At 70.0% G+C, this 57,671-nt stretch carries 48 protein-coding genes (1 of these 48 running past the window's edge); 22 read left to right on the top strand and 26 right to left on the bottom strand.

What is annotated here, in order from left to right; translation table 11 throughout:
- Positions 1 to 482: the 3' portion of a protein kinase domain-containing protein gene (locus ACTMTI_RS49480; protein WP_441127853.1), read on the top strand. The gene continues 1,264 nt to the left of window position 1, outside the view; the window shows 482 of its 1,746 coding nt (coding positions 1,265-1,746); the start codon falls outside the window, past its left edge; its stop codon occupies positions 480 to 482.
- Between the two features lie 15 nt (positions 483 to 497).
- On the opposite strand, the gene ACTMTI_RS49475 is transcribed toward ACTMTI_RS49480, so the two are convergent.
- Positions 498 to 872, bottom strand: coding sequence for a DoxX family protein (locus ACTMTI_RS49475; RefSeq protein ID WP_441127852.1), 375 nt, complete (start codon positions 870 to 872; stop codon positions 498 to 500).
- A 121-nt stretch (positions 873 to 993) separates the two neighbouring features.
- On the opposite strand from ACTMTI_RS49475, the gene ACTMTI_RS49470 reads away from it, so the two are divergent.
- On the top strand, positions 994 to 1,479 hold the full coding sequence (locus ACTMTI_RS49470; RefSeq protein ID WP_441127851.1) for a MarR family winged helix-turn-helix transcriptional regulator: 486 nt from the start codon (positions 994 to 996) through the stop codon (positions 1,477 to 1,479).
- A gap of 60 nt (positions 1,480 to 1,539) precedes the next feature.
- Here the strand turns inward: ACTMTI_RS49470 and ACTMTI_RS49465 are convergent, their stop codons facing one another.
- The gene (locus tag ACTMTI_RS49465) at positions 1,540 to 2,343 is read right to left on the bottom strand and encodes an SAM-dependent methyltransferase (RefSeq protein ID WP_441127850.1); all 804 of its coding nucleotides are present in this window, start codon (positions 2,341 to 2,343) and stop codon (positions 1,540 to 1,542) included.
- A gap of 267 nt (positions 2,344 to 2,610) precedes the next feature.
- On the opposite strand from ACTMTI_RS49465, the gene ACTMTI_RS49460 reads away from it, so the two are divergent.
- Both ACTMTI_RS49460 and ACTMTI_RS49455 read left to right on the top strand, forming a co-directional pair.
- The gene (locus ACTMTI_RS49460; RefSeq protein WP_441127849.1) at positions 2,611 to 3,078 is read left to right on the top strand and encodes a hypothetical protein; all 468 of its coding nucleotides are present in this window, start codon (positions 2,611 to 2,613) and stop codon (positions 3,076 to 3,078) included.
- Between the two features lie 98 nt (positions 3,079 to 3,176).
- Positions 3,177 to 6,941 (top strand): NACHT domain-containing protein, encoded by a 3,765-nt coding sequence (locus ACTMTI_RS49455; RefSeq protein ID WP_441127848.1) that lies wholly within the window; start codon positions 3,177 to 3,179, stop codon positions 6,939 to 6,941.
- A 108-nt stretch (positions 6,942 to 7,049) separates the two neighbouring features.
- Here the strand turns inward: ACTMTI_RS49455 and ACTMTI_RS49450 are convergent, their stop codons facing one another.
- Entirely contained in the window at positions 7,050 to 7,196 is a 147-nt protein-coding gene (locus ACTMTI_RS49450) for a hypothetical protein (protein ID WP_441127847.1), read from the bottom strand.
- Positions 7,197 to 7,288: 92 nt separating this feature from the next.
- On the opposite strand from ACTMTI_RS49450, the gene ACTMTI_RS49445 reads away from it, so the two are divergent.
- Both ACTMTI_RS49445 and ACTMTI_RS49440 read left to right on the top strand, forming a co-directional pair.
- The gene (locus tag ACTMTI_RS49445) at positions 7,289 to 8,212 is read left to right on the top strand and encodes an aldo/keto reductase (protein ID WP_441127846.1); all 924 of its coding nucleotides are present in this window, start codon (positions 7,289 to 7,291) and stop codon (positions 8,210 to 8,212) included.
- Between the two features lie 144 nt (positions 8,213 to 8,356).
- Positions 8,357 to 10,198 carry a glycoside hydrolase family 15 protein gene (locus ACTMTI_RS49440; RefSeq protein ID WP_441127845.1) on the top strand — a complete coding sequence of 614 codons (1,842 nt, stop codon included), beginning with the start codon at positions 8,357 to 8,359 and terminating at the stop codon, positions 10,196 to 10,198.
- 96 nt (positions 10,199 to 10,294) lie between these two features.
- Here ACTMTI_RS49440 and ACTMTI_RS49435 read toward each other — a convergent pair whose 3' ends face one another.
- The 6 genes from ACTMTI_RS49435 to ACTMTI_RS49410 all read right to left on the bottom strand — a co-directional run bounded on the left by ACTMTI_RS49435 (position 10,295) and on the right by ACTMTI_RS49410 (position 17,583).
- Complete coding sequence (locus ACTMTI_RS49435; RefSeq protein WP_441127844.1) at positions 10,295 to 11,743, bottom strand: glycosyl hydrolase family 28-related protein; 1,449 nt, start codon at positions 11,741 to 11,743, stop codon at positions 10,295 to 10,297.
- 33 nt (positions 11,744 to 11,776) lie between these two features.
- Positions 11,777 to 13,417, bottom strand: a complete 1,641-nt coding sequence (locus ACTMTI_RS49430; protein ID WP_441127843.1) for an FAD-dependent oxidoreductase — start codon at positions 13,415 to 13,417, stop codon at positions 11,777 to 11,779.
- Between the two features lie 25 nt (positions 13,418 to 13,442).
- Positions 13,443 to 14,279 (bottom strand): carbohydrate ABC transporter permease, encoded by an 837-nt coding sequence (locus ACTMTI_RS49425; RefSeq protein WP_441127842.1) that lies wholly within the window; start codon positions 14,277 to 14,279, stop codon positions 13,443 to 13,445.
- On the bottom strand, positions 14,276 to 15,199 hold the full coding sequence (locus ACTMTI_RS49420; RefSeq protein ID WP_441127841.1) for a carbohydrate ABC transporter permease: 924 nt from the start codon (positions 15,197 to 15,199) through the stop codon (positions 14,276 to 14,278). The genes ACTMTI_RS49425 and ACTMTI_RS49420 overlap by 4 nt, the downstream gene beginning before the upstream one ends.
- Positions 15,199 to 16,494, bottom strand: coding sequence for an ABC transporter substrate-binding protein (locus ACTMTI_RS49415; RefSeq protein ID WP_441127840.1), 1,296 nt, complete (start codon positions 16,492 to 16,494; stop codon positions 15,199 to 15,201). Before ACTMTI_RS49415 ends, ACTMTI_RS49420 begins: the two co-directional genes overlap by 1 nt.
- A gap of 63 nt (positions 16,495 to 16,557) precedes the next feature.
- Positions 16,558 to 17,583, bottom strand: coding sequence for a LacI family DNA-binding transcriptional regulator (locus tag ACTMTI_RS49410; protein WP_441127839.1), 1,026 nt, complete (start codon positions 17,581 to 17,583; stop codon positions 16,558 to 16,560).
- A gap of 202 nt (positions 17,584 to 17,785) precedes the next feature.
- Between ACTMTI_RS49410 and ACTMTI_RS49405 the strand changes: the two genes are divergently transcribed.
- Complete coding sequence (locus tag ACTMTI_RS49405) at positions 17,786 to 18,166, top strand: Atu4866 domain-containing protein (protein WP_441127838.1); 381 nt, start codon at positions 17,786 to 17,788, stop codon at positions 18,164 to 18,166.
- 18 nt (positions 18,167 to 18,184) lie between these two features.
- On the opposite strand, the gene ACTMTI_RS49400 is transcribed toward ACTMTI_RS49405, so the two are convergent.
- The 5 genes from ACTMTI_RS49400 to ACTMTI_RS49380 form a co-directional block, all read right to left on the bottom strand.
- Positions 18,185 to 18,589, bottom strand: coding sequence for a hypothetical protein (locus ACTMTI_RS49400; protein WP_441127837.1), 405 nt, complete (start codon positions 18,587 to 18,589; stop codon positions 18,185 to 18,187).
- 24 nt (positions 18,590 to 18,613) lie between these two features.
- Complete coding sequence (locus ACTMTI_RS49395) at positions 18,614 to 19,147, bottom strand: hypothetical protein (RefSeq protein ID WP_441127836.1); 534 nt, start codon at positions 19,145 to 19,147, stop codon at positions 18,614 to 18,616.
- Between the two features lie 568 nt (positions 19,148 to 19,715).
- A complete protein-coding gene (locus ACTMTI_RS49390) occupies positions 19,716 to 21,002 on the bottom strand; it encodes a glycosyltransferase (protein WP_441127835.1) in 1,287 nt (428 codons plus the stop codon).
- The gene (locus ACTMTI_RS49385) at positions 20,999 to 23,215 is read right to left on the bottom strand and encodes a glycoside hydrolase domain-containing protein (protein WP_441127882.1); all 2,217 of its coding nucleotides are present in this window, start codon (positions 23,213 to 23,215) and stop codon (positions 20,999 to 21,001) included. The genes ACTMTI_RS49390 and ACTMTI_RS49385 overlap by 4 nt, the downstream gene beginning before the upstream one ends.
- Positions 23,216 to 23,373: 158 nt before the next feature.
- A complete protein-coding gene (locus ACTMTI_RS49380; protein WP_441127834.1) occupies positions 23,374 to 23,709 on the bottom strand; it encodes a hypothetical protein in 336 nt (111 codons plus the stop codon).
- 127 nt (positions 23,710 to 23,836) lie between these two features.
- Here ACTMTI_RS49380 and ACTMTI_RS49375 point away from each other — a divergent pair, with 127 nt between their 5' ends.
- A complete protein-coding gene (locus ACTMTI_RS49375) occupies positions 23,837 to 25,735 on the top strand; it encodes a cellulase family glycosylhydrolase (RefSeq protein WP_441127833.1) in 1,899 nt (632 codons plus the stop codon).
- Between the two features lie 118 nt (positions 25,736 to 25,853).
- Here ACTMTI_RS49375 and ACTMTI_RS49370 read toward each other — a convergent pair whose 3' ends face one another.
- Both ACTMTI_RS49370 and ACTMTI_RS49365 read right to left on the bottom strand, forming a co-directional pair.
- Positions 25,854 to 27,206 carry an alpha-L-fucosidase gene (locus tag ACTMTI_RS49370; protein WP_441127832.1) on the bottom strand — a complete coding sequence of 451 codons (1,353 nt, stop codon included), beginning with the start codon at positions 27,204 to 27,206 and terminating at the stop codon, positions 25,854 to 25,856.
- A gap of 313 nt (positions 27,207 to 27,519) precedes the next feature.
- A complete protein-coding gene (locus ACTMTI_RS49365; RefSeq protein WP_441127831.1) occupies positions 27,520 to 29,484 on the bottom strand; it encodes a glycoside hydrolase family 127 protein in 1,965 nt (654 codons plus the stop codon).
- A 381-nt stretch (positions 29,485 to 29,865) separates the two neighbouring features.
- On the opposite strand from ACTMTI_RS49365, the gene ACTMTI_RS49360 reads away from it, so the two are divergent.
- Positions 29,866 to 30,171: a hypothetical protein gene (locus ACTMTI_RS49360; protein ID WP_441127830.1), complete on the top strand. Its 306-nt coding sequence runs from the start codon at positions 29,866 to 29,868 to the stop codon at positions 30,169 to 30,171.
- Positions 30,168 to 31,310, top strand: a complete 1,143-nt coding sequence (locus tag ACTMTI_RS49355) for a bifunctional WXG100 family type VII secretion target/C40 family peptidase (protein WP_441127829.1) — start codon at positions 30,168 to 30,170, stop codon at positions 31,308 to 31,310. Before ACTMTI_RS49360 ends, ACTMTI_RS49355 begins: the two co-directional genes overlap by 4 nt.
- Positions 31,311 to 31,464: 154 nt before the next feature.
- On the opposite strand, the gene ACTMTI_RS49350 is transcribed toward ACTMTI_RS49355, so the two are convergent.
- Positions 31,465 to 36,966, bottom strand: a complete 5,502-nt coding sequence (locus tag ACTMTI_RS49350) for an ATP-binding protein (protein WP_441127828.1) — start codon at positions 36,964 to 36,966, stop codon at positions 31,465 to 31,467.
- 557 nt (positions 36,967 to 37,523) lie between these two features.
- Between ACTMTI_RS49350 and ACTMTI_RS49345 the strand changes: the two genes are divergently transcribed.
- From ACTMTI_RS49345 to ACTMTI_RS49325, 5 genes are all read left to right on the top strand, one after another.
- Entirely contained in the window at positions 37,524 to 38,078 is a 555-nt protein-coding gene (locus tag ACTMTI_RS49345) for a spondin domain-containing protein (protein ID WP_441127827.1), read from the top strand.
- Between the two features lie 128 nt (positions 38,079 to 38,206).
- Complete coding sequence (locus ACTMTI_RS49340; protein ID WP_441127826.1) at positions 38,207 to 38,836, top strand: helix-turn-helix domain-containing protein; 630 nt, start codon at positions 38,207 to 38,209, stop codon at positions 38,834 to 38,836.
- Between the two features lie 98 nt (positions 38,837 to 38,934).
- Positions 38,935 to 39,117: a transposase gene (locus ACTMTI_RS49335; RefSeq protein WP_441127881.1), complete on the top strand. Its 183-nt coding sequence runs from the start codon at positions 38,935 to 38,937 to the stop codon at positions 39,115 to 39,117.
- Positions 39,118 to 39,670: 553 nt separating this feature from the next.
- The gene (locus tag ACTMTI_RS49330) at positions 39,671 to 40,324 is read left to right on the top strand and encodes an MIP/aquaporin family protein (RefSeq protein ID WP_441127825.1); all 654 of its coding nucleotides are present in this window, start codon (positions 39,671 to 39,673) and stop codon (positions 40,322 to 40,324) included.
- 27 nt (positions 40,325 to 40,351) lie between these two features.
- A complete protein-coding gene (locus ACTMTI_RS49325; RefSeq protein ID WP_441127824.1) occupies positions 40,352 to 40,921 on the top strand; it encodes a ferritin-like domain-containing protein in 570 nt (189 codons plus the stop codon).
- A 180-nt stretch (positions 40,922 to 41,101) separates the two neighbouring features.
- On the opposite strand, the gene ACTMTI_RS49320 is transcribed toward ACTMTI_RS49325, so the two are convergent.
- From ACTMTI_RS49320 to ACTMTI_RS49280, 9 genes are all read right to left on the bottom strand, one after another.
- A complete protein-coding gene (locus tag ACTMTI_RS49320; RefSeq protein ID WP_441127823.1) occupies positions 41,102 to 42,187 on the bottom strand; it encodes a hypothetical protein in 1,086 nt (361 codons plus the stop codon).
- Positions 42,188 to 42,466: 279 nt separating this feature from the next.
- Positions 42,467 to 42,829: a hypothetical protein gene (locus ACTMTI_RS49315; RefSeq protein ID WP_441127822.1), complete on the bottom strand. Its 363-nt coding sequence runs from the start codon at positions 42,827 to 42,829 to the stop codon at positions 42,467 to 42,469.
- Between the two features lie 112 nt (positions 42,830 to 42,941).
- The gene (locus ACTMTI_RS49310) at positions 42,942 to 44,069 is read right to left on the bottom strand and encodes a mandelate racemase/muconate lactonizing enzyme family protein (RefSeq protein ID WP_441127821.1); all 1,128 of its coding nucleotides are present in this window, start codon (positions 44,067 to 44,069) and stop codon (positions 42,942 to 42,944) included.
- Positions 44,070 to 44,074: 5 nt separating this feature from the next.
- A complete protein-coding gene (locus tag ACTMTI_RS49305; RefSeq protein WP_441127820.1) occupies positions 44,075 to 45,043 on the bottom strand; it encodes a D-2-hydroxyacid dehydrogenase in 969 nt (322 codons plus the stop codon).
- Entirely contained in the window at positions 45,040 to 46,038 is a 999-nt protein-coding gene (locus tag ACTMTI_RS49300) for a hydroxyacid dehydrogenase (RefSeq protein WP_441127819.1), read from the bottom strand. Before ACTMTI_RS49300 ends, ACTMTI_RS49305 begins: the two co-directional genes overlap by 4 nt.
- Complete coding sequence (locus ACTMTI_RS49295; protein ID WP_441127818.1) at positions 46,032 to 47,219, bottom strand: hypothetical protein; 1,188 nt, start codon at positions 47,217 to 47,219, stop codon at positions 46,032 to 46,034. Before ACTMTI_RS49295 ends, ACTMTI_RS49300 begins: the two co-directional genes overlap by 7 nt.
- 8 nt (positions 47,220 to 47,227) lie before the next feature.
- The gene (locus ACTMTI_RS49290) at positions 47,228 to 48,085 is read right to left on the bottom strand and encodes a carbohydrate ABC transporter permease (protein ID WP_441127817.1); all 858 of its coding nucleotides are present in this window, start codon (positions 48,083 to 48,085) and stop codon (positions 47,228 to 47,230) included.
- On the bottom strand, positions 48,085 to 49,089 hold the full coding sequence (locus ACTMTI_RS49285) for a carbohydrate ABC transporter permease (RefSeq protein ID WP_441127816.1): 1,005 nt from the start codon (positions 49,087 to 49,089) through the stop codon (positions 48,085 to 48,087). The genes ACTMTI_RS49290 and ACTMTI_RS49285 overlap by 1 nt, the downstream gene beginning before the upstream one ends.
- Positions 49,090 to 49,149: 60 nt before the next feature.
- Positions 49,150 to 50,466: an ABC transporter substrate-binding protein gene (locus tag ACTMTI_RS49280; protein WP_441127815.1), complete on the bottom strand. Its 1,317-nt coding sequence runs from the start codon at positions 50,464 to 50,466 to the stop codon at positions 49,150 to 49,152.
- 341 nt (positions 50,467 to 50,807) lie between these two features.
- Here ACTMTI_RS49280 and ACTMTI_RS49275 point away from each other — a divergent pair, with 341 nt between their 5' ends.
- The 7 genes from ACTMTI_RS49275 (at position 50,808) to ACTMTI_RS49245 (ending at position 57,501) form a co-directional block, all read left to right on the top strand.
- Positions 50,808 to 51,584, top strand: a complete 777-nt coding sequence (locus ACTMTI_RS49275) for a sugar phosphate isomerase/epimerase family protein (RefSeq protein ID WP_441127814.1) — start codon at positions 50,808 to 50,810, stop codon at positions 51,582 to 51,584.
- Between the two features lie 29 nt (positions 51,585 to 51,613).
- Positions 51,614 to 52,642, top strand: coding sequence for a LacI family DNA-binding transcriptional regulator (locus tag ACTMTI_RS49270; RefSeq protein ID WP_441127813.1), 1,029 nt, complete (start codon positions 51,614 to 51,616; stop codon positions 52,640 to 52,642).
- A 105-nt stretch (positions 52,643 to 52,747) separates the two neighbouring features.
- Positions 52,748 to 54,571, top strand: a complete 1,824-nt coding sequence (locus tag ACTMTI_RS49265) for a DUF2264 domain-containing protein (protein ID WP_441127812.1) — start codon at positions 52,748 to 52,750, stop codon at positions 54,569 to 54,571.
- Between the two features lie 294 nt (positions 54,572 to 54,865).
- Entirely contained in the window at positions 54,866 to 55,411 is a 546-nt protein-coding gene (locus ACTMTI_RS49260) for a MarR family winged helix-turn-helix transcriptional regulator (protein ID WP_441127811.1), read from the top strand.
- A gap of 178 nt (positions 55,412 to 55,589) precedes the next feature.
- Positions 55,590 to 56,216, top strand: coding sequence for a DsbA family protein (locus ACTMTI_RS49255; protein ID WP_441127810.1), 627 nt, complete (start codon positions 55,590 to 55,592; stop codon positions 56,214 to 56,216).
- Between the two features lie 50 nt (positions 56,217 to 56,266).
- Positions 56,267 to 57,073, top strand: coding sequence for an MBL fold metallo-hydrolase (locus ACTMTI_RS49250; RefSeq protein WP_441127809.1), 807 nt, complete (start codon positions 56,267 to 56,269; stop codon positions 57,071 to 57,073).
- A complete protein-coding gene (locus ACTMTI_RS49245; protein WP_441127808.1) occupies positions 57,064 to 57,501 on the top strand; it encodes a nuclear transport factor 2 family protein in 438 nt (145 codons plus the stop codon). Before ACTMTI_RS49250 ends, ACTMTI_RS49245 begins: the two co-directional genes overlap by 10 nt.
- Positions 57,502 to 57,671 lie beyond the last annotated feature (170 nt).

Here is a 57,671-nt window from a genome sequence, read left to right as displayed (position 1 = left end):
CGCCGCCCTCGACCGAACCGGCGGCGAAGCAGGTCAAGACTCCCCAGCCCCAGCAATCGACGCCCGTGGCGCCCGATCCGGCGGACGACGACGACCCGGCCGAGCCCACGGACCAGGGCCCGACGCCGAAATGGCAATGCCGTTCGTGGGGCTCCGCGGGCCCCGGCAGCGGTACGGAGATGTCGCCCTGCATGGCCATGGTGGGCGGTGTCTTCTACCTGCGGGGGCGGATCAGAGGATCCAGCTCGGTACGTTCGGACATACACGTCCAGTTGCTCAACACCGACGCGGATGTGCCCGCCTCTCAGCACTTCATCTGCACAGGCGTCTCCCCGTCGAACCCGCGCGAGATCGTCATGTGCGGCCCGTTCGAGGTCACGGCGCCGCGCACCGGAGCCAAGATCGACGTGCGCCAGCGGTGGAGGAAGACGGGCACGGCCACATGGGGCGGCGGCTTGGAGAGCCCCTGGATCCTCTGGTGATCGCTCGTTGAGTGATCAGAAGGAGTAAGGGCCGAAGCGGCCCCAGGCCACCACCGCGGCCAGCACGAGGAGCACCGCGTTGATGACGATCCCCTGGTATTCCTTGCGGCGGGCGTGCGTGATCGCGGCTCCGATCATGACCACGACGAGTCCGGCCGCGGCCAGCGGCGTGAGCACCGGCGCGATGTTCAGGGCCGCCGGCAGGATCAGGCCGATGGCGGCCAGTGCCTCCAGCGCGCCGATGCCCTTGACCGCACCGGAGGAGAAGTCCTCGGTCCAGGCCATGCCGGACGCGGCGAGCTTCTCTTTGGGCTGGGCCAGCTTCATGATCCCGGCGGCGAGGAAGGCGAGGGCGAGCAGGCCGGCGACGATCCACAGTACGACGTTCATCGGGGGGTCCGATCGATGCGAAGTGACTTTAACGTTCAACCGAACAGTAGGGGTGTTGGAGTTGACGCGTCAACTGATAGACGGATCCGATCACTTGACGACTCAAGTTAAAGTAGGCGTCGTGGACGACGCATCCCAGGAGCCGCGCTGGCTGACCGACGAGGAGATGGAGACCTGGATGGCGCTGGTCAGCGTGCTCATCAGGGTCCCGGCCGCGCTGGACAGGCAGTTGCAGCGTGACGCGGGCATCAGCCATTTCGAGTATCAGGTGCTCGCCGGGCTGTCGATGAGGCCAGAGCGCTCGATGCGGATGAGCGAGCTGGCCTCGTTCTCCGACGGGTCGCTCTCGCGCCTGTCGCACGTGGTCGGCCGATTGGAGAAGCGCGGCTGGGTACGCCGCACGCCGGACCCGGCCGACGGCCGCTACACCCTGGCCGGCCTCACCGACGAGGGCTGGAAGAAGGTCGTCGAGGCCGCCCCCGGGCACGTGCAGGCGGTCCGCACCTTCGTGTTCGACCCCCTCACCAAGGCCCAGACCCGGCAGCTGCGCGACATCGGCCGCCGCATCACCCGGGCCATCTACCCCGACGACACCTGCCTCGACTGAGGAGCCACATCCCGCTGTTCGTCACGCTCGGCGCGAGCGGCCGCCCGGACCAGCCGGTCGCTATCGCTTGCGGGCGATGCCGCCGTACATGAGCCGCTGGCCCACGGTCAGGCGCCTCGGCACCTCACCGTCCGGCCGCCACAGCGGCAGCGGCACGACGCCCGGCTCCAGCAGCTCGAAGCCGTCGAAGAACGCGGTGATCTCCTCCGGGGTCCGGAACCGCCCGGTGCCGAGCAGCGCGAGGAACTTCTGCTCCGCGTCCCGGGCCTCCTGGCTGGAGTCGCAGAAGTGCGTGATGAACAGATGGCTGCCCGGGGGCACCGCCGCCATGTACGCCTCGACGATCCCCTTGGGGTCTTCGTCGTCGTGCAGGTGGTGCAGGATGCCGACCAGCATCACGCCCACGGGCCGGTCAAAGTCGATGATCTTGCGCACCGCCGGGTCGGCGAGGATCGCCGCCGGTTCACGCAGGTCGGAGGTGACGACCGCGGTGTTCTCGTTCTCCGCCAGCAGCGCCCGCCCGTGTGCCAGCACCATCGGGTCGTTGTCGACGTACACCACCCGTGCTTGCGGGTTCGCCCGCTGTGCGACGTGGTGCGTGTTCTCGACGGTCGGCAGGCCCGAGCCGAGATCGATGAACTGGGTGACACCCTCGTCGATCATGAACCGGACACCTCGGCCGAGGATCTGCCGGTTGTAGGTCGCCACGTCGTAGATCTCGGGGACGACCTTCACGATCTCGGCGACGAAGGCGCGGTCGACCTCGAAGTTGTCCTTCCCGTTCAGGACGACGTCATAAGCCCTGGCGATGCTGGGCCTGGTCGTGTCGATGCCGGCCTTCCATGCGTCGAAGTTGTCCCCCACCGGACGGTCCTTTCTCGCGGTTCCGGCCTTCCAGTACCGATGATCATAGGGCCGAGAGCGGGTGAAATGCGGCTTTGCACCGCTCGACGGGCACCTTTTCTTGCCAGTCCAGATATGGGATGGATTCGTAGGTGGGGCAGACGCTCCCGAAGAAGCGGGCGCTGTACGGGCAAGCAGGCGTTCGCACGCGGTCATCAGGACGTAGGGTCCAGATCAGCAACCCTTCCCGGCCGTACCCGCGGCGGCCCTTGCGAGATGGGAGCCTGCATGACCGTCACGCCCGCGCACCTGCGCGCCCTGGCGAGCCGCGCTGAGGCGCTCACCACGGAGGTCCGGGCACTCTGCGACAGCGCCCCGGACGGATCGCCGGAACGTGACCCCCTTGTGGCGGCGCGGCATGCCGCGGACTGGCTGGCCAGAGGCGCCGAGGACCTGCAGCGCGCGGCCCAGGACCTGGCCGGCCTCCAGTCCCGGCCGTGCGGCATGCCGTGGAGCGTCTGCCCCGAGCACGGCAACACCCTCGCCTCCAGGGCGGGCATATCCACGTGCCGGGTGTGCCGGCGCACCTGGAGCTACGACCGGCCCGGCCAGCCGTGCCAGGAGCCGGTGACCTGGAAGGTGATCGACCGGGCCGGGACGGAGACGAGGATGTGCAACGGGCACGTCCTCGGCGCCCGCGCGGCCGCCGCGGGCGCCACCTTCATACGCCTCGACGAAGCGCCCGCGCAGCCGTGACCAACAGACCGCACGGGCGCGGTGCGAGGATGCCCGACCGGACGGCGAGCAGGCAGGAGGCGCCGTACCGTAGATCCGTTTTGCCGTAGATTCGCGTCATGCTCCCCGACTGGCTGGACATCGGTGACAAGATCGCATCGGTGGTGGGGGCGGCAGCGGGGGTGACCGCCCTGCTCATCCAGGTGCTCGCGGCGCCCACCCGGCAACCGGTGGACGGAGAAGCACAGGATCGGCGCGTTCGCCCGTGGGCCGGCCGCCTCTCCTTCACCGCCTTGGCTGCGGCCTGCGCGGTCGCGTTGGTGTCGGCCGCGCTCGCGGCGGCACGCGGGGAGCCGAGCCTGCAACTGGGCGCCGCAATCATCCTGGTGGCTGTGACGGCCGCCGTGCACCGGGCGGTCCTGCGCCGCCAACCGGTCCCGCTCCGGCCTGCTGTACGGCGACTGCTGGCCGGACAGCGCCGGGAGGCGGAGCGGCACCGCTACCATCTGACGGGAACGCATCTCCCCCGTGTGACCACGCTATACGTGCAGCAGCGCGCCGAGGCGGGCCTGGGGCACGGCGGCCGGACCGCGCCCGCGGACGGCGGCCCGATGACCCCTGTGGAGATCATCGCCCGGTATCGGCACGCCGTGGTCGTCGCGGAGCCGGGCGCCGGCAAGTCCACGCTGACCGCTCACCTCGCCGCCGCGTCCTGTGGCTGGTGGCAGGGGGCACGGCGCGGGACCAGGAGCAAATCGCCGTTCGGGGAGGCGGTGGCGGTGCGGCTACCCGCCTCCCGGCTGGTGGGCAAGGACCTGCCGGCGGCCCTGGCCGAACACTGGTCCGGCCAAGGCGAGCAAGTATCACCGGATCTGTTCGCCGCACCTCCGTTGGACGGTGCCCGGTGGCTGGTGCTGGTCGACGGGGTGGACGAGATCACCGACCCCGACGAGCGCTCGCAGGTGCTGACCATGCTGAGCTCGGCCGTCGAGGAGAAGTCGGACGTGTTCCGCTTCCTGATCACGACTCGGCCGCTTCCGCTCGGAGAACTGGCCGATCTCGTCCTCGCGGGCGCGGCGGACCTCCGGCTGCGCCTGTTCGACGCGGCCGACCTGCAGCGGTTCGCGCAGCGCTGGTTCGAGGCGCGACCGGTGGCCGGGGCGGGCGCCGACCCCCCAGAGCTGGCCCGGGCGTTCGTGGCCGGGCTCGGACGCAGCGCTGTGTCCGCGCTGGCGCGCGTTCCCTTGCTGGTCACCATGGCGGCCCTGCTGCACGAGCGGGATCCCGCCGCGGGGCCGCCCGCAGACCGCACCCGGCTCTACGAGGAGTTCGTCGCCCTGCTCCGCACGGCCAGACGCTGGGACACCGGCATCGGCGAGGAGGGGTGGACGGCACACGAGGACGACCTGCTGTGCCACCTCGCCGCGCTCAGGGTGCATCACCCCGAACAGCACCTGCTTCAGGCCGCGGTGGAATGGACGGCAGCGCGGATCCCCTCGGCGGCCCCCCAAGGAATGACGCGGGCGGTGCTCACCGGCACCGTGCTCAACCGGCTGCTGGCGACCTCGCTGCTCCTCGCCGACGGCACTGATGTCGCCTTCCTCCACCAGAGCCTCGCGGAGTACCTCGCCGCCGGGGCCGAAACGTTCGATGAAGCCGTCTGGCGGCGTGACATGGCGAACCCTTCCACTCGGGAGTTCGCGCTGTTCGTGCTTGGCCGTTCGGGGCCACCGGTGGCCGAGCTGCTCCCCCGGCTGCTGGATGGCACCGACGCCGGCCAGGTGGCGGCGGGCCGCGTTCTCACCGACGGGTACCGCGTACCGCCCGCCATGGCCGACGCCGTGATCGCGGGCCTGCTGTCTCTGGTCAGGAGTGGCAGGCACGGTGAGGAGTGCCTGGACGTGCTCGTCGATCTGGCGGCGTCCCGGCCTGAGTTGATGGCCCGGTTGGCCGAGGTGACCCGGGACGCCGAGGTCCCGGCATGGACGCGGGCGATCGTCGCTGACGTCCTGGCGGACGTCAACAGGCAGACGGCGTGCGCACTGCTCACCGACATCGGCCTTGACGACCGTCTCGGTGCGCATCCCGTACGGCGCTGGTGTGCCGGGCGGCTGGAGTCGCACGGCAACTACAGAGCCGCGGACCGGGTCCGCAGGAGCGTGACGGGTGATGGCGAGTGGGCGGTGTTCTGGTGGCCGTCGTTCGCCCTCGACGAGTTACTGCCTCCACTGCCCAGCATGCCGGAACGCGCGCTCGCCGCACTCGCCGACGACCCGCGCCAGGACGTCATGGTGCGGATCCAGGCAGTGACCGCGCTGCTGGAGCACTCTCCTTCCCCGGCCACCCGGATCCTCCTCCACATCGCCACCGGCCAGAACCATGACGTTCGGGCGCGATTCGAGGCGGCCAGGGTGCTCGTTCGGCGCGTCGGACCCGCCGTGCTGACGGGTATGCAAGCCCTCGCCGACGACCCGGCGGCCGAAGACATGATGAAGTACGAGGCCGCGAGCCTGCTCATCGAGCACCAGGATCCGCATGGCCTGGCGGTGATGGCCGAGCTTGCCCGCTCGGCGCGGGAGTCGTGGATCCGTTTCCGCTCCGCCCGTACGCTGTGCGACCACGGCGACGCCGACGGGCTGGACATCCTGCGCCTGCTGGCGACCAGCGAGCGGACAGGGCTGCGCACTCGGGTCGCCGCCGGCCGTCTGCTGCTGGATCGCGCGGACGAGCCGACGCGGCAGGCGCTGCTTGGCACCCTGTCCGACGGCCGGCGGCTGTCAGTCCGTTACGGCGCGGCGTTCGCCCTGTGCGGGACGGATCCCGCGGGCGCGGTGGCACTGCGGGACCTGGCCGCGCACAGCCGGATCGGCCCGTACGCCCGGCACGCGATTGGCGTGGCGCTCGCCCGCACCGCCGATCCGGCCGGCACTGACGTGCTCCGCGCGCAGGCCACCGGGTCACCGGACGGCCGGGCGAGGGTGATGGCGGCGCACGCGCTGTCGCGCCACGATCCAGAAGCGGCCGCGGCGGCGCTGCGTGCGACGCTGGACGATGCTCGTGCCGACAGCGGAGCCCGCTACCAGGCGGCTCTGTCTCTGCTCGACCTGGGCGTTGAGGTGTCCCTGGCCCAGCTCGCCACCCAGCTTCCCGAGGTGGTGCTGCGAGTGGCGATCGGGGAGACCCTGGTCGACCGCGGCGACTCCACCGGCATCCCAGTTCTGCGTGAGGCGTTGCTCAGCCAACGGTTGAACGGCCGGGTCATCGAGGGTCCGGTGCGGAGGCGGGCGGCGAACGCCCTCGCACAGTTCGGCGAGCCGGGACGGGAACTGCTCAGGCAGATCGCCGAAACGGAACCCCAGCGGTCGAGGTGGCGTCTGGAGGCCGGGCCGGGCTGGTGTGCACTGGTCGCGCTGGCCTGGGCCGACGGTGTGAAGGATCCGGAGTGGTTCGCGGCCCGGGTTCCGCGGCGCAGGCTGCGCTGGTTCGAATCCGAGGTGGTGGAGGTCCTGGGCCAGATCCCCGGCACACAGCCACAGGCGGTTTTGGAGCGGCTGGCCAGGCACCGGGCGGCGGCCGGTCGCCAGATCAGACTGGCCTGCGTGCCGAAGATCGCCGCAGACCCTGACGCGCTGACCCGGGTGGCGGAGGATGGCACGGCCGATCCGCTCGTACGGTGCTACGCGGCGGCGTACCTGCTGGATGAAGGCCGGACCGGCACAGCCCTCGCCGTCCTCACCGGCCTGCGGGACAACCACCCCGGCCCGCTTGTCCGGCGGCTGTCCGGCCAGCTGATCGAGACGCACGCGGGACGGCAGGCGGAACCCCTCCCCCGCCTGTGGCGGCTCCTCCTACAGGACTGGTACAACGTCGATCTTCCCGCATGACGCGCCCGCTCAACGTTGAGTGCCTCTTCCCACCACAGCGTACGGGGGCGCTTCGCCGTGCCACTGACGGCTCGTCGCCGAAAGGGGTAAAGCGCCCAGCCTGCCCGGTCACGGCTTCTGGCCGTACCCGGGCAGGCCGGACGCGAGCCGCAGCGTCGGCAGGCGGCTGAGGAGGTCGTCTCCCGGCTCGCGCTCCTTGCGGGCGATCAGTTCGGCGAAGTAGCCGAAGACGGCGCAGCCCGTGCGTGTGGTCAACTGGCGGTATGACGGCGGAGAGCTGGGGCGCCAGGGGTGCCGCGATACGGGCTGGGATGGGTGTGCGTGCGCTCGGTCGCACAGAGTTGAGGGTGACACCGGTAGGGATCGGGCTGGCCGCGCTGGGCCGTCCGGCTTACATCACACTCGGCCGGGAGGAGGATCTCGGGGCTGATCGCAGCGTCGCCGCGATGCGGGCGCGGAGCTGGGCGGTCCTGGACGCCGCGCTGGCGGCCGGCGTGCGGTACTTCGACGTGGCCCGCTCCTACGGCCGGGCGGAGGAGTTCCTCGCCGGCTGGCTCCGCGAGCGCGCCATCGCGCCCGGGGCGGTGACCGTGGGATCGAAATGGGGGTACGCCTACGTCGGCGACTGGCGGATGGACGCCGACCGGCACGAGGTGAAAGAGCTGTCGGCCGGCCGCCTGCGACGCCAGCTCGACGAGACGCGAGCGCTGCTGGGCGAGCACCTGTCGCTGTATCAGATCCACTCGGCCACCGTGGAGAGTGGCGTGCTCGACGACGAGGACGTCCTTGCCGAGTTGCGCCGGCTGCGTGCCGCCGGCGTATCGGTCGGCCTGTCCACGACCGGTCCGCGTCAGTCGGACACCATCGACCGGGCGATCGAGAGCGGCCTGTTCGACACGGTCCAGGCGACCTGGAACCTGCTCGAGCGATCCGCCGGCCCGGCCCTGGCCCGAGCCCACCGGTCCGGCCTGGGCGTGATCGTCAAGGAGGGCGTGGCGAACGGCCGTCTGACCGCCCGCGCCGCCCCGCACGCCCTTGCCGCGGCCGCCCGGGAACGCGGCCTCACCCCGGACGCCCTCGCCCTGGCCGCCGTCCTGGCCCAGCCGTGGGCAGACGTGGTGCTGAGCGGGGCCGCCTCGGTGGAGCAGTTCCACAGCAATCTGACCGCGGCCCACATCGGCTGGGACACGGATCTGGACGAGCGTCTCGCCGTGGTGGCCGAGGATCCCCAGACCTACTGGACGACACGGGGCTCGCTGACCTGGCAGTGAGCACTCCGGCGCGAGCGCGCCCCTCCGCTGTCCGCGCTCGCATCGGTCCGCCGATCCGCGACGGCGACGCGGTGCCGAGAAGATCTGCGGCTCCTTGACGAACTACAGCGCCCCACAATCAAGCACGCTGCCTATTTTGAGAACATGCAGGCAGAAAACGCCGACGCGACGACCACGGCTCGCGACGACTCCCGATACCTGCCGATCGGGGAGCACGGGCTGATCGGTGACCTGCGGACCGTCGCACTGGTAGGCACCAACGGCACGATCGACTGGTACTGCTGCCCGCGATTCGATTCGCCCAGCGTGTTCGGCTCGATCCTGGACGCCGGCAAAGGAGGCTCGTTCCAGCTGTCCGCCGACATGCCGGCGACCACCAAGCAGTTCTACTTCCCCGACACCAACGTCCTGATCACCCGCTTCTTCGCCGATGACGGAGTCGGCGAGATCCAGGACTTCATGCCGATCGCCGGCGACCGGCTCGAGGCCGACCGGCACCGGCTGATCCGCCGGGTCACCTGCGTCCGCGGCACAATCCCGTTCCGCGCCCGCGTGGCGCCCCGATTCGACTACGCCAGGCAATCCCACACGGTCCACCGGGACGGGTCACAGACGACCTTCGAATCGGACTCGCTCTGCCTCGCCCTGTCCGCCAGCGTGCCCGTGGAGACCGACGGGCGGGACGCCTGGAGCCGGTTCGAACTGCAGGAGGGCGAGCACGCGGTGTTCGCCCTCGACCGCGTCGGCGCGGGGATCATGCCCCGGGGCTGCCCGCTCGAGGAGGCGGATGAGGAGTTCGCCGCCACGGTGAAGTTCTGGCGGAAGTGGCTGTCCGCCTCCCGCTATCGGGGCCGGTGGCGGGAGGTCGTCCACCGCTCGGCCCTGACGCTGAAGCTGCTCACCTACGCCCCGACCGGCGGGATCGTCGCCGCCCCCACCACCAGCCTGCCCGAGCGGATCGGCGGCGCGCGCAACTGGGACTACCGCTACGTGTGGGTACGCGACGCCGCCTTCTGCGTGTACGCCCTGCTCCGGCTCGGCTTCACCGAGGAGGCCGAGGCGTTCATGGGTTTCCTGTCCAACCACGTCGGGCTCGACGACAACCACGGCACGGGCCCGTTGCAGATCATGTACGGCATCGACGGCCGCAGCGACCTGCCCGAATACGAACTGCCCCATCTGGAGGGCTACCGGGGATCCGCCCCCGCACGCGTGGGCAACGCCGCCGTCGACCAGCTCCAACTGGACATCTATGGAGCGCTCATCGACTCCATCTACCTCTACAACAAGTGGGGCACCCCGATCTCCAGCGACCGCTGGGAGGAGGTGTGCACGCTGGTGAACTGGGTCTGCGACAACTGGGACCAGCCCGACGAGGGGATCTGGGAGACCCGGGGCGGACGCAAGAACTTCGTCTACTCGCGCCTGATGTGCTGGGTGGCCATCGAACGCGCCATGCGCGTGGCCGCGCAGCGCGGCCTGCCCGCCGACATACCGCGCTGGCGGCAGTCCCGCGACACGATCTACCGCGACATCATCCGGCACGGGTGGTCGGACACGCTGCAGGCGTTCGTCCAGCACTTCGGCGAGGATGTGCTCGACGCGTCCATCCTGATGATGCCGCTGGCCAAGTTCGTCTCGCCCACCGACCCCAAGTGGCTGTGCACCCTCGATGCGCTCGGCCGCGGCCTGGTCTCAGACTCGCTGGTCTACCGCTACGACCCCGAGGTCAGCCCAGACGGGCTGCAGGGCCCGGAAGGCACGTTCTCGATCTGCTCGTTCTGGTACGTCGAAGCACTCTCCCGCGCCGGTCGCCTCGACGACGCCCGCCTGGCCTTCGAGAAGATGCTGACCTACGCCAACCACCTGGGACTGTACGCCGAAGAGATCGGGCACACCGGAGAGCAACTCGGCAACTTCCCCCAGGCCTTCACCCACCTCGCGCTCATCAGCGCCGCCTTCCACCTCGACCACGCGCTGGGCTAGCACATCGCCCGGCTCACGGCAGGTTCCGCCGGATGGCTTGCCGGGCCCGGCCGCCCTTTGACCTAGCCGATCAAGTCGGTCAGCCGGGCCGGGCCATCAGGGTCTTGGCCGGGTCGCCGCCGGGAGCTTGTTGGCGGCACCCCAGTCGGCGGCGCCCGGCCCGTACACCGGCCACGGGGTGCTGCCGAGGAAGGCCGGCCGGGTCGCCGTGTAGAGCGAGGGCGGGATGCGGGAGCTCTCGCTGAGCGCCCCCCATTTCAGCGTGGTGCCCTCCAGGTTGGCGCCGTGGTAATGATCGGTCCCGGACAGCCGGATCAGCCCGAGTTTGTTGCCGATGAGGTTCTGCCGGGTCGTCTGGCCGTTGATGCTGCCGATCTGGTAATTGGCGTAGTTGCGGAACCAGGTGTTACCCGGTCCGGTCGCTTCGAGCTCGCCCTGGCCGAGCTTGGAGTTGTCGGCGTACCCCTCGTAGAAGCGGTTGCCCTCGATGAGGTTCAGGTATGCGAAGGTGCCGTGCAGTGCCAGGTCGTTGTAGCCGTTGAAGGGGTTCTCCAGGGAGTTGTAGCTGATCACGTTGTGGTTGGCGCCGAGTTGCAGCACGATGTGGTGCCGCAGGTCCCACAGCTTGTTGTCGCTGACCCGCACCCGGGTGGAGCCCCAGTTCAGGCTGATGCCGTAGGCGTAGCCGTTCTGGTTGACGAAGGCGCCGTGCACGAGGTTGCGGTCGATCGAGATGTCCTTGCTCCAGTAGACGTTGACGTGTGCGCGACCGGACCGCACGGACTCGATGTCCCTGATGAATCCGTTGTTCACCATGGAGAACGCCAGGTTGTTGACGTTCTCCGTGGTCGGCTGGTTCAGCCGTTCGATGGTCAGTTGCTCGACCCCGGCGTTCTCCAGCATGTCGATCTCGCGGACCTTGGGCGCGGACGAGGCCGGGTAGGCCAGGCCTATCTTCATGTTCAGCTGAAGCGTGTCGCCGCTCCTGGAGACGATTTTGAAGATCTGCGTCTCGATCGGATAGCCGTAGGCGTGGCGCCCGGCGTCCTTGTAGAGCTGCACGAAGTCGCCCGGCTGCAGGCCGGGGGCGCCGGGGACGGTGATGGACTGGCTGCCCGACGCGGGTGAGCCGGAAACGGCGGCCGGGTCGCCGGCATAGGCGCCGTTGAACTTGAGCTCGGCGTTCACCGACCCGGGCGCGTCGATCAGCAGCCGGGTCCGGGTACGGCCGGCGCCACGCAGGATGACGTCGTCGGCGGTGATGTTCAGAGTGGTCTTGAAGTAGTACGTGCCGGGCGGGAAGTAGAGCACCCGCCGGCCCGAGGTCGTGGCGATGATCTGGCTCAGCTTGGCCGAGGCGTCGATGGCGGCGTCGCCGGCGGGCAGGCCCTTCGTGGTGACGTCGATGGTGGAGAAGCCGCCGGGATCGCGCCACTGGGTGTCGGTCCAGCCGGCGGGCGGCAGCCGGTCGGCGGGGACGTCGCCCGGGTCGGTGGCGGCGAGGGGCAGGCAGAGGACGGCTAATGAGGCCAGGACGTGGAGCACGCTACCTCCTGAGTGGATGGTGAGGAGGGGAGGTCAGCCCGCATGGGCGGTCACCTCGTTGGGGATGGAGTCGTGGCGGGCCCGCGGAGCCCTGATCTCCTCGGGCCAGGCCAGGCTGATGCCGAGCCGGTCGGTCAGCAGCCGCTGGAAGTCGGCCAGCAGCCGCGCGGTCCCGTGGACCGCCTGCGGCGAGGTCCGCGACTCCGCGCAGAACGCCGACAGGGCCCCCGCCGCCTCGCCGATCGACCATTCCACCGGGTGCAGGCGGTAGGCGCCGTTGGTGATGTGCGTCGTGCCGATGTTCTTGCAGGCCGCCAGCAGATTGGTGGTGCCCTGGGGCAGCAGCGCTCCGAGAGGGATCTGGAACGGGAAGCAGTCGATGTCCACGTACGTCCGGCCCGACGTGCTCGGGTGCAGGTCGATCCGGTAATAACCGATGCCCACGCTGTCGTCGAACAGCTCGGCTCCCGCCTCCGCGCCACGCATCTCGCGCCCGATGTGCGCTTCGGTGACCGTGAACAGCGCCTTGATCCGGCGCGACTCGCGGACGTAGACCTCCTTGGCCAGGCCGTCCTCCGTACCCGTGACGTCGCCGCGCAGCCGCAGCCCGGGATAGCCGTGGCCCCCGTCCAGGCGGGGCGCCTCGGTCTGCATCCAGTGGACCAGCGACAGGGTCAGCTCGCGCGCTCCCTGGAGGGCACGTGTGCGGGTGTCGTCGTCGACGCCGAGGAGCGGCAGCTCCCAGTAGTCGATCTGCGGCCAATTCACCAGCGTGATCTCACCGCCGGGGAAGCCGGGCTCCAGGTTGCGGCGGGCGAGGATGCGCCGGTAGTGCCACAGGTCGTCGATTCCGGCCGCTTCGTGGTCCGCCGCGGCGAACAGCGGGCGGGTACGGCGGGTCAGCAGGTCGGGCACCACGTCGTCCCAGGACAACTGGGGGCCTGGCCAGCGTGGATCGACGGTGTCGCGCCAGTGCGCGTAGCCTGCGGGCCGGTCGATGGTGTGCTCTTCCCCCGGGCGGTACTCCAGGGCGCAGCACCAGCTGACGGCCTGCTGGTCGAGCGGGTCGGCGACGGCCGGCGCGTGCAGCTCACCGTGCTCGTCGCCGCTCTCCGCGCCGATGACGTACGGGACGCGCGCGAGCTCCAGCAGCTCCCCCAGCTCGGTGGCGTCCACGACCAGCGGCGCGCGCAGCGTGGTCTCATTTCCTGAGCGCAGGCTGCGCACGTGGACCGCGCTGATCAGCTCGCCGTCGCGGTCCGCGGCGACCGCCTCGTACGGCGACAGCACGGTCAGCGCCCCCGAGGCAATCAGCGGCGAGAGCATCTCCTGGATGACCAGCGCCGCCACGCGCGGCTCGTGGCACAGCCGCGAGACGTTGCCGAATCCCGGGTTCAGGGTCTCCCACTCGCGGGCCTGCCCGGTCAGCGGGTAGTCGCGCCGGTAGTGGTCGCGGATCCGGCGGCGCAGCTCCTGGTAGCTGGGCGAGGTCAGGGACGTCTCGATCCACTGGTGCTCGTCCGGAGGCACCGCCTGGGCGGTGAGCTGCCCGCCGAGCCAGTCGGAGCGCTCGACCAGGATCACCCGCCGGCCCAGCCGGGCGGCGGTCAACGCGGCGGCCGTGCCGCCGAGACCACCCCCGATGACGATGAGGTCGGTGAGGAGTTCGGGCATGCAATAGACCTTTCTGGTACGGGAGTCAGCCCTTGACGCTGCCGTCGGTGAGCCCGGAGATGAAGCTGCGCTGGTTGATCAGGAAGACCGCGATGACCGGCAGCGTGACCAGCACGGCCCCGGCCATCAGCGGGCCGTACTGGACGTTGCCCGTGGACAGGAAGCGCGCCAGGGCGAGCTGGACGGTCTGGGTCTCCTGGGAGGAGGTCACGACGAGCGGCCAGAGGAAGTCGTCCCAGACCGCGGTGAAGGAGAAGATCGCGATGACCGCCACGAGCGGGCGGGCCAGCGGGAAGTAGATGCGCCAGAAGACCCGCCACTCCCCCGCGCCGTCCATTCTCGCGGCCTCGGCCAGGTGGGGATCGGCGGTGCTGAAGTACTGCCTGGCCAGGAAGATGTTCATGGGCAGCACGAGATACGGCAGCACCACACCGCCCAGGGTGTCGAGCAGCCCGGTGCCGCCCGTGCCGGCGAGGTCGTTACCGCCCAGCAGGGGCATGCTCTTGGCCATCAGGAACAGCGGGATCAGGGTCACCGAGACCGGGATCGCCGCCGTGGAGACCAGGGTGTAGAACAGGGCGTTGCTGCCACGGAACGGCAGCAACGCGAAGGCGTAGCCCGCCGCAACCGCCGCCAGGCAGTTGGTCACCATGGCCACCACCGTGACCAGGGCCGAATTGAGCATCGCCCGGCCGAGCTGGGCGTCGGTGACGGCGGTGGCGAAGTTCGCCGTGGTGGGATCAGAGGGGATCAGCCCGATCGAGCCGAAGGCGTCCTGCTCCGGGGTGAATGCCAGACTGATCATCCACAGGAACGGCATGAGCACCAGGACGGACGCCACCGCCAGGGCGAGCCTGTTCATGAGCGCCTCCCGACGCCGCGGACGGCCAGGAACGAGACGGCGATGATGCATGCGAACAGGACGAACGCCATGGCCGACGCACTGCCGAACCGGTTGTACTGGAACGCCTCGGTATAGATCAGGTAGTTGACCGTCGTGGTGCTGCCAAGCGGCCCGCCCCTGGTCAGGACGAATATCTCGGCGAAGCCCTGGGCCAGGAAGACGATGTCCATGGCGATCACGTAGGTGAGCATCGGCCGGAGCCCGGGCAGCGTGACGTGGCGGAAGGCGTGCCAGGCGCCGGCTCCGTCCACGCGGGCGGCCTCGTACAGAACGCTGGGGATGGCCTGCAGTCCGGCAAGCAGGAGGACCATGTTGGCGCCCAGCGCCTTCCAGATCCGCATGGCGGCGGCGGCGTTCAGCGCGGAGCCCTCCTCCAGCAGCCAGCTCTGCTCGGGCAGGCCGAAGAGGGCGAGGATCTCGTTGAACAGGCCGTGCTGGGAGTACATCCACAACCACACCATGCTGACCGCGGTGAGCGAGACGATGTGGGGCACGTACAGGGCGGAGCGGAAGAGGCCGACGCCGCGGAAGGACTGCTTGGCGAGCAAGGCGAGCCCGAGCGCGATGACCACCGTGCACGGCAGGACCAGCGCCACGTACTTCCCGGTGACCAGCAGGGCCTGGCCGAACTCCGGGTCGTTCAGCAGCCTGGTGTAGTTGTCGGCGCCGACGGGCTGCGGGCCTGACCGGCTGAGCGGGCTGTAGCGGGTGAAGCTGAGGGCCAGCCCGTACAGGACGGGTACGAGCTGGAAGACGATCAGATACAGCGCGGCCGGCAGCACGAACACCAGCCCGATCCAGCGGCGCGAGGACCGCAGCCGGGCCGGCGCGGGCCGGCCCTTCGCGGTGCGTGGCGGCGCCTGGGTGAGCGTGGCCATCAGCCGTTGAGGATCTTCTTGACCTCGGCCGCCGCCTCCTGGAGCGCCTGCGCCGAATCGGTCTTCTTGTTGAGCGCCCGCTCCAGGTGCTTGGCCATGGTGTCGCGGATCTGGGTCCAGCCCGGCACGTTCGGGTTGGGGCGGAAGTGCGCGGCCTGCCCGACGAAGGCCTGGATGACCGGGCTGTCCTTGACGTACGCGGTGCCGGCCGCCGAGACGCGCGCCGGGATCGCCCCGATGCCCTGGGTGTACTCCAGACTGGTGGGCTGAGAGATCATGTAGGAGATGAACTTCCAGGCCAGCTCCTTCTGCCGGCTGTCCTTGTTGATCATCAGTCCGGGGCCCGCCCCGCCGACGGCGACGCCTTCCGGCGCGCCCTCGAACTTGGGGACCGGCATGACCCACACATCGAGGTCCGGGTTGGCCTTGACCACCTGCTGGACGGTCTGCGGCGCCATCACCGCCATCGAGGCGTCGCCCGTGACCAGCGGTTGCTGCGCGGTCGGCAGGTCCTGGTAGTTGGCGCCGAGCTGGTTCGCCACGGCGTCGGGACCCTGGTAGACGGAGACGAAGTAGTCGAGCGCCTTGACCCCGGCGGGCGAGTCGAACGCGACACTCTTGCCGTCGGCGCTGAGCTGCTCGCCGCCCGCGGAGCCGAGCAGGCTTGCGAACGTCTGCTGGCGCCCGATCGGATGGCTGGGAAGCAGCAGACCGGCATGCGTGATCTTGCCGCCTTCGCGCTTGGTCAGCTTCTTCGCCGCTTCCTTGACCTCTTCCCAGGTGGCGGGCGGCTTGCCGGGGTCGAGCCCCGCCTTGGTGAAGTCGCCGGCCCGGTAGGCGATGAGGTTGCCCTGCATGGAGAGCGGCATCAGGTACTGGGTGCCGTTCACCTGGCCGCCGGGCAGGGCGTTCGCCAGGTCGTCGCGATCCTGCGCGCCGAGTCCGGCCACGTACGAGGTCAGCGGTTCGAGCCGGTCGTTGGTCACGAAGTCGGCGACCGCCGCCGGGCCGTGGCCGAAGACGTCGGGAGCCGTACCGGCGGCGAAGGCGGCGTTGAGCTTGGTCGACAGGTCCGGCCAGTCGAGGAACGTCACCGTCACCTTGGCCCCGGTCTCCTTCTCGAACCTCGGTGCGATGGTCTTGGTGACCAGGTCGATCTCGGTCTGGTTCGTGCCGGGGAACCACACGGCGATGGCGTTGTCCGCGGGCTTGCCCGCGTCCTGCGCCGGGCCGCCGCTCAGGCCACAACCGGTGAGGAGCACAAGAGCGGCTCCCGCCGCCCACGTAGTCTTCATATCCGCTCCTAATTCGTATTAGAAGGCGCGCTCAGTGCCTTCTTCCTGGGCCCTTGCGAGCCTTTACTCCTGAGGTCCGACAGTGCCGGGGGTCAGCGGCGCGCAGGGCACGATCTCGTGCCGATCCGCCGGCACCCGGCCGTCGAGCAGTCCGAGCAGCAGCTCGACCGCCCGCGCGCCCATCTGCCGCCTGGGCACGGCGATGTGGCTCCAAGCGGCGGCCGGGCCCGCCGCCGGTGGCATGTCGAGGCAGGCCACCGACAGCTCCCCGGGGATCCGGACGCCCTGCCGCGCAGCCGCCGCGGCGACGGCCCCCGCCAGCTCGAAGCTCTCCACGACCAGCGCCGTCGTGCCGGAGTCCAGCACCTCACGCAGCCACGCGCCGGTCACCGCCTCGGGCGCCAGCAGCGCCGCCGGCGCGACCCGCATCTCCGCTCTCGCGGCGAACTGGCCGAACGCCTCCCTGCGCTCCTCCTGCGGGCCGCCTCGCAGCACGCCGCCCAGATATCCGACCCGCACGTGGCCGTACGAAGCCAGCTCCGCCACCACACCCGAGATCGCCCCGGCGTAGTCGGCCGCCACATACGGCACCTGGGCGCCGGGGATGTCGCGTCGCCCTATGAAAACGAACGGATAGCCCTCCGCCGCGAGCCGGACCAGCTCCTCGTCCTTGCGCTCGAGGCCCAGGATGATCGTCCCGTCGGCGAGGCGCAGCCGGTTGGACCCGGCGCCGTAGATGCTGCGGGTGCCGTCCTCGCGCTGGGTCGAGGCGAACAGCACGAGGTCCTGCCCCATCTCGACCGCCTTCTCCTCGATCCCCGCCAGGAACTCGTGGTAGTAGTCCTCGGCCCGTACCGGGAAGACCCGCTCGTAGGTGTGCACCCCGATCAGCCCGTTGCGCCCGCCGCGCAGGGACCGGCCCGCCACGTCCGGCACGTAGCTCAACTGCCGCATGGCCTCACGGACCTTGTCCTGGGTGGCCGGTGCTATGCCGTACTCGTCCGCCCTGCCGTTGAGCACGATGGACACCGTCGCCTGGGAGATCCCGGCGGCCCGTGCGATGTCCCGCTGACTCGGCCTGCCTCGCATGTGCGCTTACTTCCCCTCTAATACGTATCAGGAACCCAACCACCGCCGCCTCACAGTGTCAATACCGAGGAATGAAACGGAACGAGGACGAGTGGCAACCTGCGAGCAGAGGCCCCCAGGGTGGCCCTGACACGTCTACCCGGCGCGAGTGCGCCGCTCCTACGGTGAGAGCACCGGATCCACCTGCGGAAAGGTCTCTCTCATGCACGCGGTCCCCCAGCTCCGCCCGCTCTGGCTCCTGCTCGGCAGCGGCCTGGCCACCCTCATCGCCTGCTCGGCCTCTGCTGAGAACAGAACCCCGGCCGTCACACCGGCGGCCGGGGTCGAGGCGACGAGCCGGGCGGATCACCGGTACGTCGGCATGTGGGTCACAGCCGACGGTCACATCCGCCAAGAGCTTCTGCCCGATGGCCGCTACGACGAAGCGCGCGGCAGCCGCAGGAGCGCCTACACCGGCAGCTACACCATCGCCGGCAACCACATCGACTACCTGGACGACACCGGCTTCACCGCCGACGGGACATTCATCAGCGACGATGTGCTCCACCACGGTGGCTATGTCTTCCACCGGGAACGCCGCTGAGACGTGTCCAACGAATGATCATCGCGACCGCCGCACGCGCCTGGCGGCCACGGTCAGCACGGTCAACCCGGCCATCGCGAGCAGCGTGGTGAACATCCACTCCCCTGAGCCGCCCGGTCCGTAGACGCGGCTCTCGCGCCCCGTGTCCACGGCGTCGGTGGTCTGCCCGGCGGCGAGCACGTCGCGGTCGCTGCCGTACAGCTCGACATCGTGCCGCAGGACCCGCCCGTCATCGGAGGCGAAGTCCCCGGCCCAGACGCAGGACTCGTGCCCAGGATGCTGGATGCATCGCAGCTGCCTGGCGGTGAAGACGCCGCTCACCCCGTCGGCGCGCGCGGCCCGTATGGCGGGGCCGAGCTCGGGGACGGACACGAACAGCAACAGCAGCCCCGCAACGGCCAGCGCCACAGTGAAGCCGCTCAAACGCCGTTTCGTGATCGTCATGACTCAGTGTGCGAGCGCGCAGGTGCAGGAGGCCCCGGCGTGCTCCGCGGCGCGGCGGTGGAGCAGCATGGCCACCACCATCGGCGCGAAGACGAGCGCGTTGTAGAACAGATGCAGCTCCATCCTGGGCAGGACCAACTGCAGGACGCTCGTCGGGACCGGGCGGCCCATCAGGTACAGGCCGCTGAGCTTCTGCGCGAGCAGCAGCAGGTGCTCCATGTGGTGCCATACCTGGATGCCCAGGGAGATGTTCCACCACGTGCGCGACGCGCCGGTGAAGCCCTTGCGCAGCATGATGAGACCCACGAGCATGAGCAGCGCGTACCCGTAGTGCATCCACTCCGAGGTCACCAGCCACGGGAAGGGCATGCCGAGCACCCCCCGAGCCTGGCTCAGCGGCCAGCCCCAGACGTAGACCTGCACGGCCTGCACCAGGTGCTCGGCCCAGTGGGCCACCACGATGACCAGGTAGATCGTGAGTGCGGTCTTGTGATGGCGCCCATTGAGAGTGGAAGCGCTGATCGTCGTCGTCGCCATTTCTTACCTCACGTTTCTTGCGATGACGCTGCCGGACAGGGCCACAGTGACGCTGGGTACGCATGAGCGCCGTGTCCTGTGGTTTCTCGAATCCGGCGGGCCGGCGATCGAGTAGTTGATCATGCTTGGCCACTCCCTTGTCGCTCCCGTGTAACGGGCGTGAGGTGAACGTCGGCGCCGGAGCAACCGCCGCCCCGGGCGAGCCTGGCCGGGGCTCCGGCCGCTGTGCCGCTCATGTCTTCCCCGCAACGATGAGCAACACGGGCACGATGATTTCGGATGGCACTAGCAACCGGCTTGGAACAATCTTGCAACTGGCTAGTGGCGGGCCGCGGCACGAGTGGAGGCCGTCGTTCGACGGCCTCGCGGCAGCCGTGCGCGCAGCGCGCCCCGCAGCAGGTCGGCAACGTCGGCCGGGTGCGGGCGGGGTTTGGCGGAGGCGCCGACCCGGCTGCGCGCCGCTGCCGGCCACGGGCGGAGCGTTCGACGCCACGCCGGCGATGTCGTCAGAACGTCTTGGCTTGATCCTGACCTGTGCCGTCGGCCGTTCGTCGAGCTGGGCGGAGGTTCAGCCGTTCGCGGCGTGCACCGCGACGGCGGGCGCCTCCTGCGGGAACAGGCCGTCGAATACCGCGGCCCGGTCGAAGGACATCGCGCGGGCGCGGGCGCGAAGTTCCAGGTCCTGGCGCTCGGCGGCGGACATGTCCAGAACCACCCGGTCCACAGCCGCGGCCAGACCGGCGATGTCCCCGGGCTCGACGATGACGGCCGTGTCGCCGACCGCCTCGACGGTCCCGCCGGTCATGGTGGTGATGATCGGTCCACCACCGGCCAGCATCTTCTCGGCCAGGGCGATGCCGAACGTCTCGACGAAGTCGGGCTCGGGCTTGGTGGGCAGGGCGTAGACCGCACAGCCGCGCATGAGCAGCGGCTTCTCGTTGTCGTCGACGTCGGTGAGGAAGACCACCCGGTCGTCCTCCTTGGCCATCGCCCGCACCTGCTCCAGCGCCGGCCCGGTGCCGGCGACGACCAGTTTCACGCGTGACCGGCAGCGCATCTGATCGAAGGCGGCCAACAGGTCGTAGATCCCCTTGGCCGGAGTCACCCGGGACAGGAACAGGATGTACCCGTCACGTTCCAGACCACGCCGCGTGAGTGCGGCGTCCACGTGCGCCGGATCCAGGTCGAGAAAGGCGGAGGAGTCGATCGGCGGGTAGCTGACCGTCACGCGGCGCCGGCATTGTTCGGCGAACCTGGTGCCGCAGTGAGCGTCCACCTGCTCGGCCGAGGCGACGATCTCCTCTCGGGTGTACTCGGAGACCGCGACGACCTCGTCGTTGGCCAGGAACGTGGTGAACAGCACGGTCGCCGCGCCGAACCGGCCTTCCCGCAGGCACGACCGGATCACGTTGGTCACGTCGGAGCCGACCGCTTTCGCGACGGTGTGGACGTTCGGCGCGAACCCGGCCGCGCGCGCGGCGGCTACCGCGTCCATGACCACCGACGTGTGCGGAACGAGGTACATGGACAGGCAGGTCGTGGGCACCGGTTCGGCGAGCAGCTCGACGAGGCGGCCGGTGAGGCCGGCCTGGTGGCGCCCGTCCGGCACCCGGTAATCCCCCACCGCCTCCGGCCGCTCCACGGTGATCCCGGCGCTGTACGGCAGCAACCGGTCCAGCGGCTTGAGCGGCAGCCCGGCCGCCTGCAGCGTCGGAATCGGCCAGGTCAGCAGCCGTACATCGGCGAACCCGCGGGTCAGCGCCACTTCGGCGAGGTTACGGGCTTCGCCGGAGTGGCCGCAGATGACCGGGTCGGCTCTGACCACGATGACGAGACGGCGACGGGGGTGGATCATCGCGTTTCCTTCGGTGTCGCAGGGGGATCGGAAAGGGACGGAGGGCGGATCCCCCAACCCCACGCCGACGGCTCCGGGCCCAGCCGCAGGTGCAACCGGCCGCCGCGGTGCACGGTGGCGGCGCTCAGGTGCGTCGCGTGCAGGGGTTTGCCGTTGAGGGTCGCCGACTGGACGTACTGCGGCGGTGGGTCACGATCGATGCCGTCGACGCCGATCGGCGTCTCGCGGTGCCCGCTGGTCTCGATGACGAACTCGTTGCCGCCGGCCTGGAGCACGGCCCGGGCGAACGCGGGCGTGTTGACCAGGAACATGCTCTGCCCGGCGACCGGGAACAGCCCCAGCGACGCCCAGACGTACCACGAGCTCAGGCCGCCGGAGTCGTCGTTACCGGGCAGCCCGCCGGGGCCGGTACCGAACTGCCAGGTCAGCGCCGCGTGTACCACCTGGGCCGTGCGGTCGGGCCGGCCCGCGTAGTGGTACGCCCACGGCGCCTCCATGTCGGGCTCGTTGTTCAGCCCCTCGAACCGGTTCAGGGCGTATCCGGCCGCCATCTCCGCGGCATGCGGGCGCCGGCCAGGCTGCGTCACCGGTGCGGCGCCGAAGCCGAAGAACCTGTCCAGCTTGTCGATGAAGGCCTCGTCGCCACCGGCCAGGGCGATCCTCGCGGCCATGTCGTGGAGCAACCGGAACGAGTAGTTCCACTTGCCGCCTTCGTAGAACGTCGAGTCGCGCAGCAGTCCCGTGCTCGGGTCGAACGCGTTGGACCATTGACGGCTGCGCTCCTCCAGATCGTCGGCCAGGCGCCGGTCGTTCACCGCCCGGGCGACCTGTGCCGTGCAGTGGTGGGCGTAGGCGAGGTCGAGGGTGTGGGTGATCGGGTGCACCACTCCGTGCTCGAAGAAGTCTTCGCCGTACAGGCGACGCAGGTCATCGACCATGTGCACGAGCGCCCAGTTCCAGTCCAGGCCGGTCCGGCCGAGAGCGTGGGCGTCCGCCAGCGCGGTGTGCGCGAGCGTGCTGGCCTGGCGGAAGAACCGGTCGGCGCCGCGACTCATCCGGTATCCGATGGGGAAGTTGCCCTCTTCCTCGCAGACCCGGATCAGCGACTCCAGCAGGTCCGCGAACCTGTCCGGGACGACGGCCGCGAGCAGCGGCAGCTGTGTCTTGTAGATGTCCCACATGGTGCACACGTCGAACGCGAACGGCCCGGGGGTCGGCCAGAACGGGCTCTCGTCGTCGGCGACGCACGGCTTGATCAGCGCATGGTAGAGCGCCGTCGCGAACACGGTGCGGCGGGCCGGCGTGCCACCCTCGACCTGCACCCGGTCGAGGTGCTCGCCCCAGCGGGCCCGGGTCCGGGAACGTACCGCGTCGAACGCCGGCTGGGCTTGCCCGCACTCGCGCTCCAGGTTCTGCCGCGCCTGGTCGCACCCGCGCAGCGAGAACCCGAGCCGCACCTCGATGGTCTGCCCCGCTGCGGCCGGGCCCATGAAGAGCATGCCGAAAGGCCGCAGCGTGGTGTGCCGGATGCTGTCGAAGTCCAAGCGGGTGCCGCCGTCGACGAGCCGCCGGTCGTACCAGAGCATCTGCCGCCAGCCCGGGCTGTCGACGTCCAGGTACACCGACAGCGGGACGCCCTCCATCACCACCGTGCCCTGGGCCCGGCCGTGGCCCATGCTCTCCACCTGTGCCCGCAACGGCACGGTACGGCCGAGCTCGATGTCCAGGCCACCACAGGACAGGTCGACCACTACACGGGCGCTGCTGTGCTCAGGAAACGTGTACCGATGCACGGCGACCTTGGGGCCCACGGTGAGCTCACAGCGAATCCCGGTGTCGAGGGTGGCCGCGTAGTAGCCGGCCTCCGCCACCTCGTCGTGCAGCGGCCAAGCCTCCCCCAGCACGTCCAGCGGCTGCACCATCGGGGTGACCCGGACGTAGTTGTAGTACTTGCGGATCGCGCCGGTACCGGACTGCTGGAAATGGGTGAACCCGGACGCCTTCAGTTGCTCGAACATCTCCTCGGGCACACCCTCGGTGTTCTTCGCGTACCGCCCGTACCCGGTCGGGTACGCGCCGGAGTAGGCACAGGCCGACACCATGCCCAGCGGCGACGTGGCACCCGGGTGGGTGTTGCCTACCTGGGGTTTCGGCCACCACCAAGTGGCGGCCAGACCACGTGCTCGAGGCAGGTCGGTCGCCGCGATGCCGATGAATGGGTCAACGTTGTCGAGGATGGCCGGACTCTATCCAGCGCGATCCCGTCTTAGGTTTCGGCGAGATGAACTCCTTTGACCAGCGACATTAAGCCGGCACCGGCAAGCCATTCAGGGACGCCTTGAAGGCTCGGAAGCGGTTCGCCGCCTGGAGATCACGTTCTCACCAGTGCCTTGATGTCCTCGCGCCGGTTCATCCGCCGGTAGGCGGTGGCCACGTCCTCCAGGGAGACCTCGGTGGTGAACACGGGGGACGGGTCGAGCGCGCCCGACAGCACGTCGGCGACCAGCGGTTCCAGGTAACGGCGGACCGGCGCGACGCCCGCGCGCAGCGCGATGTTGGAACGGAAGAAGCGGTACAAGTCCACGGTGTGCACCCCGTTCGGCACACCGACGGAGCCGATCGTGCCTTCTCCGAGGCCGAGCGGGCCTTCCAGCTCGCCCTGACACCGGGCGCGGCCGAGAAGGTGGTCGTGACCTTCGACGATCACGGATAGACCGAGGGCTCACGCTCCAATACCGATGACGGCCGGCGAGCCCCGCACTTTTCTGGCATTCCGGTCGGCTCGCACGAATCACTTACTTATCTGAACATGAGCCTCGCTCTATTCTCCGTTTATGCGAGCAGCATCGTCCCGGGCGGCGCGCCTGGCCGCTTCCGCTTTGGTCACCGCCCTGGCGTTCACCTCGGTATCCGGCAACGCACATGACGCCGCGGCCGCCCCCACGGCCCAGACCCCGCTGACCGTCACGGCCAAGCGGCAGAGCTGGTTCTTTCGCGACGGCGACGGCCGGGAGGTGACGCTGCGCGGGTTCAACGTGTCCGGCAGCACCAAGCTCTACGAGAACTCCCTGCTGCCGTTTCGCAGCATCGCCGACGCCGCGCGCTCGGCGCAGGCCATGCGCGACCTCACCGGCGCGAACGTGATCCGGTTCCTCATCAGCTGGGAGGGCGTGCAGCCGTCCCCCTCCACCATCGACTACGCCTACCTCGACCAGGCGGTCCAGCAGATCCGCGCGTTCACCAGCCGGGGAATCCGCGTCCTCGTCGACTACCACCAAGACCTCTACTCCTCGTACCTGTTCAACCAAGGCAGCTGGTACACCGGGGACGGCGCGCCGGAATGGGTGATCAAAGCCGGGAACTACCCCCAGGAGTCGTGCGGCATCTGCTTCCTGTGGGGGCAGAACATGCAGACCAACGAGGCGGTCCGCCGGGCCGCCTACGACTTCTGGCGGGACCGGCGCATCAGCACGGCCGCGGGCGAGGTCGGCGTCCAAGAGGCGTTCCTGCAACAGGCGACGGCCACCATGAGGCACATCAAGCAGCGGCTGTCGAACGAGGAATTCGCCTCCATCATCGGATTCGATCCCTTCAACGAGCCCTTCGACGGAGGCCTTTCCGGACAGAGCGGCCTGGAGTGGGAAAAGACCTACCTGATGCCCTTCTACCAGCGCTTCCGCGCCGCCATGGACGCCGCCGGGTGGGCGTCCAAGCCGGCCTTCGTGGAACCCTTGGTCTTCTGGAACACCGGCTTCTTCGAGGAGGGCGGGCTCGCCACGGTCGGCGCCCTCGGCACCCGGTACGTCTTCAACAGCCACTTCTACGACGGCGCCCGCATGACGGTCGACCCGTCGCCGGCCTCGGACGGTGTGTACGACGCGGCGATGAACGAGATCCGCGACCGGGCCCGCGCCGTGGCCACCGCGCCTTTCGTCTCGGAATTCGGCCACAAGCTGTCGGGCAACGGCAGCGATCGCACGCCGTGGATGGTGCGAGCCATGTATCAGGCCATGGATTCCGGGGTCCCCGGGAAGAACTGGTGGCAGGACGCCGCCGCCGGCGGAGACGTGCTCTCCTCCACCCAGTGGCACTGGGACATCTACAGCGGCCGGCACCACGAGCTGATGAACCGCAACCCCGCCAAGGTGCAGACCGCGGGCGACGCCTGGAACGACGAGGACTTCTCCGTGGTCGCCGCCGACGCGTCGGGTGTCCTGCGCACCCGGCTCGACCAGGCGGTGCTGGACCGCCTCTACCCGACCGCGGTCGCCGGTGACCTGCTGGCCTTCGCCTACGAGGACCTCGCCCGGTCCGGCTACGGCGGCGCCGGACAGCAGCAGGCCTGGCTGACCGTCCCGTCCTCCATGCCGAACATCGCCTCGCTCGTCAAGGACCGGCGGTTCGGTGTCGTGGTCTGGCGTGAACCCGCCACGGCCCCGACCGCCCCGACCGAGCTGCACCTGCCGGCGTCCTTCACCGCCGCGACCACCGTCGTGGTCGGCGACGTGGCCACCCGCGTGGGCCTGCCCGCCTCCGGACCGGCGGCGATCGCGACGGAGACCGGCTCGCCCACCGCCCGCCGCATGCTGCTGACGCCCTCCGGCGCGGCACCGGGCACCGTCCACGCCAGTCTGGTGGTCAGCGCGGCCACCGGCCCGGCCGTCACCCCCGCCCAACTGGCGGCCGCCGCCACCGAGCTCGCCGCCTGGAAGAGCGCACGCTTCCCAACCTGATCGCAGGCTGCCGGGGTGCGCGAAGTGATCCACTCGTGCTGTCCTCAAGGGCGGGTACGGAGCGCATAGCGGCGTCCGGACACGCCCTCCCAGGCCACGCGCGACCGCCCGGCAAGCCTCATTCCGGCGATGCCAGCGTGAAGCGGATCGCGGCGGGAAGCGGCCCCCCGAGCCCGGGGGAGGCGACCCGCACGCCGTCCGGGACAGCGGTGGCGCTGACCGGGCCACCGTCCAGGCGGGCCGCGGTAGCCGGGTCGAGCAGCCCCGGCCGGGTTTTGAGCACCGCCTCGCCGCCCGGCGCGCCCGCGACGAACGCATAGGCGTGCCGGTCGTCGCGGGTCCAGCGGACCCAGGGCGGGCCCTCCCCCGCGGCGGTCTCGCCGCCGGGGACGGCGTCGCCTGGCTCCAGGGGCCTGCTCGCGTGGACGGCGGCGGCGTGGTGCGCCATCCAGGACGCGATGCCCTCCAGGACGGCGCGCTGCTCTTCCGGCAGAGTGCCGTCGGCCTTGGGACCGACGTTGAGCAGCAGATTGCCGCCCCGCGAGACCACGTCCACCAGCAGCCGCACCGCGCCCGCCGGATCGAGCAGGTGCTCGGGGCCCTCGTTGCGGTTGTAGCCGAAGGACAGGCCGACGCCCCGGCAGTTCTCCCAGACGGCGGCCGCCTCGTTCTCGCGGCCCGCCTGGTACTCGCTGGTCAGGTAGTCGGCGTGGGCGCCGTCCCAGCGGTCGTTGACCACACCCTCCGGGACGGCGGCGTAGTAGTGGGCGAACAGGCCCGGCAGGTCGCCCATGCCCAGGTCGGGCCAGCCGATGTCGTTCCACAGCACGTCCGGCCGGTAGCGGTCGATCAGGTCGCGCACCTGGCGCAGCGCGTAGGCGGCGTAGGCGGCCTCGTGGGGGCGGCCGTAGTCGTCGATCAGGTCCTCGTGGCGGATCACGGCGCGGCGGCCCGCGTACCAGTCGATACCGCCGGAGTAGTAGACGCCGAAGCGCAGCCCTCGGGCGCGCACGGCGCCCGCCAGGTCGGCGACCAGGTCGCGGCGCGGGCCGCGGTGGACGGTGTTGCGGGTGCCGGTGCCGGGCGCGTCCCACAGTGCGATGCCGTCGTGGTGCTTGGTGGTCGGCACGACGTAGCGGGCGCCGGCGCGGGCGAACAGGTCCACCCAGTCGCCCGGGTCGAACGACTCGGCCCGCCACAGGTCGAGGAAGTCGTCGTACGGGCGGCCCCCGTGCACCGCGTGATGGTGCGCCCAGGCGGGACTGCCCTCGATCTGGCTGGTGTTCCAGTACCACTCGGCGTACGGGTTGTGCGCGAACCACACCTCCGGATCGGTGGCGCCCAGCTCGCCGGTCGGCTCCGCCCAGGCGGGCACCGAGTACGCCCCCCAGTGGATGAAGACGCCGAACTTGGCGTCGGTGAACCACGCCGGGACCGGCCGGCCGGTCAGGAAGTGCGGATCGTCGGTCATGGCATCCCTCGTGGAGACATCGGACTATTTGCTGGGCACAACAGTAGGATCCGCCCACCCTGACGCGCTATAGGGGGCATACATCCGATCTCAGAGCTCGGCTCGGCAAGGCAGGCCCTGCCGGTCGCCGGCGCTGGTCATCGCCCGGCGCCGCCGCGGACGCCCAGGGCGAATGTGCTGTGCCGAGCGCTGGATCCGCATGGTCGGAGCCGAATGCCGCGGCGACCGCCACAGCATCGGCGGCTGTGGCGGTCGGCTCGGTCAGATCAAGATCGATGTGCCGACGTCTGGGTGGGCGACTTGGCGATCTAGGTTATCCGCGGCCGTTCGAGCTCTCCACGTGCTCGGAGTTCGACGCGGTTCCTGCGGGCACCGCGCCGAGGCCGCCGTCGCGGATCCAGACGGTCATGCCGGAGAGGCCGCGGTTCCCCCAGGAGAAGTAGGGCACGGCGGTCAGCGTGACGCTCCGCCGGCCGGGTGGACGGTTGCCGTACAGCTGCCCGTCGGCGGTGGCGTCTGTGGTGGCGTCGGCGTGCAGGGTGGCGACTCCGGTCCGCTCGTCGGGGACCGCGTGGATGCGGGTGTCGCGGGTGAGGGTGAGGGTGTGAACGGCGCAGTCGTGGTCGACTCCCTCCAGGCAGAACACGACCGGCCCCCGCTCGAGGGCGACTTTGCCGGCGGCGGAGGCGACGGCGGGGTGTGCCCAGGTCCGGCGGACTTCCATGTCGAGGTCGATCTCCACCAGGTCGCCGGTCCGCCACCGGCGGGAGAGGGTGAGGTAGCCGTCGCGCAGGACGGGCTGGTCAACGGGTTCGCCGTTGACGGTGATGGTGGGTTGCCGGCTCCAGCCGGGGATGCGGATGGCCAGGGTGAACTCCGCTTCGTCGTCGGTGGGGGTGACGGTCACGGCGAGATGGCCGTCTTGGGGATAGCGGGTCTCTTGGCGGAGGGTGACCTCACCGCCGGTGAGGGTGAAGCGGCCGGTGCCAGCCACGTAGAGGTTGATGACGGCTTCGTCGGGTCCTTGGGCGTAGACGTAGCGCCCCAGTTCGCCGATCAGCCGGGCGAGGTTGGGCGGGCAGCAGGCGCACCCGAACCATTCCTGCCGGGCGACGGTGCCGTCGCTCGCGAGGGGGTTGCCGTAGAAGTAGTGGGTGCCGTCGGCGGAGGCGCCGCTGAGGACGCCGTTGTACAGGGCACGTTCGAGAGTGTCGATGTAGTGGCCTCGGCCGGTGAGGTTGCTCATCCGCTGCGCCCACTGGACGAGGCCGACCGAGGCGCAGGTCTCGGCGTAGCCGTGGGCATCGGGCAGGTCGTAGTCGGGCCCGAAGCCTTCGATGCTGGGGTCGGAGCCGGCTCCGCCGGTGATGTACAGCTTCTTGGTGGTGAGGCTGGTCCACAGTCGCTGCAAGGCCTGGAGCAGCCGGTCGTCGTCGTACTCGCCGGCCAGGTCGGTCATCGCGCTGTACATGTACATGGCGCGGACCGAGTGGCCGACGACCTCGGCCTGGTCTGCCACGGGCTGGTGGCTCTGGTTGTACTCGCGGAATCGCCGCGCGTCCTCGGGCCGCTGGGGCAGCCTGGTGCCGAAGTAGCCGGGGGTGCCGCGGCGCTGTAGCTCGACCTCGAAGTAGAAGGGCTGCTGTCCGCGCCAGTCGATGAGCCGTCGGCTGAGGTCGAGATAGCGGCGCTCGCCGGTGGCACGATAGAGCTTGACCAGCGCGAGCTCGATCTCCTGGTGCCCGTCATAGCCTCCTGCGCAGGGGCCGTCGGGGCTGAAGACGGTGTCGATCAGGTCGGCGTAGCGGCGCACGATGTCGAGCAGCCGGGTCTTCCCGGTCGCCTCGAAGTGGGCGACGCCGGCTTCGACGAGATGACCGGCGCAGTACAGCTCGTGGGCGTCGCGGAGGTCGGTGAACCGTTGTCCTGGCTTGACGACGGTGAAGTACACGTTGAGGTAGCCGTCGTCCTGCTGCGCGCCGGCCAGCAGCTCGATCGCCTCGTCAACGGCCTGGTCCAGCTCGGGGTCGTCAGTGGTGGCCAGGCAGTGGCTGGCGGCCTCGATCCACTTGGCGACGTCGCTTTCCCAGAAGATGTGCGGCTCGTGCGGGTCCCCCGGCCGCCAGGTCAGGGTCAGGGCGTCGAACTGCTGACCGGGCCGGCGCATCTGGCCTTCTTGGTGCCGCAGCGTCCGGGTGCGGATCAGCTCACGGCGCGGCGCCCAGAACCGGTCATCGATGGTGACCGCGGTCAGCGGCAGCGGTTCACGAGTGCGCATGGCAGCAGGAGAGGTCATAGTCATGAAGGCTCCAACGAGGTGGTCCAAAATGGCAGAAACGGGATATTCATGATTGCAGGTGGACCGTCACGAGCCCGGAGCCGTAGGGAGCACCGCAGGGAAGATCCTCCGCCGGCCTCTCGATGCGTCCACAGCCCTGCTCAAGACCGGCAAACGCGCAGAACGTCGCGTACTGGCCTGCGAGCGGGTCCGTGACACGCCTCGCCCCCCGGCTGGGGCGGCGCGCACCGTGCGGTCTCCGCGGAATTCGGTGACCAGCCACACTTCCCTGAAGCTCGGTCAACCTGGGTCGCTAAATGACCAAGGATGTTAGATTGTCGGGGGTTTTGGTGTTGATGTGACACGAGAGGCGTGACTCGCGTGGCAGGGTTCGAAATCTACTTTGACGCGCTCGAAGAGTGTGCGACCAGGGCCAAGGGAGTCGCAAACCAGTTCAAGAGCATGGCCGACGAGGCCCCCGTGAGCGTGGGCACCTCCTGGTTCGGTGGCCTTGAGGGCTTTTCCAGCCCACTCGCCAAGGCCGTCGAGGATTTCGAGGGGAAGATCGACGCCGAGACCCGCTACGCCCAGCAGAACCTGAGCAAGGTCGAGGCGGCCGTCTATAAGGTCGTCGACAACGTCCGCAAGGCGGACCTTCCCGTCGTTCCCAGGACGGAACAAGCGTGACGGATAGTTACCTCAGCCCCATCCAGCGCATCATCGACGACCTGAGCGGCAACCAGGCCGAGATCTCGAAGATCTCGAAGCGCTGGCGGACGCTGGCCGACAACATCACCACGGAGACCGGCGCCATCAAACGCGCGGTCAACACGGTGAACAACGCGTGGAACGGCACCGCCGCCGAGAGCTTCGCCACCTACATGGCGCGATACCCAGCGTCCGGTACGGAACTGAGCACCGCGCTCACCACCTGCGCGGGCAAGCTGGACGCGGCGGGGACCGCACTGGAGACGGCCAAGGGCCAGGTGGAAGAGCTCTACCGAGAGAAACGCGCCTGGCTCGACGAACAGCGCAACGACCCCGATGTCACCACGATCTCGATGACCAGCATCAGGTCCCAGGTGTCCGACGCCCTCGAACGGGCCAAGGCGCCGACAAACCAGGCGACCCAGGCACTCAAGGAAGCTACCGACGAGATCGGCAAACACCTCGGCGAGGCGCGGTTCTTCACCGCTATCCCCGCTCCCGGGGATCAGGACTTCGTTCCCGGCAACAACCCGGCGATGCGCTGGGTCCCCGATCCCGACTTCAAGCCGCACGCCTCGAAGACCCAGCTGGCGTCCTACAACGGGAACGGCTCGCCGACCGGCGGCAATGGGTACGCCCCGAACGGATCGGGCGTTGGCGTCGGCGTTGGCGGTGGGGGCGGTGGTGGCGGCGGTGGCGGCGCGCCGTCGCTCGCGGTCCCGCCGAACGCTCACAGCCTGGCGCCCAACCCGCGTGCCCAGGCCGTCATCGACTACGCGCTCAAGCAGATCGGCGACCCGTACGTGTGGGGAGCGACGGGACCCAACTCCTTCGACTGCTCCGGTCTGACGCTGCGCGCGTACGAGTCGGCGGGGACCACCATTCCCCGGGTCGCCCACGACCAGTGGATGAGCGGCCCCCGCATTCCCGACGGCAACGCGCAGCCAGGGGACCTCGTCTTCTTCGACAACAACGGTGACGGCACCGCTGACCACGTGGGCATCGTGCTCGACCCCAAGGAGGGAACGATGATCCACGCGCCCAGAACGGGCTCCGACGTCAAGATCGGCGCCTACGGCGGCACCCCCATGGGCTTCACCCGGCCGGGAGTGCGCTGACCACGGCACACGCCGGAGGCGGGGTCCGTTCCCCTGATCCCACGGCCGGGCGCCCGCACCGGAAGGGTGCGGGCGTCCGACCGCCGATGCCGCGCTGCCGTCCGGCCGATGCGCCCGCGCCGGAAGGGCGCGGGCGTCCGGCTTCAGGGCCAGGTCAGACCTGTCGGGCGATGCCCTTCTCGACCGCCTCGATGATCTGGGGCCGCAGCTCGGCGCAGCTGATGATCGCATCCACCGAGCCGACGTCGACCGCCCGCTGGATGCTGTGCACGCGGTCGAACTCGGTGGCCACCTCGGTGAGCTTCTCGGCCCGCACGGACGACCGCAGCTCGGCCAGCTCGGCGGCCAACGCGGCCCGCGTGGCAGCCGGCGCCTCCGCGACACGGGCGGCGAGCGCGAGTACGCGGGGGTCGTCGCCCGTCCGCTTGTCGACGTCGCGCGCGAAGACCACCGCGGCGGCCGGAGCACCGCCGAGCACCGAGGCGAACGAGCCCTCGACCGCGAGCACGGTCATGTTCGGGTTGAGCGCCTTGGAGAACACCACGAACGCACCGCCGTGGTACCGCGAGATCACGCAGAACACGATGGGGCCCTTGAAGTTCACCACCGCGCGGCCGATCTCCGCGCCGTACTCCAGCTGCAGCTTGCGCATCGACTCGGGCGACCCGTCGAATCCCGACAGGTTGGCCAGTACGACCAGCGGACGGTTCCCGCTGGCGGCGTTGATGGCCCGAGCGGCCTTCTTGGACGACCGCGGGAACAAGGTGCCCGCGCTGTAGGTGTCCGGGCCGTCGGTGGGAGGGAATCCGCGACGCGGCACGGACCGGGACTCGATGCCCAGCAGGCACACCGGTCGGCCACCGAGGTGGACGTCCTGGACCACGGCGGTGTCCGCGTCGGCCATGCCCGCCCACCGCTCCAGCACCGGGTGGTCCTGATCGGACAGCGCGCGCATGACTGTGCGGATGTCGAACGGCTTCTTGCGGTCCGGGTTGGACTCGACGGAGAAGATCTGGCCGACTGTCGTGAAATCGCTGTCCGGCACGGCGTGCGGGAACGTCGACACGTCGCGGTCCACCGGGTCGCTGGTGACCGTCTTGCGCGGCCGGCTCTCCCCCGGCGCGACGTAGCTGTGGTCGTAGTGCGACATCAGGACTTCCCGCGCACCGCGGATGTCCGGCGCCCAGTACTGGGCCTGGCCGTTCGGGCCCATGATCCGGTCGTACCCGCCGATGCCATGGTTGTCCTCGGCCGACACACCGCCGGAGAAGTCGAGCGACTGCTTGCCCGTCAGCACCATCGCGGAGTCCGGCGTCATCACCAGGATGCCCTTGGTGTGCATGAGCATCGTGGCCTCGGCGTTCCAGTACGGCTGGGCGCCGACGTTGATGCCCGCGACCACGATGTTGATCTCGCCGCCGTCCTGGGTGAAGTTCACGATCCGCTTCAGCGCGGCGGCCACCCAGTCCATGTTCTCGGTGCCGGACGACATCGAGATCCGGGCGCCGGAGGAGAGCGCGAACCACTCCAGCGGCACCCGCATCTGCTCGGCCAGGTCGAGCGCGGCGATCACCCGCGCGCACTCGGGCTCGGACAGCGCGCCGAGCGCCTTCGTCGGGTCGCCCAGCAGCACGACGCGGGTCATGCCCTCCGGGTGGCGCGGCGTGGGCGTGCTGACGACACCCGCGACGAGCGCGGCGGTGTTGCGCCCCTTGGGCCGGTTCACCGGCACCAGCTTCGAGTGCTCGTCCAGGTCGTACTCGGTGAACGAGCCGAACGGCCCGGCGAGCATGCCGGTCAGCTCGTACGGGTAGTGGGTGCCGCGGCTCTGCGCGCGCAGCACCTTTTGGCGGTAGTCGTCCAGCGGCTCGATGGGCTCGGTCGGCGGCGGCACGACGGACAGCCGCACGCCGGAGCCCGCTTCGTAGCCGATCCGGACGGCGAAGTCGGCGAGCTCGCCGGTGGCGCTGTCGCGGCGCCTGCCGAGAAACAGCACCTCCTCCAGGCCCGCGCCCGCCGTCGTCGGCAACACGCGTTTCGCCACGGTGTTCAGCTCGTCCGGCGAGAGGTCGGTCGGCGGCCACACGTAGATGACGATCCGGTTCGTGGCGGACGTCTTCGCGCCGGGCTTCTTGGCTCGGCGGATCGCGTCGAGGCACGTGGCCAGGGTGTTCTCGGCCGCGGGCAGCGCGACGAGCCTGCCCTCGTCGTCGCGCAACGGGGTCAGGTCGCGGACCTGCCCCAGGGCGACGAGTCGCTCGTCGGACGGGTTCTGCCGTGCCACCGCCCGGAAGAGGTAGACCTCCTCGTCGGGTGCGGGCAGCCGGGTGAGGTCGAAGTCGCGCAACCGCTCCAGCTGCATGCGCTCGGCGATGCGCGGGTGCAGACCGCGCAGCAGCCGTTCCTCCGTGAAGCCGTCCGCTGGTCCGTCCGCGGACGGCCGGAAGGTGAAGTGGTGGTGCATCACGGCGCCGCTCTTGCCCGCGACGGTCGTGGTGATGCGGCCGACCCGGTTCGACGGCCGCTGCGCGGCCAGGACCTCGCGCAGGCGCGCGGCCATCTCGTCGGGGTCGCTCGGCCCGTCCGGCCAGGTCAGGTAGACGTCCGCCACCAGCTCGCCCTCACCGGCGAACTCGTCGACCGCCTTGACCGCCTCGGCCAGCGCCGGGAAGTCGACCGCGGTGGTCACGACGCGGCCGTTGCCGGTCGCGGTGCGGTGGTCGGCGACGACGAACGTGCAGCCCCCCACCTTGCTCACCCGGATGTCGCTGAGCGCGCGGTTGCCGTAGTAGCGGCGGCTCAGCACCTCCAGCAGCGGTACGGGGTCCGCGCCTTCGCGACCGATCCGCTGGCCGACCAGCCGGACGAGCGGCTCGGCGCTGGCGACCATCGCGGAGATCCGCTCGGCGCGATCGGGCGCGTCCGGGTGCCTGTCGAGGTGGCGCAGGTGCTTGCGCACGGCCGCGTAGACCTTGGCGCGGGTACGGCGCAGCAGCGGCTGGGCGAACCAGGCGAACACGACGCCGCGCGCCAGGTCCGCGACGGCCGGGAACCGGACCTGGGTGGCGGCGATCAGGTGCTCCAGCGCCAGGCCGACGGTGACGCGGTCCGCCTCGGCGGGCGGGGCCTCGTTCACCCACTGGCGCAGCAGGGTCGTCACCACGGCGACGTCGGAGGACGCGCGCTGCTGCGCCAGGAAGATCCGGAAGACCGCGTCCTCCAGCTGTGGCGTGCGCTCCAGGCCTTCGACGCCGTAGTGGGACAACACGTGCGTGAGTCGCTGCTGGAAGCTGTCCGACAGCCCGGACCGGTCCGCGTCGAGGTACTGCAGGTAGGTGTGGAAGTATTCGCGGGGGCTGCGCACCGCGAAGTCGGATTCCGACTCCTCTCCGGCGGGCCGGTTGCGGCTCAGTTCGCTCAGGTCGGCGAACAGGCCCAGCAGCTCCACCTCACCGGCCAGCTCGCGTTCGCCCTCCGCAACGAGCTCGGCGCGCGCGGCCAGGTAGTTGGCGAGCAGGCGCTTCTCGTCCTGCGCGTCGATGTCGAAGCCCAGGAGGAGACTGCGCAGCTCCTGCAGACCACGCGCGGCCCGCTCGGCCGCGGGCACGTCCACCGGCTCGGACGGCAGGTCCAGCTCGACTTCCTGCGCCGCGGCCGCGGGACCGGCCGCCTCCTCGCCGTCACCCAGCGGCTCCAGGCGGAGCAGGCGGCCGCCCGCCTCCACCTGGCTGCCGACCGACACCGCGAGCTCCCGCACGCGGCCGCGGAACGGCGCGTGCAGCACGGTCTCCATCTTCATGCTCTCGACCACGAGCAGCGGCGCACCGGCCTCGACCTCGTCGCCCGCCTGCAGCGGCGTGGCCACCACGAGCGCGGGCACGGGCGAGCGCACGACGCCGCCCTCGTCGCGACTGATCCGGTGCGTGATGCCGTCGACCTCGACCAGGTGGATCGGGCCGTGAGTGCTCGTGACGACCTTGAAGCGGACGCCGTTCACGGTGATCTGGCCGCTGTGCTCGTCGAAGCGCTCGATGTCGACGTCGGCCGCGTGCTCGGGGCCGCCCGCCGAGATGCCGACGCGGAACCGGTGGCCGCCGGTGCGTGCGACCCGGACGCGGTAGCCGACGTCGCGGAGCTTGAGCTCCAGCGCGCGGCCGCTCTCGTGCTGCGACTGCGGACGGCCGCCGTGCGCGGCGGACAGGAAGCGCTGCCGCGTCACGGCCTCCTCGTCCTCGTAGGCCTCGATGGCGGCGGCGATCAGCGCGATCGCGGAGTGCTGGTGCGACACGAGAGCGCCCTGGGCGCGCACGCGGTCGATCCAGCCGGTGTCGGCGGACCCGTCGATCACCGCGGGCTCGTCGAGCAGCATGCGGACGAAGCCCTTGTTCGTCACGCCGCCCTCGATGATGACGGTCGTCTGCGTCATCGCGCGGCGGAGGCGGGCCAACGCCTCCGTGCGGTCACGGCCGTGCGCGATGATCTTGGCGACCATCGAGTCGAAGTCAGCGGGGATCGCGTCGCCCTCGCTGAACCCGGTGTCCACCCGGATGCCGGGGCCGCTGGGCAGCGCCAGCCGCGCGATCCGGCCGGGTGAGGGTGCGAAGTCGCGGTCGGGGTCCTCGGCGTTGAGGCGCGCCTCAACGGCGTGACCCCACTCCTCGGGCGCGTCACCCTCGAGCTTGCCGCCCGCCGCGATGTGCAACTGGGCCTTCACCAGGTCGACGCCGGTGACGATCTCGGTGATCGGGTGCTCGACCTGCAGGCGCGTGTTGACCTCGAGGAACGCGAAGAGCCGCTCACCCGGGTGATAGAGGAACTCGATGGTGCCCGCGCCCTGGTAGTCCACCGCGAGCACGAGCCGCTCGGCCGCCGCCTTCAGCTCGGCGACCTGCTTGGGGTTGAGGACCGGGGACGCGGACTCCTCGATGATCTTCTGGTTGCGCCGCTGCACGGAGCAGTCGCGCACGCCGAGGGCCCACGCGGTGCCCTGCCCGTCCGCGATGACCTGCACCTCGACGTGCCGGGCGCCCGTCACCAGGCGCTCCAGGAACACGACGCCACTACCGAACGCGCGCGCGGCTTCCTGGCGCGTCAGCTCGTAGGCCCGGGTCAGCTCGTCGGCGTTGGAGACCATCCGGATACCACGACCACCGCCACCCGCGGTCGCCTTCAGCATCAACGGGTAGCCGATCCGGTCCGCCGCCGCCTTCGCGTCCTCCAGCGTCTCCACCGGACCGCGGCTCCACGGCGCGACGGGCACACCGACCTCTTCGGCGATCAGCTTCGAGCCGATCTTGTCGCCCAGCTTGCGCATCGCCGCGGCGCTCGGGCCGACGAACGTCACGCCGATCTCGGCGCACAGTTCGGCGAACGCCGGATCCTCCGCCACGAAGCCCCAACCGACCCAGGCCGCGTCCGCGCCGGTCTCGAGCAGCGCTTTCTTGAGGACCGCGTGGTCCAGATAGGGCCGGTTCGCGGCGAGCCCCAAGTCGTAGGCGAGGTCCGCCTCACGGACGAACGTGGCCGTCCGGTCGGAGTCCGTGTACAGGGCGACAGTCTCAATGCGTGTCCCCGTCTCCGCGGCTAGGTCCCGGACGGCGTGGATGAGCCGCATGGCGGCTTCACCGCGGTTGACGATGGCGACACGACTGAACACTGAGCGGGCCCTTCCAAGACAGTGACACGGCGGCGGTCCCGCCCCAACCTGGAAACATACTCTCGGCTGCCCCCGGATAGCGGTATGGCGGGGGCTAAGCGTGCTTCGCGGCCGGAGTTGTGGGGATCGGACAAACGCGCCCGTCGGGGTGGTGTGACATGCGGCTGGCATGATCTTGCTCGCGCAGTGCCTTCACCCGCCTTCACGAACGGCCCCGCCGGAGCGCCTGAGTCGACACCACCACCGACATCAAGATCCCGCAAAACGCTGCGCGAACTCGACAAAGGCCGCGACCCGCGCACATCGGGGCTGCCGGGACGACGGTGGGCGATCGAGAGCCCACGAGGCGGGATGAGGCCGTAATGGCCCGTAACCATCAGGTAAGCCATGCGTAAGATCTTGAAGGCGCATCTGACCATAACGTTCTTTGGGTCACATCCACCCGAAGGAGCACACACGTAATGCGCCCTGTCCAACTGTTCGCAGGATTGACGGCTCTCTGCGCAGGTATGGTCGCCCTGCCTTCCGCCGCGCAGGCGGAGCCCACGACGACGTGGATGGTGAAGATCCAAAATCTGACGCCGTCGGGATCCCAGCCGCTGTCACCGCCTGTTGTCGTCGTCCACTCGCCCAGCGTCCATGTCTGGCAGGTCGGCCGGTTCGCCAGCCGCGGCGTCGCCGCGGTCGCCGAGGACGGCGATGCGCCGAGGCTGATCAAGGAGGTCTCCGAGCGGCCCGGCGTGCGTGAGGCGTTCGCCGCGGCGAGTGCCCCGATCGCACCGGGCAAGACCGTGACGTTCCAGGTCAAGGTACGGCCAGGCGACCGAGTCAGCGTCGTCAGCATGCTCGTCAACACCAACGACGGCTTCACCGGTGTGGACGGGCTGCGGCCGCGGCCGGGCTCGATCCACACCATGGCCTACGACGCGGGCAGCGAGAAGAACCTTGAGACCAAGGCCACCATCCCCGGCCCATGCTGCGGCAACCCGATGGTGCGCGCGCCCGAGAAGAGGCCGATCAGCAAGCACAAAGGGATCATGGCCTGCGGTGACCTGGACCGTGAGACCTACGGCTGGAGCGGCCCGATCGCCAAGCTGACCTTCGCGCGTTGACGAGGCAGCCGCCAACGGAGCTGCTGAGCTTGTCATTCACGCGTGGAGGCCGAGGCCGTCCAGCCGACGGTGGCTCGGCACCGGGCAGCCGGCGCCGCGAGTACATCACGACGTGATCATCGGCGGCCATGTACACGGTGGGGGAACTGCTGCGGCAGTGGCGGCATCGCCGGCGACTCAGCCAGCTCGATCTTGCGATCGCCGCCGACGTCTCGGCTCGTCACGTCAGCCTGGTGGAGACCGGCAAGTCCAACCCGAGCGCCGACATGATGCTCCGGCTCGCCGATCAGCTCGATGTGCCGTTGCGTGAGCGCAACCGGCTGTTGCTCGCCGCCGGCTTCGCACCCCGCTACGTCGAGCGGCCGCTCGACGGGGACGCGCTGCCGGCGGCCTGGGACGCGATCGCAAGGGTGCTGCATGCACACGAGCCGTTCCCGGCGCTGGTCATCGATCGCCGATGGAACATCGTGATGACCGATCGCGCCATCGACCCGTTCCCCACCCGACGCCAAGGACGCGAGCCACCGATCGAGTCCGAGGTCGCGATCCCGATGATCTCTCGCTTCGGCGGACGAGAAATACGGCTGTTCTCGACCACCACCACGTTCGGCACCCCGATGGACATCACCCTGGACGAGGTGGCGATCGACGCGGAGAGCGCCGCCTACTTCACCAAAATCCGGCGCCGGCGCTCAAGCCGACACGTAGTCACCTGCCCTGATCAACGAGGGGGCAGGTGGCACCCCGGCCTTCTTTGAAGGCCGGGGTGTCTTCACGTTTGGGCCTCGGCCCCCTGACCGAGGCGTGCCCCACGTTATGACGTTCTGTCCGATTTGTATAGGTTTTGTCCGTGGCGATGTGGCATGGCCCCGATGGCATCCGAGTTGAGGTGATCATCCTCAACGACCGGCCGCGCCTTCGCGTCACCCAGCGGGTGAACGGCCGGCGCTACCTGGTGGCCGACTGCTCCCGGGCCCCCGAGGTCGCCGCATACGTGGATCTCGCCGACCTGTGCGAGGTCATCGACTTCCCTAGGTAGCCCCGCATCCAGAGACCTCATGGGCCCTGCCTGGTCTACCAGTCCCAGTCGTCGTCCCAGCCATCCCAGAAGCCCCAGTCGTTGCCCCAGTTGCCCCACCACCGCCTACGGCGATGGCAGAAGCGACGGCGACGCCAACGGCGGCGGCAACGCGGATGAGTCATGATTCCCCCCGTTGTCTGCTCCCTCAACTTGGGACGCTAGCACCCAAATAGGGACGAATTAAGACATGCTCTCCTCTTTTAAAAGAGACTTGACCAGCGCATTCAGCACGGAATGCCTCAGCTTTTGGCCGCCCCTCGTCCTGCCCTGGCCCGCCGCACCCTGCCGCCGGCAGGGCAAAGGCCGCCATCGGGGCGGGAGTGATTGAGCGCCCCATAAGCAGATGCGCGGCCATCCCGCAAGAGCCCTCATATCCGGTTCGGCGCGCCGTAAGGAGCCGTAAGCGCCCGTAAGAAGCCCGCAATCTCCAGGGGCCGAGGCGCATGGCACGATCTGCATGCGCTGCCGCAGTGCGTGATCGGTCTCGGTCCACAAGCTGAGAGGACAATCCATGCGGAGCTACATCACGGAGTTCATCGGAACGTTCTTCCTGGTTCTCACCGTCGGTGCCACGGTCTTGACGAAGACGCCCCTTGCGCCCGTGGCCATCGGCGCGATCCTGATGGTCATGGTGTACGCCGGAGGACATGTCTCCGGCGCCCATTACAACCCCGCCGTGACCTTGGCCGTGTTGCTCCGCGGCCGGATCAGCTTGGCGGACGCCGTCCCGTACTGGATCGCTCAGCTGGCCGGAGGCGTTCTCGCCGCACTCACCGCTACCTACATGGTCAATCCCGGCAGCGTGGCGGCGCTGGCGCCCTCGGGGCGTGAGCTGGGGGTCTCGCTGCTGGCCGAGGCGCTGTTCACGTTCGCGCTCGCGTACGTCGTCCTGAACGCGGCCACCAGCAGGGACCATCCGGGAAACAGCTTCTACGGCCTGGCCATCGGATTCACCGTGGCCGCCGGCGCTTTCGCGGTCGGCGGCATCTCCGGTGGCGCCTTCAACCCGGCGGTCGCCGTCGGTGCCGCCTCCATGGGGCTGTTCGCCTGGTCCAAGATCTGGATCTGGCTCCTGGCCGACCTGGCGGGCGGCGCCCTCGCCGGAGTGGCCTTCCTCGCGCTCAACCCGAAGGAACGCGCCCCGTTGGAACCCTCCGCGACCTGACCGCCTGGAGCCGACCCTGGAGCCGACATGATCAGCGCACGCGAAGTCGTCGAGCGAGCGGGCCTTGATGTGAACATCCTGATCGACCGGCTCAGCTCCGCTGCCGCAGCGGAGCTGAGGGCCGTCTACCGCTACACGATCCTGACCGTTCATCCGCTCGGTTTCGCCGGTGAGGAGCTACGCCAGATCCTCAAGGACATCCGCGATGAGGATCGACGCCATTTCGAAGCGCTCGTCGGCCGCATATACGAGCTGGACGGACGGCTCCCTGAGGACATCCGGCAGTTCCTGGACGGCAGGCACGCACCGCCGGAGGACGGCTCCGCCGACGCACAAGATCCGGTCACGACACTCGTCGAAGAAGTACGACGCGCCGTCCATCCTTATGGCGGACTGTGCGATCTCACCGAAGGCAGAGATCAACGCACTTTTCTCCTGTCCCACGCGATCCGCAACGAGAAGACCGAACACGTGGCGTGGCTGAAAGAGCTCCTCGGCACAGGGCCACCTGGGCGCTTCCACCGCGGCTTCCGCGGCCGCTCCCCCTTCCTCGCTCGTCTGGCCACTGCTCCCGAGGGGACCGAACCAACAGCGTGACCCTCATCTGCCGGATGGTCGTTGAAAGGGACCGGGCCCAGTGTCTTCCCTGGGCCCGGTCCCTTTCAGCGAAGGACTCCGTTGAAGATCGCCGGTGCCCGCGGTCAGACGACGACTACGGGATCGATCGGTATGCGGCCAGACCGGGAACCCTGGGATCCGTCGCCGCCGGGGTCCAGGTCAGGAAAGTTCCGGTGACCGTTCGGCGTAGGTCCGCGAGTTGAGGTTGTCGTTCGAGGGCACGTAGGAGCCGACCATCCAGACCCGGCTCCCCGCGATCGTCAGTCCCTCATGGGCCGGGCCGGCCCAGACCGATGGGTCCGCGCCCGCGATGAGCTGCCACGTTCCGCCGGACAGCCGGGCGAAGCTCTCGCCGGTACGGCTGGAGCCGGTCAGCCACACCTGGCCGTCCGGGGCGATGGCGACATCCCCCACGCTGGTGCCCTCGATGTCGAACGAGGGCACGTTGATGTAGCCCCATCGCGTACCGTCGTAACGCATGACCGCGGCCTTGGCGGTCAGGCTGCCGGCCCAGGTCCGCCAGCGCCAGGCGCCGGTGGCGTAGACCTCGCCGGACGGGCCGACCGCCACGTCGGTCAGCCACGTGCCGTTCGCGCCGCCGTTCGGTGTGTCCACGCGGGTCGACGCGCGGCCGTCCCAGTGCACGACGTACGGCTCGATCTGGTGGCCGCTGGTGCGGCTGGGCGCGTACCCGACCGCCCACACGTCGTCGGAGGCCCGCACGGCCACCCCCGACAGCACGCTGTGCCCCGTCCCAGGAGAGGGCAGCGGCACGAGCGTCCACGAGCGGCCGTCCCAGTGCTGGGCGATGGGCCTGCTCACGGCGTTCTCGTGGGCGTAGCCGACCGCCCACACGTCATCCCGCCCGGCGGCGGCGACCGCGGTCAGATGGTTCGGGGTGTTCGCGTCGCCTGCATTCGGGCTCGGGACGATCCGCCAGGAGGCGCCGTCCCAATGGGTGATCAGGGTGACGGTTTGCAGGCCGCTCGTCGAGCCGGCCGAGCCGACCGCCCAGGCGTCGTCCGGCGCGATCGCGGCGACCGCGGCCAGGTCCACATCGTTCTTGTTCGCCGGTCTCGGGACCTCCATGTTGCGCCACGTGGTGCCGTCCCAGTGCGCGGCGAGCGCATAGCGGGGCACGTGCGGCTTGACCTCGTGCTGCCCGACCGCCCAGACGTCGCTGCCGGAGGTGCCGGACACATCGAAGAAGACGTTGTGCCCGGTGCCGGGATTCGGGGTGGGCATCGTCTCCCAGCCCGGCGTTCCGGCAACGGCCCGGCCAGGCGTCAACATGATGAGAGCCGTCACAGCCAAGCCGACAGCCACGCGTTTCCGTCCTGCCATCCGCCTCTCCTTTCCACTCACGTATTGGTGATCTAGCCTGCGCGTGGAGCGTAGATCACGCCTGCCCGCCAAGGGACGTCCATGGTGATTACGGACTTCTTACGGAGAAAGCGAACATGGGACCGATGGCCGGAGCCGGTCGGCGGGCACGGAGGCAGGGACAGGCGCACCCACACGAGTTCAGCGGATGAAGATGATCTGGGTAGGGCCGCAGGTCATGGACTCCCATGCCGTCCACCGGCAGACGGAGGCGCCGATGTGGGTGATCTCCTCGACCGGCCCGTCAAGGTGCACCTGGAACGGTGTCGTAGTCTCCACCGCCGCCGGTGAGCAGGCAGGCTCCGAGTATGACCACCGCGTGATGTAATACTCGCCCGCGGGCTGGTAGCTGGTCTGGATGAAGGCCCTGGCGCACTGGCCGGCATAGGCCCACATCTCCCCGCTGACCACGCCGTTCTCGTACGTCCCGGACATCGAGGCGAGGTACGTCGGGTGGTAAAACGGACCCCAGAACATCAGGAACAGCGCCATGAGTTTTGTCATGGTCAACAGCGTCAGGGGATCACCCGCGGCGCCACCTGAGTATGGGCATACTCAACTTCTGCCGCATTGACGTGCTCCTCCTTCCATGATGCGCAGGATCCGACGGATACCGTCAAAGAGCGAGCGCGCGGACCGCCTGCTCGTCCACGCCGATCCCCAGGCCGGGGCCGGTGGGCACGTGAGCGACGCCGTCGGCGACGGTGATGACCGGATCCGTGGCGTAGGGGCTGGTGATGAACTGCCGGCCGTTGAGGTCGACCGGCGTGTCCACGCCGAACGCGGCGAACAGGTGGAGCGAGGCGGCCAGCCCGATGTCGGACTCGGTGAGGCCGGAGCCCATGATCGCCAGGCCGCAGTCCTCGGCGAGCTGGCACTGGCGCAGAGCCAGGGTCAGCCCGCCGCAGCGCTGCACCTTGGCGACGGCGACGTCGATGGCGTCGAGCCGGACGAACGTCGCCAGGTCGCTCGGGTGGCGCAGGCTCTCGTCCACGGCCACCGGGACGGGACTGGCATCACGCAGGCGGCGCAGGCCGGCGATGTCGTTGGACGGCAGCGGCTGCTCGAAGACGGCGACGTCCAGGTCGGCCAGGCGCCTGGCCACCCGGAGCGCGGCGGCGGCCGTGTAGCCCTGGTTGGCGTCCACCCAGAGCACGGCGTCGGGGGCGGCGGCGCGCACGGCGGCCACGATGGCCACGTCCTCGTCCTCGGCGTGCAGGCCGAGCTTGACCTTGAGGTGGCGGTAGCCGTGCGCGCGGCCCTCGGCCACGGAGTCGGCGGCCTCGGCCGCCGACCCGGTGGCCACGATCCAGGCCAGCTCGATGGTGTCGCGCCGGCGCCGGCCCCACAGTTCGCCGAGGGACAGGCCCAGGCTGCGGGCGAAGGCGTCGTGGCAGGCCACGTCGACCGCCGCGCGCGCCAGCGGCATGCCGATCGAGAAGCCCTTGCTGATGGTGCGGTCGAAGGCGCGGCAGAGCCCGTCCAGGTCCCACAGCGGGCGGCCGACTGCCGCCGGGGTCAGGTATCCCTCGATGGTGGAGACGATGGACTCGGTGGTCTCGTACGTCCAGGAGGGGATCGGCGTGGCCTCGCCCCACCCGGTGGCCCCGTCGTCGGCCGTGACCTTCACCAGGACTCTGACGGCCGGGCGGCCGCCCTGGACGACGGATCCGCCCGCGACGGCGAAGTCGCGCAGCGAGGGCAGGGCCACGGTGAAGGTCTCGACGCGTGCTATCCGGTTCACGGGTTTCAGTACCATTCGGACTTGTTGACTAAATTGATCAGTTCCCGCCCGCCCACGAAGCGCCGGGCGTTCTCCAGCAGTACGGCGAAGCGCCGCTCCCCGGCATGCGGCCCCACGCCCCCCACGTGCGGGGTGATGAGCACGTCAGGACGCCGCCAGAGCGGGTGATCGGCGGGGAGCGGTTCGGTCTCGAAGACGTCCAGGGCCGCGCCGGCCAGGCGCCCTGCGGACAGGGCGGCGGCCAGGTCGTCGAGCCGGACGGTGGGCCCGCGGCCGACGTTGACGACGTACGCCCCGGGTTTGGCCAGCGCCAGCCTCCGCGCGTCCAGCAGGCCCTCGGTGGCGGGGGTGTGCGGAACCGTCAGGATGACCAGGTCTGCCCCGGGAAGCAGCCGGTCGAGGGCGTCGGCCGGCAGCACCTCGGCGAAGCCCGTCACGGGGCCGCCGCGCCGGGCGTCCACGCCCACGACCCTGGTGCCGAACGCCGCCAGCAGCCTGCCGACCTCGGCTCCGACCGCGCCGACCCCCACCACCAGGGCGGTGGCCTCGACCAGGGGGAGCACCGCGCCCGGCTCCCAGTCGGGCGCCCAGCGCGCGCGGGCCTGTTCGCGGGCGTACCTGGGCAGGCCCCTGGCCAGCGCGAGCACGAGCGCCAGCGTGTGCGCGGCCACGTGGTCGGTGTAGGTGTCCCGCATGTTGGTGACCTGCACGGGGTGCGCGACCAAGGCCGGATGGTAGAACCCCGGAGGCGGCCCGGCCTGCGGAGCCTGCAGCCAGCGCAGCCGCCCGGCGTGCGCCAGCAGGTCCGCGGGCAGCGTGCCGTAGGCGGCGTCGGCCTCCGCCAGCGCGTGCGCCGCCTCCTCGCTGGTCCGCGGCCGGAGCACAACGAGCTCGGGCACCGCCTGCTCCAGCCGGGCCTGCCAGCCCGCGGTGGCCGGATCGTGCGGCGGCAGCAGCACCAGGGTGGTGCTCATGCCCTCGTCGCCAGGCCGGACTCGGTGATCTCGTACAGCAGCGGCTCCCCCGCGACGTAGCGGGCGAGCTCTTCGGCCATCGCCTGCCCGTGGCGGCGGCGCTCGTGGCCCAGGCTGCCCGCCACGTGCGGGGTGACGACGATGTTGGGCATCGTGAACAGCGGCGACCCCGCGACCGGCGGTTCCGGGTCGGTGACGTCGAGGACGGCGAACAGATCGGTCCGCCGGCCCAGCACGTCCACGAGCGCGATCTCGTCGACGAGGCCGCCGCGCGCCGTGTTGATCAGGGTGGCGTCGGGCTTCATCGACTCCAGCAGCCCGGCGCCGACCATGCCGCGCGTCTCAGGGGTGAGCGGCGCGTGCAGGCTGACCACGTCGGAGGTGGCGAACAGCTCCGCCAGGCCGACGAGGCGCACCCCGAGCCGCTCGGCCTGCGCCGGGTCGGCGTACGGGTCGTGGGCCTGCACGACGAGGTCGTGGTGGGCGAGCAGCCGCGCCGTGGCCTGGCCCGTGGCGCCGAGCGAGACCAGCCCGACCACCGCGCCGTAGGCCCCGATCTCGGGCCCGCGCGCGGCGGGGGCGGCGGCGGCGCGCGCGGCCAGCACGTAGCGCCAGCCGTGCTTGAGCGCGTACAGGATCTGCGAGAGCGCGAACTCGGCGACCGGGGTGGCGTTGGCGGTGGCCGCCGAGGTGACCCGCACTCCCTTGGCCCACATCTCCGGGGTGGCCAGCGGGCGGATGGAGCCCGCGCCGTACAGCACCAGCGCGAGCTTGGGCGCGGCGGCGAGCAGCTCGGCGTCCAGCCTGGGCGCCCCCCACCCGGTCACCAGCACCTCGAGGCCGGCGAGCAGGTCGGGGGTGAGCCGGTCGGCGGTGAGCGGGGGCGAGGCGATGGCGAGGTGCCGCTCGATCGCGGCCCGGGCCTGCGGGCCGTAGACGTCGTCGAAGCGGTTCGGATCCATCACGTACAGACCATTTGGCAGGCCGTTCAGCATTGCCTCTCCTTCAAGCGGGCCGCCGCCCGCACGCTGGCCAGGCGGGCGGGCGAGCCGAGCCCGGCGTGGTAGTAACGCAGCTGCCGCGCGCCCCCGGCGACGAGGTCGGCGGCCAGGGCCGGGATCCGGGCGTGGCCGTCCTCCAGCACGGTGAGGTTGGCGACGAGGGGGATTTCGGTACGGCTCGCCGCGGCCTTCACCTGGGTCAGGGCCGCCTCCTCCTGGCCCCAGCACTTGAGCACGTACGCGTCGACCGGCGCGTCGAAGGAGGCCAGGTCGATCCCCACGTCGGGGCCGGTGACCTGCGGGTCGTCGGTGGCCATGAGCAGCAGCTCGCGGCCGCCGGCCAGCGCCGCCACGGCGCGGACCAGGCCGGCGATGACATGGCCGCGGTGATCGTACAGGGCCTGGGCGCGCTCGCGGCCGAGCGCGTCGCCCAGGCTCGTACCGGCCGGGACGCCCTGCTGGAGCTCTCCGTCCACGGCGGCGCGCACGTCGCGCGCCAGTTCCTCGACGTCCAGGCCGCGCCCGGCCAGCCCGGCCCGGCAGGCCGGGCAGAGGCAGAGGGACAGCAGCGCCTTGCCGCAGGCGGACAGGTGGGCGCCGGAGGTCTTCTCGTGGTGGCCGGCGTGCTCCGCGCCCAGCCAGCCGCACGCCTCCAGCATCAGCGCGGGCACGTCGTACTGCTCGCAGACCTCGCGCACGAGGGTGAGCGCGTAGTCGTGGACGGCTGGCTGGGCGGGGCAGAGCGCGTAGGGGTAGGACTCGCCGTAGGCGTTCCTGACCGTCAGGTCGGGCGCTTCGCGGCCCAGCACCGAGGAGTGCGTGAGCACCAGCCAGGCCTCGGTCCGTAGCCCGGCCCTCGTCAGCGCGGCCAGCGCCGCGCCGAACCTGTCCTCGTCGGGCACCCCCCAGCTCGGCGGGTACGGCCGGAGCCTGCCGCGCCAGCGCTCGGGGCGCAGCCGGAAGTAGGCCGCCGCGTGGTCGGCCTGCACGATCCGGTGGCGCGGATGCCACGGGGTGGTGGCCCTGACCGAGTGGTAGGCGGCCTGCAGGGTCACCGTGCTCACGCCGAGGCCGGCGATGCGCTCGGCCGCCGCGGGGTCGCCCACGATGTCCCAGGTGTAGGCGAATGCGCCGTGCCTCACCATCGAGGGATCACCGGCATCGGCGATCTTCAAGCGGAATGTCACCCCTTCGTGGCGCCGGCCAGGCCGCGCGTGAAGTAGTTCTGGAAGAAAAGGAAGATCATCAGCATCGGCAGGAACGAGATCGTCATTCCCGCGGCGAACCCGGTCCAGTCGGTGGCGTACTCGCCCTGGAAGGACATCATCCCGACGGCGAGGTTCTGCAGGTCGGGCTGGCCGAGCGTGAACACCAGCGGGATGTTGAACTCGTTCCAGCTGCTGATGAACTGGAAGATGACCACCACCGCGATCACCGGTTTGGCCAGCGGGAGGATGAGACGGAACGTCTTGAGGAAGCCGGCCCCGTCGAGCTTGGCCGCCTCGAACAGGTCGGCCGGGACGCTGGAGAAGAACCCGACGAACAGCAGGACGTACAGGGCGCCGGCGCCGCCGGACATGGCCAGGATGACCCCGGCCCGCGTGTTCAGCAGGCCGAGGTTCTCGATCAGCACGAACTGCGGAACGATGATCGAGGCGACGGGGATGAACAGGGTTCCCACGATCATCCGGTAGAGCAGGGTACGGCCGGGGAACTCGTACCTGGCCAGCACGTAGCCGCACAGGGCCGCCTTGACCAGCTCGATGAGGGTCGAGACGACCGAGTAGAGCACGGTGTTGAGGAAGTATCCGGAGAACCCGGCGTTGACCCAGGCCCGTACGAAGTTGTCGAAGTTCAGCTGGTCGGGCACGAGGCTCGCGCCACTGGTGAACATCCCGGCCTGGGTCTTGAACGCGGCCGAGATCGTCCACAGGAAGGGATAGACCCACACGAGCCCGATGACCAGCAGGACCGGCAGGGCGATGAGGTTGGCCCGCACGGTCTGGCTGCGCTTGGTCGCCTGAGTGGTCGTCGCCGTCATCAGACGCCGTACTCCTTCCTGAGCCGCTGGGCCCGGCGGACCGCGAGGCCCTGGGCGGAGACCAGGACGAAGGCGATGACGGAGAACAGCAGCGCCGCGGCCGAGGCGTAGCCGTAGGCGAACGGAACCCTGCCGAAGGCGTTCTGGTAAATAAAGTAGGACACCACGTAGGTGCTGGTGCCGGGCCCGCCCGCGGTGAGCGTGACGACCAGCCCGAAGACGTGCATGGCGTTCACGATGCCCAGCAGGGTGATGATCACGGCCACCGGCCTGATGATCGGCAGCGTGATGCGGGTGAGCTTCTTCCACTCGCTCGCGCCGTCGATGGCGGCCGCCTCGTAGAGCTCCTCCGGCACGTTCTGCAGCGCCGCCATCCAATAGATCATGTACTGGCCGAAGATCTGCCAGATGGAGACGAGCACGAGCACGAGCAACGCGCTCCACCGGTTGGCGAACACGTCGAACCCCTGGTCGACCAGGCCGAGGTCACGCAGGATCGCATTCAGCGCGCCGTTGGACGGGTTGAGCAGGTAGGTGAAGACCAGGCCTGCCATGGCGACGGGGATGATGAGCGGCGCGAAGAACACGGTCCGGAAGAACCGCTTGCCGCGCAGCCACCTGCGGGTGAGCAGGATCGCCGCGACCAGCGAGATCGGGAGCTTGATGACGGTCGTCAGCAGGGCGAAGATCAGCGTGTTGACGACCGAGACCCAGAACAGCGGGTCGGCCAGGATCGTGCCGTAGTTGCCGGCCCCGGCGAAGTTCTCGATCGGGCCGATGCCCGACCAGTCGAAGAAGGAGTAGTAGATCGTCGCGATCAGCGGCCAGATGGTGAAGCCGAGGTAGAGCAGGAGGAAGGGGGCCAGGAAGACGAGCAGCCAGACCCTGTCGAAGCCGCGGACGCGCTCGCGGGAGTGATCGACGCGTTCGGGCACACGCTCGGCGGGCGACCGGTCCCTGTCCGTCACCCTCTCCCTGCCGGGGGCAGGGGCAATGGTTGTCATGGATGTCCTCACGAGGGAGAAGGGGGCGCCGCCGGCGCGCGGACCGGCGGCGCCGTCCGGTCAGCTGCCGTACATGTCCGAGGTGAAGTCCTTGGTGCTGTCCCAGTCGGGGAAGGTGTAGCAGTCCATCGACACCTTCAGGCCGCCGGCCGCCTCCTGTTTGAGCCCTTCCTCTAGGGCGGTCTGCCGCTGCTTGACGATGGCGGCGCCCACGGACGCCAGAGGCTGGCCGCTGACCAGCGCCTCGTTCATGGCCTCCCACTCCGCGTCGGGGGTCTTCGTCAGCGCGTTGACGTACGCCTTGGATTTGGCGATGTCGGGGCACTTGAGCAGCGGCTCGGGAAGCTGGACCCGGTAGCCGGGCTTCGCGCCGATCTGCATGATCTGCTTGAGCACCGGGTGGGTGACCATCTTCTGGTTGTCGACGTAGGACAGCGTGCCGAAGGCGTTCTTGTAGTACTGCTGGACGAAGTAGCCGTTCGGGTCGGTCATCCATTGGATGAACGTCCAGGCGGCGTCGGGATGCTTGGTCTGCGAGCTGACCCAGTACTTGTTGCCGTCGTACGTGCGGCCGCCCGCGCCGGTCTGCCCCTCGTCCGGGTCGACGCGCGGCGCCACCACGTAGTTGTCGCTGCTGAAGCCCTGGCTGTCCCACACGCTCAGCATCCAGGTGCCGTCGAAGTAGATGCCGGCCTGCCCGGCGGCGAACTGCTGGCGGGAGAAGTTCTTGTCGTTGGTGCCCGGCGCCAGGTATCCGGCCTTCTTGAGCTCCTGGATGAAGGCGAAGGTCTTCAGCTGCCCGGGCTCGGTCAGGTTGAACTTGCCCGTCTTGTAGTCGAAGAAGTCGGTCGACGAGGTCGAGACGCTGCTGACCAGCCCGTACCAGATCCGCTGCATGTCCTCGCCCTTGGTGGGCGCGGCGATGCACTCCGCCTTGGTCTTGGCCTTGATCTGCGCGCAGGCGTTCTTGAGGTCGGTCCAGGTCTTGGGCGGGTTGTTGACGTCCAGCCCGGCCTGCTGGAAGACCTGCTTGTTGAGGAACATGTAGCCGGAGCCCCAGTAGAGGTTCTCCGTGAACGGGAAACCGTACGTCTTCCCGTCCTGCGTGTTGATGCCTTCCAGGAAGGACCCGTCCGGCCAGCGCTTGGTGAACTCGGCGGGGACGGTCCCGTCCGGGCTGAGCGGGCGGATCCACTTCTGGTCCAGCAGTTCGGACAGCCCGGTGGCGTTCCAGTAGAACATGTCCGGCGCCTGGTTGCTCTGGAAGGCCAGGGGCAGGGTCTTCATGTAGTCGGCCTGGGTGATCGAGCGCCACTCGATCTTGATGTTGGGATGTTCCTTGGTGAACTGCGCGCCGATGTCCTTGTGGAATTTCACTTGTTCGGCGGAGAAATCCCAGATTTTCAGGGTGGTCTGAGAGCCACCGCCACTGCTGCTGCTATTGCTGGATGTGCCGCACGCCGCCAGGAGCAGTGATGCCATGGCTGCGGTGATCATCGCGGCGATGCCTGGCCGATGAGGATTCATGGGAAGCCCTCTCGAGGAGTGGCCGAGTAGCTGGGTAAGCGCTTGCCCGAGGGTGGGTCGAGAGTAACCCGGCTCATAGCCCGATTCAAGGGTTGTGAGAAAGCGCTTTCAGGTCGAAGCTCGGTCGTGAAGACTGTCTGTCGACGCTTTGGACGACGCTCCACAAGCGCTTTCCAACTTCGGGAGTACGTGTGCGCCTGCTCGCCTTCACCAAGCCCTTCGGCCCCATCGATGCCCCCCGGCTGGCCGAGGCCCTGGCCTCGGTGGGCGCCGACGGGGCGGACCTCGTCGTGCGCGAGGGGCAGACGGTCAGCCCCGCCGACCCCGGCGGCATCGCCGTCGTCGCCGCGGAGCTCGAGCGCCGCGGGCTCACCCTCGACGTCGTCACCACCGACCTGCTCGACGCCGGCACGGACGCCGAACGGATCATCGCAGCCTGCGGCGAGAGCGGCGTCCCCCTCGTGCGGGCCGGCTTCTACCGCTACGACCCCGCCGCCGGATACCACCGCCGGTTGGAGGAGTCCAGGGCCGCGCTGGCCCGCCTGGCCGGCCTCGCCGCCCGGCACGGCGTGCAGCTGGCGCTCCAGCTGCATCACGGTACGATCCATCCATCCGCCTCGCTCGCCCTCGCGCTCGCAGGCGACCTGAGCGACGTGCGCTTCTACGCCGACCCCGGCAACCAGGCCAAGGAGGGCAGCGAGGCATGGGCGCTCAACGTCGATCTGCTGGGCGATCGGATGGCCTGCATGGGAGTGAAGAACGCCGTCTGGCGATCCGCCGCGGACGGCTGGGTGTGCGAGTGGCAACCGCTTGCGGACGGGGGCGTGGTCCGCTGGCCGGAGATCGTCTCTGGGCTGCGCGGACGCGGCTACACCGGACCGCTGTCGCTGCATGTCCACTACCCGGCGGCCGACCCGGCGGCGGCCGTACGAAGGGATCTGGACCATCTGCGCGGGCTGCTCGGCTGACGGGCGCTCCACGGGGGTAGGAGGAGCAGGTGCGTAATCTGCGGCAGGGCCGCCCGGCGCGGGTGACGATCAGCGACGTCGGGGCCGCGGCGGGGGTGTCGGCCGCGACGGTCTCTCGCGTGCTCAACGGCACGGCCAAGGTCGACCCCTCGCTGGCGGAGCGCGTCCACGACGCGGTCAGGCAGCTGGGCTACCGCCCCAACGCCGCTGCGCAGGGGCTCGCCCGCGGGAAGTGGGGCACCATCGGCGTGCTGGTTCCCGACCTGGCCAACCCCTACTTCCCCGACGTGCTCAAGGCCGTCTCGGCCGTCGCCCGCTCCCACGGGCGCCGCGTCATGGTCATGGAGTCGGACGAGGACCCGGCGATGGAGCACGACCTGGTCGAGGACCTGATGCGCAGCTGCGACGGGGTGCTGCTCTGCTCTCCCCGCATGGAGCGCTCCGACCTGGTCCTCCTGTCCGCCCGGGCCCACCCGCTCGTCCTGCTCGACCGGATAGTCCCCGGCATCGCCGCGCCCGCCGTCTCCGCCGACTTCTTCGGCGGGATGATGCTGATCTGCGGCCACCTGGCGCAGCTGGGCCACCGCCGGGTCGCCTACCTGAGCGGGCCCGAGGTGTCCTGGGCCAATTCCGAGCGGATCAGGGCGCTGGAGGCGGCCAAGGCGTTCGGCATCTCCGTCACGATCCTGCCGTGCGGGTCCACCAGCCGCTGCGGGTACGAGGCCGCCGCCCAGGTGGCCGGCACCGGTGCCACCGCGCTCACCACCTACAACGACCTGGTGGCGCTGGGGGCGGTGACCCGGATGCGCGAGCTCGGGGTGCGGGTTCCCGAGGAGCTGTCGGTGGTCGGGTTCGATGACATCGAGCTGGACCACGTGGCGCACACGAGCCTGACCACGGTGTCGGTGCCCCGGGGACAGCTCGGCAAGCAGGCGGCCGAGATGCTGGAGACCCTCATGACCGAGGGGCACGACGGGGAGCCGGTGTACCTGTCGATGGAACTGCACGTCCGCGACAGCACCGCACCACCCCGGGTGACCAGGGAACTTGCCGGGTGACCGTACGGTCGCACCTTTGCCGCCGGACCGCCGGGCTGTTGACAAGCGAGGGCAGCTATGGGAACCCTTTCTCTGAAAGCGCTTTCCTAGCGGATGAGAGGGCCTGTGGACACCGACGACCGCGCAGGACGGCCTGGCAGCGACCGAGACGACCTGGGGTTTCAGGTCCGTGACCTGGTCGCGCCGCTGATCTCCCGGTTCAGCACGGGCGGGGGGCGGCTGCGGCTGGGGTTCAACACGGCGCACTACGACCAGGCGGCCTCCGAGCTGGAAGCGTTTGCTCGTCCGCTGTGGGGGCTGGCGCCGCTGGCGGCCGGCGGCGGGGCGTTCGATCACTGGGATCTCTGGCGCGCCGGGCTCGCCGCCGGCACCGACCCCGAGCGCCCCGACTACTGGGGCGCGGTCTTCGACCGGAACCAGCGGCTGGTCGAGACCGCCGCCATCGGCCTGGCGCTCGCCCTGGCCCCCGAGCAGGTCTGGGACCCGCTGACCGGCCGGCAGCGCGACACGGTGGCCGCCTGGCTGCGGCACGCCGTCACCGTGGAGCCGAACAACAACAACTGGCTGTTCTTCCCGGTCATGGTCGGGCTCGGGCTCCGCCGCGTCGGAGTCTCCCACGACGACGACGCCAACACGGCCAGGCTGGACCGGCTGGAGCAGTTCAACCTCGGCCGCGGGTGGTACTCCGACGGGCCCACGTGGCAGCGCGACTACTACATCCCGTTCGCCATGCACTACTACGGCCTCATCTACGCGGCGCTCGGCGACGACCCGGCCAGGGCCGAGCGCTTCCGCGAGCGGGCCGCGGCGTTCGCCCAGGACTTCCAGCACTGGTTCACCAGCGAGGGGGTCGCCGTCCCGTTCGGCAGGAGCCTGACCTACCGCTTCGCGCAGTCGGCGTTCTGGGGAGCGCTGGCCTTCGCCGGGGTCGAGGCGCTGCCCTGGGAGGTGACCAAGGGCCACCTGCTGCGGAACCTGCGCTGGTGGGCCCGCCGGCCCATCCGCGACACCGCCGGGCTGCTCACCATCGGCTACGGCTATCCCCAGCCGCACATGGCCGAGCAGTACAACGCGCCCGGCTCGCCGTACTGGGCCATGAAGGCGTTCCTGCCGCTCGCCCTGCCCGCGGAGCACCCGTTCTGGACCGCCAAGGAGGCCGACGCGCCCCCGCTGCCCGAGGTCAGCACCCAGCCGGAGGCAGGCGTGGCGCTGATGCGCTGCGAGGAGGGACGGCACGTGGTGATGCTGAGCGCGGGGCAGCGCAACCCGTGGGCGCGGCACGGCGCGGCCAAGTACGCCAAGTTCGCCTACTCCACGCGTTTCGGCTTCAGCGTGCCCGCCGGGACGCTGGGCCTGGAGCAGGGCGCCTTCGACAGCACGCTGGCGCTCAGCGAGGACGGCGAGCACTGGCGGCCGTGCGAGCTGCCGCACGACGCTTCCGCCTCCGACGGTGTCCTGCATGCGCACTGGACGCCCTGGGACGACGTGGAGATCGAGACCTGGCTGGTGGCGCTGCCCCCGTGGCACGTGCGGGTGCACCGGATCAGAACCGGGCGGGCGCTGCGGACGGCCGAGGGCGCCTTCGCGGTCGACCGGGACCGGCCCCCTACCCGGGTCGACACCGGTCCCGGCCGGGCCAGGCTCGATTCGCCGCACGGCCTGTGCGTGATCGAGGACCTGTCCGGCCGGCGGGAGGGAGCCCTCGTCACCGCCCTTCCCGGCACCAACGTGTTCGCCCCGCGCACCACGATCCCCACACTGAAGGGCGACCTGCCGCCCGGCGAGCACCTGCTGGCCTGTGCGGTCATCGGCCTGGAGGCCACGGGCTCGGCTTCGGCGGGACCGGACGCCGCGGGCGGGGGCGGGTGGCCGGAGCCTCCCTCGTGGGATTCCATCGAGCCTCTGCTCGGCCCGGCACCCACGCCGTGAGGCCGGACCCCCGGCTCGACTCCTCCAGCCAGGCCCACTTCGCCCGCCTCTTCCGCGCCACGGCCTGACCCCGAGCGAGGCCCGCGCGGAGGCCTGATTCGTCGTGGAGCTCGAGGCACGACGCGGGCACATCCTGGGTCGAGCGGTGCCCGGACAACGCGAGAGCGCCGGCGGCGGAGCGCGACCGGCAGCAGGTGCGGTCCCTCCGGCCCCATGTCTGCCGGATGACGGACAGCCAGGGAGGCCGGCCGGGACTGTACGGTTTGGCGAACACTCCCGGTCTTCGGGCAGGGCATGATCGACGAGGTGGATTTCCTGCAGGAAGCGGAAGGGGTGGCGGGTGCTGTGGCTGACGAAACGGAGGTCTCGACGGCCGGGGAAGCGGCGGACAACGAGCTGATCTTGGCCTTCGGGCGGCTGCAGGGGGCGGCCAACCGGCTGGAGTACATCCTGGGCCGGGCGATCGAGGAGGAGTGCGGGATCAGCCATCTGATGTTCGAGGTGCTGTTGATCCTGGGCCGGGCGGGCGGGCCGGGGCTGTCGATGAGGGCCATCAGCCAGGAGCAGGTGCTCACTACGGGCGGGGTGACGCGGCTGGTGGACCGGATGGAGGCGGCCGGGCTGGTGGAGCGCGCCGATGATCCCCATGACCGGCGCGGGCGGGTGGTGCGGCTGACACCGGTTGGGGAGGAGACGGCGGTGCGTGCCGCACGCGTGCATGTGGAGAACATCAAGCGGTACTTCCTCGAGCCGCTTCCCGCCGCCCATCGCAAGCGCTTTGCCGAGGATCTGCGGATTCTCAGCCATGCGGCACGGGACATGCTGCCAAGGCTGCGCTGAGTCGCGGGCCGCGGCTCGCGACTCGCGATCCGGTTGCGGAAGGGAGCAGCGGAGACGTTCCCACCACCTGCGGTGTGGCGCAAGTCACATGAAGACGGAAATATCTGATTAGTCAGATACTGTTCTGTCAGATTGATAGCCCGCGCTTCGGCGGGCGCCGGACAGCCAGAGGTCATTCATGAAGCTCGTCTATGTCTTCGACGCGTACTGCGGCTGGTCGCACGGGTTCTCCCGCACCATGCGGGATGTCGCCGCGAGGCATCCGGACCTGCCGGTGGAGGCCGTCTCGGGTGGTCTGTTCACCGGAGCACGACGGGTGCCGATCCGGGAGTTCGGCTACGTCCAAGGCACGAACGCCAGGATCAGTGAGCTGACCGGTGCGGAGTTCGGCGAGGGATACCAGAGGCTGATCGCCGACGGCTCGTTCGTGATGGACTCCGAGGCCGCCGCCCGCGGCGTGGCCGCCCTGCGCCAGGCCGCTCCCGAGCACGCGGTGGAACTCGCCGCAGCCCTCCAGAGGGCCTTCTATGTGGACGGGCACAGCCTGTCCGAGCCGGAGACCTATCGAAGGCTCGCCGAGGACGCCGGGCTGAACGCCGACGCCCTCGTCGCCGCCTTCGAGGCACCGGCGGCGCGGGCGAGCGCCGAGGCCGACTTCCGCCGCGCGGCCGAGCTCGGCGTGGCCGCGTTCCCCACCTTGCTGGCCGTCGCCGATGACCGCGCCGTCACGCTGGCGAGCGGAAACGCCACCGCCGACGAGGTGGACCAGCGCCTGTCCGCGCTGCGTGCCGGCAACGCCTCCTGACCCCTCACGTCCACCGCAGCCCCGCTCTTCCGACCTTTCAAGGAGCCCCCATGAGCACGCTCGACTTCACGATTTTCGACCTGGACTTCCCTGTCGGCAGCAGGAACAAGACTGCCACCCTGGTCACCGGTGAGAACGAGGCCCTGCTCGTCGACGCCGGCTTCACCCGGGCCGACGGCCACCGGCTGGCCGCCGCGATCCTGGACTCCGGCAAAACTCTGACCACCGTGTTCATCAGCCACGGCGACCCTGACTTCTACTTCGGGGCCGAGGTCGTCGCTGACGCCTTCCCGGACGCGACGTTCGTCGCCACCGAGCACGTCATCGACCACATCCAGCACTCCTACGAAGGCAAGCTCAAGGCATGGGCGGCCGCCGGCGCGAACCTGCCCACCCGGCTGGTCGACCTCACCCCGCTGAGCGGTGACATCACCTTCGAAGGCCACCGTTTCGAGCTCAAGGGTGGCGTGGCCGAGCTGCCGGATCGCCACTACCTGTGGCAGGCCGAGCACCGCGCTGTCCTGGGCGGCGTGCTGCTCTTCGCCGGCGAGCACGTGTGGGTCGCGGACACTGCGAAGGCTGAGCAGCGTGCCGCCTGGATTGCCCTGCTGGACGAGATGGCCGCGCTCAGCCCGCAGCTTGTCGTGCCCGGCCACCGGCTGCCGGACGCACCCGCCGACGCCAGTGCCATCGCCGGCACTCGTGAGTATCTGATCGCCTTCGAGGAGGAGCTGGCCAAGGCGTCGGACGGCGCTGCGCTGACCGAGGCGCTCGTGGCCCGCCATCCCGGCCATGGCATGCTGATCGCGGCCCAGATCGGCGCCAAGGTCGCCAAGGGTGAGATGACATGGGGCTGACCGGCATGACCGACCGTACCGCCGCGTTCGACACCTCCGCTGCCCCCGCCGACGTGGTGCGACGCCAGTATCTGGCCTCCGCAGCGGGTGACCTTGAGGCGTTGCGTGCCACTCTCGCCCCGGACGTGGAGTGGACGGAGATGGCGGGCTTCCCCCTCGCGGGCACCTACCGGACCCCGGAGGGCGTGACCTCGAACGTGATGGAGAAGCTGGCTGCGGAGTGGGACGGCTGGACCGCCCACGACGACACCTATGTCGTCGAGGGCGAGAACGTCGTCGTCCTCGCCCGCTACTCGGCGACGAACAAGGCCACCGGCAAGCCGCTCGACGTCCGTGTCGCCCACCACTTCACCGTGCGCGGGGGCAAGATCGTACGTTTTGAGCAGTTCGTGGACACCGCCAAGGTCCGTGACGCCATGCGCTCCTGACGGAAGACGCCGGCCCGTCAGACTTCTTCGACGCTGCTCGGCTCACGCCGGGACAGGTCGATACCGAGCTCCTCCGCGGCGCGGAAGACGTCGTCGTCGGTGTCGCGCATCTCGATGGACATGCCGTCGCTGGAGAGCACCTCGACGTTCAGGCACAGCGACTGCATTTC

The organism is Nonomuraea sp. H19 (assembly GCF_052068215.1).
In the GTDB taxonomy this organism is placed as follows: domain Bacteria; phylum Actinomycetota; class Actinomycetes; order Streptosporangiales; family Streptosporangiaceae; genus Nonomuraea.
The sequence above is the reverse complement of the archived record's forward strand: the minus strand, read 5'-3'. Positions and strand labels throughout refer to the sequence as shown.

Coding starts and splice junctions, on each gene's coding strand:
- ACTMTI_RS49475 (WP_441127852.1), bottom strand. CDS start 872: ATGAACGTCGTACTGTGGATCGTCGCCGGCCTGCTCGCCCTCGCCTTC.
- ACTMTI_RS49460 (WP_441127849.1), top strand. CDS start 2,611: ATGACCGTCACGCCCGCGCACCTGCGCGCCCTGGCGAGCCGCGCTGAG.
- ACTMTI_RS49455 (WP_441127848.1), top strand. CDS start 3,177: ATGCTCCCCGACTGGCTGGACATCGGTGACAAGATCGCATCGGTGGTG.
- ACTMTI_RS49440 (WP_441127845.1), top strand. CDS start 8,357: ATGCAGGCAGAAAACGCCGACGCGACGACCACGGCTCGCGACGACTCC.
- ACTMTI_RS49430 (WP_441127843.1), bottom strand. CDS start 13,417: ATGCCCGAACTCCTCACCGACCTCATCGTCATCGGGGGTGGTCTCGGC.
- ACTMTI_RS49425 (WP_441127842.1), bottom strand. CDS start 14,279: ATGAACAGGCTCGCCCTGGCGGTGGCGTCCGTCCTGGTGCTCATGCCG.
- ACTMTI_RS49420 (WP_441127841.1), bottom strand. CDS start 15,199: ATGGCCACGCTCACCCAGGCGCCGCCACGCACCGCGAAGGGCCGGCCC.
- ACTMTI_RS49415 (WP_441127840.1), bottom strand. CDS start 16,494: ATGAAGACTACGTGGGCGGCGGGAGCCGCTCTTGTGCTCCTCACCGGT.
- ACTMTI_RS49410 (WP_441127839.1), bottom strand. CDS start 17,583: ATGCGAGGCAGGCCGAGTCAGCGGGACATCGCACGGGCCGCCGGGATC.
- ACTMTI_RS49405 (WP_441127838.1), top strand. CDS start 17,786: ATGCACGCGGTCCCCCAGCTCCGCCCGCTCTGGCTCCTGCTCGGCAGC.
- ACTMTI_RS49395 (WP_441127836.1), bottom strand. CDS start 19,147: ATGGCGACGACGACGATCAGCGCTTCCACTCTCAATGGGCGCCATCAC.
- ACTMTI_RS49390 (WP_441127835.1), bottom strand. CDS start 21,002: ATGATCCACCCCCGTCGCCGTCTCGTCATCGTGGTCAGAGCCGACCCG.
- ACTMTI_RS49375 (WP_441127833.1), top strand. CDS start 23,837: ATGCGAGCAGCATCGTCCCGGGCGGCGCGCCTGGCCGCTTCCGCTTTG.
- ACTMTI_RS49370 (WP_441127832.1), bottom strand. CDS start 27,206: ATGACCGACGATCCGCACTTCCTGACCGGCCGGCCGGTCCCGGCGTGG.
- ACTMTI_RS49365 (WP_441127831.1), bottom strand. CDS start 29,484: ATGCGCACTCGTGAACCGCTGCCGCTGACCGCGGTCACCATCGATGAC.
- ACTMTI_RS49345 (WP_441127827.1), top strand. CDS start 37,524: ATGGTGAAGATCCAAAATCTGACGCCGTCGGGATCCCAGCCGCTGTCA.
- ACTMTI_RS49340 (WP_441127826.1), top strand. CDS start 38,207: ATGTACACGGTGGGGGAACTGCTGCGGCAGTGGCGGCATCGCCGGCGA.
- ACTMTI_RS49335 (WP_441127881.1), top strand. CDS start 38,935: ATGTGGCATGGCCCCGATGGCATCCGAGTTGAGGTGATCATCCTCAAC.
- ACTMTI_RS49330 (WP_441127825.1), top strand. CDS start 39,671: ATGCGGAGCTACATCACGGAGTTCATCGGAACGTTCTTCCTGGTTCTC.
- ACTMTI_RS49325 (WP_441127824.1), top strand. CDS start 40,352: ATGATCAGCGCACGCGAAGTCGTCGAGCGAGCGGGCCTTGATGTGAAC.
- ACTMTI_RS49320 (WP_441127823.1), bottom strand. CDS start 42,187: ATGCCCACCCCGAATCCCGGCACCGGGCACAACGTCTTCTTCGATGTG.
- ACTMTI_RS49315 (WP_441127822.1), bottom strand. CDS start 42,829: ATGACAAAACTCATGGCGCTGTTCCTGATGTTCTGGGGTCCGTTTTAC.
- ACTMTI_RS49305 (WP_441127820.1), bottom strand. CDS start 45,043: ATGAGCACCACCCTGGTGCTGCTGCCGCCGCACGATCCGGCCACCGCG.
- ACTMTI_RS49300 (WP_441127819.1), bottom strand. CDS start 46,038: ATGCTGAACGGCCTGCCAAATGGTCTGTACGTGATGGATCCGAACCGC.
- ACTMTI_RS49290 (WP_441127817.1), bottom strand. CDS start 48,085: ATGACGGCGACGACCACTCAGGCGACCAAGCGCAGCCAGACCGTGCGG.
- ACTMTI_RS49285 (WP_441127816.1), bottom strand. CDS start 49,089: ATGACAACCATTGCCCCTGCCCCCGGCAGGGAGAGGGTGACGGACAGG.
- ACTMTI_RS49260 (WP_441127811.1), top strand. CDS start 54,866: ATGATCGACGAGGTGGATTTCCTGCAGGAAGCGGAAGGGGTGGCGGGT.
- ACTMTI_RS49255 (WP_441127810.1), top strand. CDS start 55,590: ATGAAGCTCGTCTATGTCTTCGACGCGTACTGCGGCTGGTCGCACGGG.
- ACTMTI_RS49250 (WP_441127809.1), top strand. CDS start 56,267: ATGAGCACGCTCGACTTCACGATTTTCGACCTGGACTTCCCTGTCGGC.
- ACTMTI_RS49245 (WP_441127808.1), top strand. CDS start 57,064: ATGGGGCTGACCGGCATGACCGACCGTACCGCCGCGTTCGACACCTCC.